Raw genomic sequence first — 57671 nt, 5'->3', positions numbered from 1 at the left:
TGATCAGCATAGCGTCCTACAGCCATTTCTATCCCGCGCTCATTCCACCTCAGGGCTCAAAGTGCCCAGCCATGCAACCAGGGCAATAATGACGATGGCCATTGAAAGCTCGAATACCAGGCTTCGACGCAAGGCACTCACCGCAACCGAATACTCGCCATTTCGAACCGAACGCTCCAGCAGCGGGCTCAAATGAAAACGATTGAGTGCAGCCAGCGCGATCATTGCGCCAAATAACAGGACCTTCAAAAACAGCAGAGCACCATAGGTACTGAACATGACGCCATCGATATGTGGGCCAACAATAAAGAGGTAATTGATTGCTCCAGTGAGCCCGATGACAACCACGATCACGGCGCCGACCGATTCAAAGCCAGTCAATACCCGGGCAAGAAGCCGCGCCTCATGTTCGCCTTTCAGTGATTTGCAGCGAAGCAACAACGCGAACGCCGCCAACGCCCCTAGCCAGGCGCCCGCAGCCAGCAGATGCAGAACATCGCCTATGAGCTGCCAATAGCCACGACTCCCCTCGCCCATCGCCCCATGGCCGGTCCACGCTAGGCTGGCCAGTGCAACGGCTCCGGCCACAGTGACGACCCACAGGCTGGCGGTCACAAAGCGTTTGTATTGCGAGATGCCGACAATAGCGACAAGCAGTGCGGTAATGCGGACCAGCCAGCTCAGGCCGACATCAGTGCCCGTCAGGATCATCTGGAAAAAATGGTGATGCAGCTCCATGAAGCCCGACACACCGCTCATGGATTTCGCAAGAACACCCAGCGCGACCAGGGATAGCGCTATACCCAAGAGCGACGTGCCATACAGCAGCGAATCAAAGCGCAAGACCGTGCCCGACGCCCTCTCCTTCCCCCTCAGGCCATACAAGCCAAAAAGCGCCAAGCCGAATAGCATCATCAAGTCGAGATAAAGCGTGAAACGAACCGCGATAGTCAGCGAGTCGCCCATGGATCATTTCACTTTGAAGGAAAAACTGCCGGTAATCGGGTGAGTGTCCGAAGAAACAGCACGCCATTCGACCTTGTAAGTGCCCGTGGTCAAGGGCGCTGCAGGCGTGATGATCATGGTCTTCGGATCACCGCCCGCGGCGACGGCTGCCTGTACCCCCATGGGCGAATTTGGCATTCCCGGCATGTCGGTCATGATCAGTTTTGCTCCCGAGAACTGGGTCGTAAGTTGCTCGGAAAAATGCAGCGCGATGGACGAAGGCGCCACGCCATCCGCACCTTCCGCCGGCGTGGATGAAAGGAGCCTGGGGTGTGCCTGGGCAACGGCGCTCAGGAACAACCCGGCGGTCAGCGCAAGTGTTGCAGCGGTGGCTTTATGGAAAGGCATGCAAGGCTCCTCACAGCAAGCGCTGTCAGTTCGAGTTTTTTAGGGAGTGGATATCGTGTCCGTGAAAGCGCTGAATCAGCGTCACGGTGCAGGTGCACGATGTCACAGGCGCAAGGAACGTGCGATTACATTTCAGTCAGCTTGAAAGGGGCCTGGCGCCGCTGTTTACGGGTATGAGCGCGCTTGCCGTCATTCATATCAATTACGTAATAAATTGATAGCCATCATCAGAAACCACCGCGAAGTGCTGTGGTGGTTTGGCTGATTATTCAAATTGGGTAATGGCCACCAGGAGCATGCCGATGGTTTTGCAGCGCCCTCAAGATCGAGCGCCGCCCGCGCGGCGCATCGCTGGCAAGCCAGCTCCCACATCTGTTTCGGGCCAGTCTCTTCTGTGCCATAACCTGGTCCGCCTTGTTGGTACGACGCGGTTTCAGTGTGGGCGTTGCCGCCGCCCCACATGACTCAAGACATGCACCAAGGCAGGCGCTGGTACTCTCACAGGAATAATTGGCCCGAAATAAACTGTGGGAGCGGGTTTACCCGCGAAGCGCCGCGCGGGCGGCGCTCGATCTCATAGGCGCTGAACATCCATCGCCATGCACCTAGCCGCCCACATGCGATACCAAGACAGGCGCTTGGCCGTCATGGCGCTTCCCATGCAATATGTACCTAAGCACGAAAAGATACGTAATAAATTAGCGTACTAGTACGCCACGAATCTCGGCAACCACCTGCGCCGTCGCCGCTTCGATCGTGCCCTCGTTACGACACAACACCCAGCCATGATCCGCGACCGCCCGCTCGAACGCCTGGGTACAGGCAACTTGCTCTTGCAGTTTATGAATCACCGTACTGCCCAGCCCACGGGTGCGTGCCGCCGCCCTCGCCCATGAAACTTCGGGGTCGGTGACAACCCCGACATGCAGGTCCGGCACGCGCACGTTGCGCTCCATGTTCAACCGCAGAATCTCGGCAAACGGGACTGTCCGGCGAAACGCGGCATCGGAGGGGTACCAGCGATCAATCAGGATGATGCTGCCCGGCGGCTGCTTGGGCAGCACGTGCTGTGAAATCCAGGCCCGGCTATCCGCCAGGCGTGCGCAAACCTGCAACTCCAGCTCCTGGCTGGGATGCCTGACGAGCCTGTTGACCAGGGCCATCGTTTCCCCCCTGAAGGGATCGCTTTTCTTCTCGCAAAGGCGGATCACCTTGTAGCCGTCGGCCCTGAGCGCTTGTGTAATGGCCTCCAGCAGTGTGGTTTTGCCGGTGCCCTTGGGCCCGTCCAGAGAAACGAATAGCGGTCGGTTCATGCTTCACATAACGATAGATAGAGGGTATTCGCGCCAGTGTACCTGGGCGCTCACAGCATATGCCCGGCCCAGATCCCCTGCTCCACCAGCTCCGATGCCAGCTCGACAAAGGTGTCGCCCACATAGCGCGTCGCCTGGCTTACCTTCCGGTCCGCCGGCGTCACCATCACCAGTTTGCGCATCGGCGTTGGCTCCACCAAGGGCGCGGCGCACAGCGTGCCGGCCTGCAGATGGCCATAGATGGACGCCAGTGGCAAGGCGGTCAGGCCGAAACCATTACGTACCAGGTCGATCATTGCGCCAAATGAATCGGCCTCGATGCTGGCGATAATCTTGAAGCCCACTTCGCCAGCACACTGGTCCATGATCTTGCGCAAGCCATGGCGCGGGCTGGGGAGCACCAGCTGCTCCTGGGCAAGGCTGGCAAAACCGACCGCCTGCTCCAGCTTAAGGCCTGCACTGGGCGGGCCGACCAGCACCAGGTTCTCCATCATCACCGGCACGATGCGCAGGGTGTGCAAAGGCTCCAGGTCGTAGGAAATCACCAGTTCCAGCTCGCCGCGTTGCACCCAGTCCAGCAGATAGCCGCTGAACGCGGAGGTGAAACGGATCGACAAGTCCGGGTTCTCCTCGCGGATCCGTTTGGCCAGGCGCACGGTCATGATTTCGGCGATGGTGGGGGTGGTGCCGATCGCCACCGCGCCACGGAACGCCCCTGGCCCTGCCGCGACCGAACTGCGGATCGCCTCCAGTTCGTCCATGATGCGGGTGGCATGTTGCAGCACCTCATTGCCCGCCTCGGTGATGATCATGCCACGGCCGTGGCGATCGAACAGGTAGACGCCCAGTTCCTTTTCCAGCTGCCGAATCTGCCGGCTCAGTGCCGGCTGCGCGATATGCAGCCGGTCGGAGGCCTTGCTCAGGCTGCCCAGCTCGGCGACATGAATAAGCGTTTTGAGCTGAACGACGTCCATGGGCTGACCAACCTGAGGGATGAAGGGGTGACGGGCAGTTTAAACAGCCCACCCGCCATCAGCTATAGCATCTCGGCATATCAGCTAGTCACCAGCACCCCTTGCTCATGCATGGCTCGAGTCGGCTTGCCGCTCGACAACGGTGCGCGCAGGCGTTGTCGCTTCTGCGTCGGACGCGTCTTGCAACTCCCCTTCCCACTTTGCCACCACTGCCGTGGCGATCGAGTTGCCGACCGCATTGGTCGCCGAGCGGCCCATGTCGAGGAAGGTATCGATGCCCAGGATCAGCAGCAAACCCGCTTCCGGAATATCGAACTGCACCAGGGTCGCCGCAATCACCACCAATGAGGCCCGCGGTACCCCCGCCAACCCCTTGGACGTCAGCATCAGCGTCAACAGCATGAGGACCTGCGTACCCAGGGTCATCTCGATGCCATACGCCTGGGCGATGAACAGCACGGCGAAGGTGCAGTACATCATCGAGCCGTCCAGATTGAACGAGTAGCCCATGGGCATCACGAAGCTCGAGATCTTGCGCGAAACGCCAAAACGATCGAGCGCGGCCAGCAGTTTCGGGTAAGCCGACTCCGAGCTCGCCGTGGCGAACGCCAGCAGGAAGGCCTCCTTGATCAATCGCAGCAGGCTGAACACGCGTCGCCCCAGAAACAGCGCGCCCGCCAGGATCAACAGGCCCCACAGCAGGGACAGGCCGAGGTAGAAATCACCCATGAACACGGCGAAGGTTGCCAGGATCGACAGCCCGTTGGTGGCAATGGTCGAGGCCATGGCCGCCATTACCGCCAAGGGGGCCAGCTTCATCACATAACCGGTGATGGTCAGCATGGCCTGCGCCAGTTCATCGGTCAGCCGAATCAAGCCTTTGGCCTTCTCCCCCAGCGCGGCCAGGGCCACGCCGAAGAACAGCGAAAACACCACGATCTGCAGGATTTCATTGGTGGCGAGCGCTTCGGCGAACGACCTTGGCACCAGGTGGGTGACGAAGCCTTTCAAGGTGAACGCCGACGTCTGCAGCGCCGTGCTGGCGTTGACGTCCGGCAGCGGCAGGGCCAGGTGCTGCCCCGGCTGGAGGATATTGGCCATCATCAGCCCCACCCCCAGCGACAGCAGCGAAGCGGTGATGAACCACAGCATGGCCTTGCCGAACACACGGCCCACTGCCCCGGCATCGCCCATGTGCGCGATGCCCACCACCAGGGTCGAGAACACCAAAGGCCCGATCAGCATCTTGATCAGGCGCAGGAACACGTCGGAGATGATCGAGAAGTACCCGGCAATCTCGATGGCGGTGGGTTTGTCGGGGGCATTGAGGAAGATGGTGTAGCCGATCAGCACACCAGTGAGCATGGCCAGCAGGATCCAGCCTGCCAGCGGAAGACGGTATTTCATGGTCCACCTGTTATCGAGTAATGGAAGTGTCACCGCGCAGGCGGCGCATTACGGAATGAGGTAGGCAGAAGCAAGATGCCCCGTGGGGCATGCCGAGGAATGCTGCAGTAAAGCGGCCGGGAGTGCAGGGAAAAGCCTGCGCAGGAAGCGTTCGAACATGGAAGTACCCTCGGATTTTATTGTTGTGGGTCAAGCACGGCGCCCGCCAAGGCACCGATTCGGCACCCTAACCAAGTTCACCGCGCTGAATAAGCGCATCCCGGGCCTAACAGTTATTCATTTACGCAATAGCACAGCGCCGCCTGACGGCCCCTGGAGCTATGCCAGCAAGGCATATCTCAAAGTGAAAAATGGTAATCGTCGGTGCCCTGCTTTCTCTTCATGATGAGCCGAAACAAGAGCAGCACTGGAGCCCACCATGTCATCGCAAGAAGCTGAACAAAGCTGGCAAGAAGACGTCTTTCGCGTTCTCAAGGCCCACGACGTCAAGCATGTCGTGTTCGTACCGGACGCCGGCCACTCAGCCGCCATCCGCATGTCCTACCAGGACCCTGATATCAAGGCCGTCGTGCTCACCACCGAAGAAGAAGGCATCGGCTACCTGGCCGGCGCCTGGCTCGGCGGCGAGCGCGGCGCGCTGCTGATGCAGTCCAGCGGCGTAGGCAACTGCATCAACACCTTGGCCCTGCAGAACTGCGCCGGTTTTCCGCTGCTGATGGTGATCACCATGCGCGGCGACTGGGCCGAGTTCAACGCCTGGCAGAACCCCATGGGCCAGGCGACCGAAGCGTCCCTGCAGCTGATGAAGGTCATGACCTGGCGCGCCGATGTACCCGCAGATGTCGCCCCGCTGCTGCATGGCGCCGCCACCATGGCCTTCAACGGCGATTCCGCCACCGCACTGCTGCTCGGTCAGCGCCTGATCGGAGAAAAGAAATGGGTCAAGTAAGCGCCAATCACACCCTGTGCCGCCGCGAAGTGGTACGCACCCTCCTCGCCGACCGCAAGGACGTGCTGGTAGTGACCGGGCTGGGCTCCGCCTCCTACGACGTGATGGCGGCCGGCGACCACGACGGCAACTACTACCTGTGGGCGGCCATGGGCAGCGCCATTACCGTCGGCCTTGGCCTGGCCAATGCCCAGCCGGACAAGTCGGTGGTGGTCATCACCGGTGACGGCGAACTGCTGATGGGCTTCGGCGCGCTGGCCACCGTGGCGCTGCAGAAGCCTGCCAACCTGACCATCGTGGTCCTCGACAACGGCCACTTCGGCGAAACTGGCATGCAGGTCAGCCATGCCGGTTTCGGCATAAAGCTCGACCAGGTCGCACATACCTGCGGCTTCGGCTGGACCGCTGAAATCCGCGAGATGGAAGGCGTGCATGCGTTGCGCGAGCGCTTCGCCACCCGTTCAGGGGTGAAGCTGGCGACCGTCAAGATCAAAGCGGAAAACCCACCGCGGGTGTTGCCACCGCGTGACGGCCACTACATCAAGAACCGCTTCCGCGCCGCCCTGGGCTACCAGCCCCTCTGACCGTGTCAGGGGCAGGTTTGCCGCCGAACCACGATGACGCGGCAAGCCAGCCTCGCCTGGAGAACAATAATGAGCGACTACGACAACGAAGCACTCAATGCCATCCGCGAAGGCGTGCGAGCCCTGTGTGGTGATTTCCCTGCCGAATACTGGCGCAAGATCGACGAGCGCAAAGGCTTCCCCGAGGCCTTCGTCAAGGCCATGACCGACGCCGGCTGGCTCTCGGCAATGATCCCGGAAGAATACGGCGGCTCAGGCCTTGGCCTGGCCGAGGCGTCGGTGATCCTCGAGGAAGTGAACCGCTGCGGGGGCAACTCCGGCACCATTCACGGGCAGATGTACAACATGTTCACCCTGCTGCGTAACGGCAGCGACGCGCAGAAGCGCTACTACCTGCCCAAGCTGGCCAGCGGCGAGCTGCGCCTGCAGTCGATGGGCGTCACCGAGCCCACCACCGGCACCGACACCACCAAGATCAAGACCACTGCCGTGCGCCAGGGCGACAAGTACATCATCAACGGCCAGAAGGTGTGGATCTCGCGTATCCAGCACTCCGACCTGATGATCCTGCTGGCCCGCACCACGCCGTTGGCCGAGGTGAAGAAAAAGTCCGAAGGCATGTCGATCTTCCTCGTCGACCTGCGCGAGGCCATCGGCAACGGCCTGACCGTGCAGCCGATCGCCAACATGGTCAACCATGAGACCAACGAGCTGTTCTTCGACAACCTGCAGATTCCGGCCAGCAGCCTGATCGGCGAGGAAGGCAAGGGCTTTCGCTACATCCTCGACGGCCTCAACGCCGAGCGCACCCTGATCGCCGCCGAGTGCATCGGTGACGGCCGCTGGTTCGTCGAAAAGGCCAGCCAGTACGCCCGCGACCGCGTGGTGTTCGGCCGCCCGATCGGGCAGAACCAGGGCGTTCAATTCCCGATCGCCGAAGCGCATATCGAGCTCGAAGCAGCCGACCTGATGCGCTGGCGTGCCTGTGCGGAGTACGACAGCGGCAAAAACGCTGGTGCGGCGGCCAACATGGCCAAGTACCTGGCCGCCAAGGCCAGCTGGGAGGCAGCCAATGCCTGCCTGCAAACCCACGGCGGATTCGGCTTTGCCAACGAATACGACGTCGAGCGCAAGTTCCGCGAGACGCGCCTGTACCAGGTGGCACCGATCTCGACCAACCTGATCCTGTCGTACGTCGCCGAGCACCTGCTGGAGCTGCCACGTTCGTTCTGACCGTACGCGCCCCTTGCCGCCCAGCGCGGCGAGGACCAGCCATGACCAGAGAGACAATCATCATGAGCCAGCCCACGGGCCCGCGCCCGCTCGACGGCATCACCGTCATCAGCCTTGAACATGCCATCGCCGCGCCCTTCTGCACCCGCCAACTGGCCGACCTCGGCGCCCGCGTGATCAAGGTCGAGCGCCCCGGCGTCGGCGACTTTGCCCGCGGTTACGACCAGCGCGTCAATGGCCAGGCCTCGCACTTCGTCTGGACCAACCGCTCCAAGGAAAGCCTGGCGCTGGACCTCAAGCAGCAAGTGGCCAGCGACATCCTCGACCAGCTCCTGGAGCAAGCCGATGTACTGGTGCAAAACCTTGCACCGGGCGCCGCAGCGCGCCTGGGGCTGTCGTTCGAAACCCTGAACCTGCGCTTCCCGAAGCTGATTGTCTGCGACATATCCGGGTACGGCACGGGTGGCCCTTACGAGCAGAAGAAAGCCTATGACCTGCTGATCCAGAGCGAAGGCGGCTTCCTGTCGGTCACCGGCGGGCCGGGCGACGAGCAGATGGCCAAGGCGGGCAATTCGATCGCCGACATCGCCGCCGGCATGTACGCCTACACCGGCGTATTGTCGGCCCTGCTGTTGCGCGGCCGAACCGGTGAAGGCAGCCATGTCGAAGTGTCGATGCTGGAAAGCCTGGTGGAATGGATGAACTACCCGCTGTACTACGCCTACGAGGGCGCACCACCGCCGCCCCGAGCAGGTGCGGCCCACGCCACCATCTACCCCTACGGGCCCTTCCCTGCCGGCGATGGCAACACCCTGATGCTGGGCCTGCAGAACGAGCGCGAATGGCAGCTGTTCTGCGAGCAGGTGCTGCTGCAACCGGCGCTTGCCCGGGATGAGCGGTTCTCGGCCAACTTCAGGCGCGTGGAAAACCGCGAAGCCTTGCGCGCGCTGATCGTCGAAACCTTCGCGGCCCTCGATTTCGACACCGTGATCGCCCGCCTCGACAGCGCGGGCATTGCCAACGCCCGCGTCAACGACATGCAGGGTGTCTGGCGACACCCACAACTGCAGGCACGCGGTCGTTGGCGGCAGGTGGCGACGCCCAACGGCAGCATTCCCAGCCTGCTGCCCCCGGCCAGCAGCAACGCCTTCAGCCCGCGCATGGACGCCGTGCCCGGCCTGGGCGAGCACAGCGCGAGCATTCTGGCCCAGCTCGGCCTGCCTGCCGAACGCATTGAGGAACTGCGCACTTGCGGGGTCATCTGACCCCTTTTTTGCAGCCCTGGAACAATAACCAGAGAGTCAAACTGCCCATGAAAGTGCTGGTCGCAATCAAACGAGTGGTCGACTACAACGTCAAGGTTCGCGTCAAGGCGGACAACGCCGGCGTCGACCTTGCAAACGTCAAGATGTCCATGAACCCCTTCTGCGAAATCGCCGTGGAAGAAGCCGTCCGCCTGAAGGAAAAGGGCGTGGCGAGCGAGATCGTCGTCGTTTCCGTCGGCCCGACCACGGCCCAGGAGCAACTGCGTACTGCCCTGGCCCTGGGTGCCGACCGCGCCATCCTGGTCGAAGTCGCCGATGAGCTGAACTCCCTGGCCGTGGCCAAGGCGCTCAAGGCCGTTGTCGATAAAGAGCAGCCACAGCTGGTCATCCTCGGCAAGCAGGCGATCGACAGCGACAACAACCAGACCGGCCAGATGCTGGCTGCGCTGACCGGCTACGCCCAAGGCACTTTCGCCTCCAAGGTGGAGCTGGCCGGTGACAAGGTCAACGTCACCCGTGAAATCGATGGCGGCCTGCAGACCGTTGCGCTGAACCTGCCAGCGATCGTCACCACCGACCTGCGCCTGAACGAGCCGCGCTACGCGTCGCTGCCGAACATCATGAAGGCCAAGAAGAAGCCGCTGGAGACCGTAACGAAAGACGCGCTGGGCGTGTCCATCGCCTCCACCACCAAAACCCTGAAAGTCGAAGCGCCTGCTGCCCGCAGCGCTGGCATCAAGGTCAAGTCGGTGGCCGAACTGGTCGAGAAGCTCAAGCACGAGGCGAAAGTAATCTGATGGCCATTCTGATAATTGCAGAACACAGCAACGTTCAACTCGCTGCCTGCACCTTGAACACGGTCACGGCGGCGCAGCAGATTGGCGGCGAGATCGATGTGCTGGTGATCGGTGCCAGTGTCCAGGGTGCCGTTAACGCGGCGCAAGGCATCGAGGGCGTCGCCAAGGTACTGGTTGCCGATGATGCAGCCTATGCGAATCAACTGGCGGAGACCGTCGCACCGCTGGTGGCGGAGCTGGCCAGGGCGTACAGCCACGTGCTGGCCCCAGCCACCACCAATGGCAAGAACATCCTGCCGCGGGTTGCCGCACTGCTGGACGTCGATCAGATCTCCGAGATCATCTCGGTCGAATCCGCCGACACCTTCAAGCGCCCGATCTACGCCGGTAACGCCATTGCCACCGTGCAATCGAGCGCTGCGGTCAAGGTCATCACCGTACGCACGACAGCCTTTGCCAGTGCGTCGCAAGCGATCGCGGGGCAAGTCGCATCGACGCACCGCCGCTCCCACAGGGTGACCGTGGGAGCGGGCTTGCCCCGCGATAGTATTTCCCACGTTGTCGCCGAATCCCTGGCCAGCTCCGATCGCCCAGAGCTGACCGCTGCCAAGATCGTCGTTTCCGGCGGCCGTGGCATGGGCAACGGTGACAACTTCAAGCACCTGTACAGCCTGGCCGACAAGCTCGGCGCCGCCGTCGGTGCCTCGCGCGCTGCGGTTGACGCAGGCTTCGTGCCCAACGACATGCAGGTCGGCCAGACCGGCAAGATCGTCGCGCCACAGCTGTACATCGCCGTCGGTATCTCCGGCGCGATCCAGCACCTGGCCGGCATGAAGGACTCGAAAGTGATCGTTGCGATCAACAAGGACATCGATGCGCCGATCTTCCAGGTTGCCGACTACGGCCTGGTCGCCGACCTGTTCGAGGCCGTCCCGGCCCTGGCCAGCCACTTCTGAACCCGCGAGGACACACAATGACAAGCCAAGACCTCAGCGCCTGGATCGGCCGCAGCGAAACCCGCCACGACCGCATTACCCACAACCTGGTCAAGCGCATCGCCGCCACCTTGAGCGAACCGGCGCCAGGACCGGGCGATGCCCTGCCCTTGCTCTGGCACTGGGCATTCTTCCAGGACACCGTCGACGCCGCAGGCCTGGGCAGTGATGGCCACCCGGCCCGGGGCGGCTTCCTGCCGCCGGCGGACAACCGCAACCGCATGTGGGCCGGCAGCCGCCTGGAATTCCTTGTGCCCTTGCGGGTGGAGGCCGAAGTCTCGCGGCGCTCGACCCTGCTCAACGTGCAGGAAAAGCATGGCCGGACCGGTTCGCTGCTGTTTGTCACGGTCAGGCACGAGTACGTCCAGGAGGGTCGTAACGTGCTGGTGGAAGAGCAGGACATCGTCTACCGCGAGCCCTCCCCGCCCAAGCTCGGCGGCACCGAGGCAGCGCCCGAAGGGGCCTGGCAGGCGACTGTCGAGCCAAGCGCGACATTGTTGTTCCGCTATTCGGCGGTCACGTTCAATGGCCACCGCATCCACTATGACTGGCCTTACGCCACCGAAGCCGAAGGCTACCCGGGGCTGGTCGTGCACGGCCCGCTGATCGCCACCCTCAGCCTGCGTGCCTTCCAGCAGGCCAACCCCACTGCCCGCGTGCGTCGCTTCGAGTTCCGCGGCTTGCGGCCGCTGATCGCACCCCATGCATTCGAGGTGGGTGGACGGCTGCTGGGCGACGGCAAGGCGCAGGTCTGGGCCACCGCCGATGCGGGCATGGCGCAATCCGGCGAAGTGCAGTTCACCGTGGAGGGCGCGCAATGACCCAGCCAACAGTACGCAGTGCCCTGTTCGTCCCGGCCAGCCGCCCGGAACGCATCGCCAAGGCGCTGGCCAGCGGCGCCGACCGGGTGATCGTCGACCTTGAGGATGCCGTCGAGGAGGCGGCCAAGGAGCAGGCCCGCGACAACCTCGAAGCATTCCTGGTGGCGCACCCGCAAGTCCAGCTGCTGGTGCGGGTCAACGCGCCCGGGCATTGGTCGCATGAGGCCGACCTTGCCCTGTGCCAACGGCATGACGCTGTGCGTGGCATCCTGCTGCCCAAGGCCGAGACCGTTGAACACGTCCAGCGTGCCCACGCCACCGGCAAAGCCATCTGGCCGATCATCGAAAGCGCCCGCGGGCTGGTCGCCCTGCCCCAGCTGGCGGCGAGTGCCGGCGTGGAGCGTTTGTCCTTCGGCAGCCTGGACCTGGGGCTTGACCTGAACCTGCGCACCGGCAGCGAGGCTGCCGAGCAGGTCCTGGCGCAGGCACGCTACGCCGTGTTACTGCACTCCCGGGCAGCCGGCCTGGCAGCCCCGCTGGACGGCGTATTCCCGGCCATCCAGGACGTCGAGGGCCTGCGCCGGCACACCGAGTTAGCCCGCGACATGGGCTTTGCCGGCGCCCTGTGCATTCACCCCAGCCAGGTCAAGGTCATTCACCGGGCCCTGCAGCCCTCGGCGGCCGAGCTGGATTGGGCGCGCCGGGTCGTGGCGGGCGCCGAAGGCGGTGCCGGGGTGTTCACCCTCGACGGGGAGATGGTCGATGCGCCCGTGATATTGCGCGCCCACGCAACGCTGGCGCGCATCGCCCACGACGACTGAGCAATCCTGTTGACGCCAGGCAGGCGACTTCCGCGGTTCTGACGGACTCGGCAGCCTGCCTGGCTTTTTTATGCCTGCAAGGTAATCCCGATGAACATGAACGCTTCGCGCAACCGCTGCCGCCGGCTCGTCTGCCGGCTACTGCGAGCCCTCTCCCGATTGCCAGCCTATGCCTGAAGCCGCAGCCACCCAGGGCTGCCCCGAGTTCCTGTTGCAGGCGGCCTGTGAGTTGATGGCCGAGCACGGCTACGGCGCCATGAGCATGCGCCAGCTGGCTTCACGGGTTGGCCTGCAACCCGGCAGCCTCTACCACCATGTCACCAGCAAGCAGGACCTGCTGTTCGATGTGCTGCTGCACATCCTGGCGCAGCGGCTGGAGGCCTGGCAGCGTGCCCCCTACCCCCGTGACCTGCACGGCTACCTTGGTTTTCGCCTGGCGCGCCAGCGCTCGCACCCGTGCGAGGAGCTGCTGCTGCGCCATGAGGCACGCCATGTCAGCGCCAGTCAGCAGGCCTGGCTCGGCCAGGCGCTCGACAGGCTGCAAGCCCCTTTGCGCCACGCTATCGAGCAAGGGCAGCGCCGTGGCGAATACCTTGTACAGGACATCGCCAGCACCCTCGCGGCGATCCAGGCCTTGATCGAAACCGCCGACAGCCTGCGCAACCGGCCAATCCCGGTCGATGAAGCCTGGATAGCGGCGTGGCTCAGCCGAATGTGCAGCGCCCTGCTGCGGTCAGCCGCCGTGCCCGTGACCAGGTTATAGGCTGACAACGCAAATGGGGCTGCTCTGCAGCCCATCGCGGGGCAAGCCCGCTCCCACAGGTTCAGCGCATTTATCAAGAAATGCACAATCCTGTGGGAGCGGGCTTGCCCCGCGATGGGCCGCAGAGCGGCCCCAATGCAGGCGAGGAAACACTTATTGGCTCAAAGGGTGCCTAGATTTGCGGCCATCAGCCGTTCGAGGAACCGCGGGAACACCTGTGGATTGACCATGCGCGGCCCTGGCCGACCGGCCATCACTTCGATGATCTGCTGCGCCGCCCATTGCCCCATGCGCTGCCTGGCCTCATGGGTGACGCCCGCCGTGTGGTAGAGCGCGACCACGGTCTCCAGCGCCAGCAAGGGATGATCGAGCGGCGGCGGCTCCTGGTCCCACACATCGATACCGGCGCCGCCCAGGTGCCCACTGGCCAGTGCCTGGTGCAAGGCCAGCTCGTCATGCAAACCACCCCGGGCGGTATTGATGAAGATCGCGCCCGGGCGCATCTGCGCGAAGCTGGCGGCGTCCATCAGGTTCACCGTCTCTGCCAGGCGCGGGCAATGCAGCGACACCACATCGCTGCCTGCCAGCAGCGTCGGCAGATCGACCGCCACCGCGCCTTTGTCTCGAATCTGCCCGGCACTCAGCCCCGGGTCGCAGGCCAGAACCTGCATGCCCAGCGCCTGGGCGATCCGCGCCACCCGGCCGCCGATCTCGCCGATGCCAACCAGGCCCAGGGTCTTGTCGTAAAGCTCCGCGCCCATAAGGTCTTCGCGCGAGTAACCACGGCAAACGCGCAGGCGGCGGTCGGACTCACCGATACGCCGCGAGCAGTTGAGCATCAACCCGATCGCCGCCTCCGCCACCGACTGCGCATTGGCGCCGGACTGGTTGAGCACCAGCACGCCCGCCTGGTTGCAGGCCGCAAGGTCGAGCGTGTCGTAGCCTGCGCCATTGGTGGAGATGCACAACAGCTGCGGCAACTGCGCCAACAACCTGGCATCGGCGCGCCAGGCCGCGGGCAACTCGTCCCGGGCTGACGGAATCTGGTACACATGGCTGGCCTGCAGGGCCTGCAGAATCTGCTGCTCAGGTGCGTCGCGCGCCATCGTGGTCAGCTCGAACCCCGGCGTATCGGCAAATACCTCAGCCATTACCGGGTGGTACCACACGTCGAAGCGAAACACCCTTTTGCGTTCCAGCGCCATCATCGGACTCCCCAGGTCAGATATTCGGTTTGATGGGCTGCGCCCGGCGATGGCGCCACTTGCGCATACCGGTGTTTTCCTCGACCTTGCCGTCGCCGTCCAGGTAGCCATGCTTGCCCAGATCAGGCATCAAGAGGGCAGCGATAAGGGTGATCGCACCGATCGCCGAAACGTACAGGTAGAAGTACTCTTCCACGCCCGAGGCGCGGAACGACAGCGCCACATATTCGGCAGACCCGCCAAACATCGCCGCGCCCACCGCATAAGGCAGCCCCACCCCCAGCGCCCGCACGGTCCCTGGGTACAGGTCGGCCTTGAGCACGCCGGTCACCGGCGTGTAGAAGGCGGCGATCAGCAACCCGGCGACCACCAGTGCAAAGGCAACGTAGGGGTCATGCGTCGACTTGATGGCCGTCAGCAAGGGGATGACCAGGCAGGTCGCGAGGGTGCCGAAGATGATCATGTTGGTGCGCACGCCGATCCGGTCGGCCATTAGCCCGAACAGTGGCTGCACGAGCATGAAGACCACCAGCGCCGCCGCCATCAGCAGGCTCACGGTCGGTGCGGGGATGCCGACACTGACCACCAGGAACTTCTGCATGTAGGCGGTGAAGGTATAGAAGTACAGCGAGCAGCCGATGGTCAGGGTGAATGTCAGCAGTACCGCGCGCTTGTGCTGCAGCAGTGCCTTGATCGAGCCGGACTCCTTGCGCTTCATGTCCTGCTCGGTAGCGGTTTCGCGCATGGTGCGGCGCAGGTACACCACCACCACCGATGCCAGCGCACCGATGAAGAACGGGATGCGCCAGCCCCAGGCTTTCAGGTCCTGCTCCGACAGCACCTGCTGCAGCAGGGCAACGGTGAGCAGCGCCAGCAACTGCCCGGCAATGATCGTCAGGTATTGGAACGAGCCGTAGAAAGACCGACGTCCCGCGCGCGAGACCTCACTGATGTAGGTGGCGCCCGTGCCGTACTCGGCCCCGACCGACAGGCCCTGCATCAGGCGTGCGATCACCAGCAGGATCGGTGCGGCGACGCCGACCGTCTCGAAGGTGGGCATGACCGCGATCATCAAGGAGCCGCCGCACATCATGAACACCGAGATGATCATGGAGATCTTGCGCCCGCGTGTGTCGGCGATGTAGCCGAAGATCCAGCCGCCCAACGGGCGCATGAAAAAGCCGACGGCGAAGATGCCGGCGGTGGCCAGCAGCTGGCTGGTTTGATCACCCGAGGGGAAGAACAGTGAGGCGAAGTAGATCGAGGTGTAGGCGTAGATGAAGAAGTCGAACCATTCCACCAGGTTGCCAGAACAGACACCGACGATGGCGGTGGTGCGCTCTTTGCGAGTCAACGGCTGGGCCGTAGGCGTTTGGGCGTGCATGGGAGTACCTTTTGTTGTTGTTTTTAACAGTTGCGGTACTAGCCTTGCACAGCGTCAGGGCGTGGAGCAGACGGGGTTGCGGCCTAACAGATATGCCTTGTTGGTATGGATGGGGGGTGGTTTGCGATGTGTCCGCCGAAACAGGTGCCGCGCCTATCAGATCGAGCGCCGCCCTCGCGGCACATGGCGTGAGATGCGTGAGACGCGTGAGGGGCCGGCAACGCCCGCCTCGATTCCGCGTCATGCCAACAAGGCTGACAATTATGGCCTATCAGACATGGCCACGTTGCAACAAATGTAGGAGCGGATTCATCCGCGATGCGCCGCGCGGGCGGCGCTCGATCTGGTAGGCGCTGCACCTCTCCCGCCCTACCACCAAGGCTTCAGCACCACTCAAAACCGCTCCCGCCGCAACGACCGCAACACCACCCCCACCAGCACCACATTGACCATCGCCAGGCAGCACAGCACCCCCAGCACCCCCATAGCGCCAAACTGCTGCATCAGATAACCCCCCACCAGTGGCGTCAGCGCTTGGCCGATCAGCGACGGGCGCGACATCCTGCCCATCAGCGCCACGTACTGCGAAGCTGGCATCAACACCAGCGGCAACAATCCCCGCACGATCGCCCGCAAGCCATTACCCAGGCCGTACAGCAGCAAGCCCGCTGCAGTGGCCCCCGGCGCAAAGGCAACCAACAACACCCCCAGGGCAACCAGCAACACCGACACCAGCGCAGTCCAGATCGGATGGCGCTTGCCCGCGATCATCTGCAGCACCCGCGACGCCACCTGGCTGGGCCCCAGCAGCGACGCCAGGCCGATAGCCGCGGCCAGCGAGTAGCCCAGCCCCTGCAACACGGCCACCAGCTGCACCGAGATGGCCGTCATGATGATGGCGCCCAGCGCGAAGATCCAAACCAGCAGCAAGTACTGGCGCCTGTCCACCGCAGGGCTGCCTTGCACCGAGGCGCCCTTGCCCAGGTGCTGCCTGCCACCGGCAGGCAATACCTTCAGGTACAGCGGGGTCGACAGCAGCAGCACCAGGGCGTAGCCCATACAGGTAGCACGCCAGCCCAGATGCTCGATGGCCAGCGCCACCAGCGGCCATGACAGCGTAGTGGCGAAACCCGAAATCAAGGTGATACCGGTAATAGCCCTGCCGGCGCGTTCGCCGTAAAGCGCACCGAGCGTGGCGAACAGGGCTTCATAAAGACCTGCCGCCATGCCGATGCCGATGATCGCCCAGGCCAGCAGGAATACCGGCAGGGTCTGGCTAGCGGCGACAATCAACAGCCCGAAAGCAACGATCACGCCACTGCAGGCCAATTGCACGCGCCCGCCAAACCGTGCCACCAGGCGACTGGACAGGGGCGCCAGCAGTGCCGAGACCATCAGGCTCAGCGACAAGGCGCCGTAGACCCACTGGCTGCCCCAACCGGTGTCACGCATGATCGGGTCGCCCATGACCGCCAGCAGAAAGAACGAACCGCCCCAGACCAGAATCTGCAGCATGCCCAGGCAAAAAATGCCCGAGGCCCCGGGAAGACGAGCATCAGCGTGCACGGTAAACCTTCAACCAATCGATCGATTCGCAGGCCTTGCCCGCAAAAGGGAACCTGCAGGCGGGCTGCAGGAAGCGTGAGGAACAGCTGCGCCGATACTAAAGCGCACGGCCAGTGGCTGCTAAACCATGTGGGCATAACAGCTATACCCGCGATGAGTGCCATTTTGCAGACGTTGTTTGCAGATATGCCCGCTGCACCAAAGTGTCTTGCGCGCTATGTTGGTGGCCCTATTCGAACCCAACCGCCATGGAGGGCTGTCATGGTGATGTTCTGCCGCCTCAGTTTGCTGATCCTGGTCGCCGGCACGCTGCTGGGCGATATCGTGGTCGCCAGCGTCGGGCTGCTGGCCCTCTGCGCGGCTGCCGTCTACCACAACATCCAGCAGGACACCCCACAAGAAGAGCCGCAGGAGCCTGGGTTCACGGCGTAACACCGCAACCGCCGAACACATTGCATCGGCGGATTGCACCAACGCCGTCTAGGCTGGATACGTCAGGGCGGGCGCAACCGCGTCAACCAGGTTGCTCAGGCAGTGCCCTCGACTCCGTCCCCAGCCCTGTCAGGACCATGACCATGAGACGACGTCGGTTACTGCCCCTGCTCACCTTGTGCTGCACCACCGCCACCACCGGCACTGCCCTGGCCGGTGGCATCCTCATCTACGAAGCCGGCCAGGAAGGCAACGGCCTGGCCAACGCCGGCGCCGCCGCACTGGCCAGCGACCCCAGTGTGCTGATGAGCAACCCCGCCGCCCTCACCCAGCTCAAGGGCACCCAGGTCAGCGCCAATGCCCAGGTTATCCTCGGCAATATCCGTTTTTCCCGTGACAGCGCCAACCAGTTCGACGGCAACGAAGGCGGCAACGCCCTGCAGTACCTGCCCGGCGCCAGCCTGTTCATCAGCCACCAGCTCGACGAGCGCGCGACCCTTGGCTTCGGCATGTACGGCAACTTCGGCCTGGCGCTGGACTATGACGATGACTGGGCCGGCCGCTATTTCACCCAGGAAGCGGCGGTGATCGGGGTGTCGTTCCAGCCCACCCTCGCCTACAAGCTCACCGACGACCTGTCGCTGGGCATCGGCCCGCGCATCCTGTACGGCTACTACCGCACCGAGATGGCCATCAACAACAACCTGCTGGGCCTGGCAGACCGGCCGGACGGCCAGCTGGAATACCAGGACACCGACGTCGGCGTTGGCGTGAACCTGGGCCTGCACTATCGGCTCTCCCCCGCTACCCAACTGGGCCTGGCCTACACCAGCAAGGTGAAGCTCGAATTCAAGGACAAGCCCCACGTGACCGACGTCAGCAACCCCTTGCTCAATATCGCCTTGCGCCGCCTCGACGTGAGCGAACTGGAACTGGACATGAACGTGCCGCAGACCGTGCTGCTGAGCATCGCCCATGACCTGGACCCGCAGTGGAAGCTGTTGGCCAGCCTCGGCTGGCAGGACTGGAGCGAATTCGGCGATATCGGCGTGGAGGTGGACAGCGATGCCCTCGGCAATGTCAGCCGCAGCGTCGATCGCAAATACAAGGACACCTGGCACGCCTCCCTTGGCACCCAGTACCAGGCCACCCCGCGCCTGCGCTGGAGCGCCGGGGTCGGCTACGACAGCTCGGCGGTGGACGACAGCGACCGCACCGTCGACAACCCCATGGGCGCCACCTGGCGCCTGGCCACGGGCGTCAACTACCAGCTGCGCGACGGCCTGGACCTGCACCTGGCCTACACCCTGATCTGGATGGGCGACATGGACGTCGAGCAGACCAAGGCCCGCTCGGGCGACAGCCTCTCCGGCAGCTACCGCAATGCCGCCCTGCACATCGTCGGCGGTGGCGCCACCTGGCGTTTCTGATCAAGGCTGTGGGCCGCCGAGGAACCAACGGAAATAGGGGTTGGCGCCATCGCTGCGGACCAGCGCCCCGGCCTCCCGCGCCCAGGCCTGGCGATTGCCGTTGTAGGCGTGCAGGCTCAGGCTGTAGAAGCGTTGCAAGGTCAGCCACTGGTCGTTCACCGCCCCGGCAAAGCCGGGCGCGGCCCCCTGCAGCGGCGGTGCCTGGCGTAGCGCCAGCAAGGCCGGCAACACCCGGGTGATCTCCCGTGGCCGCACCCACGGCGCATATTCGATGCGCGGCTGATCGTCGGTCACCGCCGCTGCGTTGCCGGCGTAACGGGCCAGCCCTGCCCGGTCGGTGATCCAGGTGGCCAACAGCGCCTGGGGCGAATCGATGCCGACTTCGGCCAGAGTCGAGGCCACGGAAGGCTGGGAAAAGCGCTGGATGATCCGTGGCACCTCCAGTTGCAGCGGCTGCAACGAGCCGATCAGCAACATTTCGTGGAATTCCGTGGTCCACAGCGAGGCGTGGGGGAACACGTCGATGAAACTGCGCACCAGCGCGCGGGTGTCTTCATCGTTCTGGGTCGGCAGCGGCAGCCATTGCGCCAACAGGCCCGCGGGTTGCAGGCGGCTGGCGGCCAACTGGTAGAAGTCGCGCGAATAAAGGTTGACCACACCGGCCGCCGAAGGCGGTGGCGGTTCCAGGGTGACCAGGTCGTAGCGTTCATCGCTGCGCAGCAACTCGCGGCGGCCATCGCGCAGGCGGATGTCCAGGCGCGGGTCCTGCACGGCATCGTAATTGCCCTTGAACAACGGGGCGGCGGCCAGTACTTCGGGCAACAGTTCGGCCACCACCGGGCGTTCCAGCCCCGAGTAGCGCAGCATCGCGCCGGCGGTGATGCCGGTGCCGAAGCCGATCACCAGCGCAGAACGCGGCTCGCCAGCGTGAATCAGCAACGGCAACAGCGCCTGCAGGCGCATGTAGCGCAACGATGGCATGGCATCGCCGGTATTGGACACGCCCTGGATGTACAGGCGGCTGAAGCCCTGCCCCTGGCGGGTCTGCTTGACCACCGCGACAGTGCCGCCCTTGCCTTCGCGGTAAAAAGTCAGCTGGCCGTTGCGTGCCCCAGGCAGCAGCTCGGCCAGGTGTTGCGCCGGCGTCAGCACGCCCACCGCCACGCAGGCAATGGCCACCATCAGCACCATGGCCTTGGCCGGCCGCCCCACGGCGTTGCCACGCCATGCCGCAATCAACCCTACCAGCGCCGCGAGGCCGGCCAGCAGGGCCAGGGTGCGCACCAGGCCCACCGCCGGTATCAGCACGAAGCCGGTCAAACCCACGCCCAGGATGCCGCCCAAAGTATTGAGCGCCACCACCGTGCCGACATCCCGGCCAACCCGCCGGCCATCCACCGCCAGGCGCACCGCCAGCGGGAACGCCGCGCCCAGCAGCACGGTGGGCAGCAACACCATGCTCATGGCCGCCACCGCAAAGCGTGCGCACATGCCGGCCAGCTCATTGCCGGTAGCCTGCAGCACCAGCAGCTCGGCCTGGGTCTGAGCCAGCACCAGCCAGCGCCCGAGCCCGGCGAGCTGCAGCAGCGCCAGCAGCCCGGCACTGGCGATCAGCACCGCGAACAGCCCCCAGGGGTCGCGCAAACGGTCGGCCCGCCTGGCATACAACGCGCTGCCGGCCGCCAGGCCGCACAGGTAGGTGGCCAGCACCAGTGCAAAGGCATGGGCGCGGGTGCTCATGAACTGCACGATCGACTGGCTCCACACCACCTCGTAACCCAGCGCCACCCCGCCGGCGATGCAGTACAACGCAATCGCCAGGCGCGCCTGGGCGCTTCGCGGCGCCGGTTCGTTGGCCTGAGCGCTGCGTGGCAACTGGTCATTGCGCCGAAGGACCCAGGCGCCCAGCCCAGCCAACAGGTTCATCGAAGCTGCGGCCAGGGCGCTGCCGGTCACCCCGAGGTTCGGTAGCAATACAAAGGCGCCAAGCAAGGTGCCGGCAATGGCCCCGGCGGTATTGGCGGCGTACAGCTGCCCGCTGGCCTGGGCCTGTTGGCCGGGCGCGGGCGCCATGGCGCGCACCAGCACCGGCAGCGTGCCGCCCATTAACAGCGCCGGCACCCCCACCAGGGCAAACGGCAGCCACCAGGCCAGCCAGCCGATACTGGCCTCCATCCGCGCGAACCACCCGGCCGAAGCCCCCAAGGCCAGCGTGCTGGCCACCCCGAGTACGGCGACCGCCACCTCCAGCAGCGCATACAACCGCACCGGCCGGGCCAGCTGGTCAGCCCAGCGCCCGAACAACCAGCCGCCCAGGGCCAAGCCTGCGAAAAAGGCGCTGATACCGGTGGTCACGGCGTGCACCTCCACGCCGACCACCAGTGACAGCTGCTTGATCCACAGCACCTGGTAAACCAGCGCCGCGCCGCCAGACAGCAGCAACAAGGCAGCAGGCAAGCGCAGGGCCAAACCCACCGCTGCCAAGCGATCGCAGCCAGCCGTGGGCAGGCTTGGCCTTGCAGGTGACACCATCATCGCTGCCTTAGCGAGGTCGCGCCTCGCGGTTCACCGGGTCATTTGCCTTTCATCTTCTCTTCGATCTTCTTGTTCACATCGTCCTGGATCTGGTCGATGCTGAAGCTCGCCGGGCGCTGGCTGGGCGGGTAGTCAACGAAGGTCTGCAAGAACCGCGCAGCTTTCTGCGTGCCCTGGAAGAACAGGTAGTCATTCTTCGTCAGCCAGTCGTAATACTGGTCAGACACGATATCGGCCCGCTCATAGGGGTCCATCCGCAGGTTGAACAGCTTGGGCGCTCGCAGACAGGTGAACGGCTCGCTCCACACCGGGAAACCACCCGGTGCGCGCTGCTCGCAGTAGACAACCTTCCAGTCGTTGAAGCGCATGGCCACCAGTTGCGCGTCGTCGTTGAAATAGTAGAACTCGGTGCGTGCGCTCTTGTCGGTCTTGCCGGTCAGGTAATCGAGCTGGTTGTAACCGTCCAGGTGCACCTTGAAGTTCTTGCCAGCCACGTCGGCGCCCTTGAGCAGGCGGTCCTTGATATCGACGTCACCGGCGACGGCCAGCAAGGTCGGGAACCAGTCTAGCCCGGAGAACATCTGGGTGCTCACCGAGTCGGCCTTGATCTTGCCCGGCCAGCGCACCATGGCCGGCACACGGTAGGCGCCCTCCCAGTTGGAGTTCTTCTCGTTGCGGAACGGCGTGGTCGCCGCATCCGGCCATGACCACTGGTTCGGGCCGTTGTCGGTGGTGTAGACGACGACGGTGTTGTCGGCGATCTTCAGGTCATCCAGTGCCTTGAGCAGCTTGCCGACATCGCCGTCGTGCTCAAGCATGCCGTCGGCGTATTCGTTGCCGATCATGCCGCTCTGGTTGCGCATCGACTCGCGCACATGGGTGAAGGCATGCATGCGCGTGGTGTTCATCCACACGAAGAACGGCTTGTCGGCCTTGGCCTGCTTCTCGATGAAATTGATCGCGGCCTGGGTGGTCTCGTCGTCGATGGTCTCCATGCGTTTGCTGGTCAGCGCGCCGGTGTCCTCGATCTTGCCGTCGGCACTGGACTTGATCACCCCGCGCGGGGTGGTGGCCTTGAGGAATTCCGGGTCGTCCTTGGGCCAGTAAGGCCGTTCCGGCTCCTCTTCGGCGTTGAGGTGGTACAGGTTGCCGAAGAACTCGTCGAAACCATGGTTGGTGGGCAGGTACTCATCGCGGTCGCCCAGGTGGTTCTTGCCGAACTGGCCGGTGGCGTAGCCCTGCGCCTTGAGCGCCTGGGCGATGGTCACATCGCGCGCCTGCAGGCCCACCGGCACCCCCGGCATGCCCACCTTGGACAGGCCGGTGCGCTTGGCCACCTGCCCGGTGATGAAGGTCGAGCGCCCGGCGGTGCAGCTGTTCTCGGCGTAATAGTCGGTGAACAGCATGCCCTCCTTGGCGATACGGTCGATGTTGGGCGTCTGGTAGCCGACCACGCCCTTGGAATAGGCACTGATGTTGGTCTGGCCGATGTCATCGCCGAAGATCACCAGGATGTTCGGCTTTTCCGCCGCCCCGGCCAATGTGGCCGTGGTCGCCAGGGCGATGGCGGACCACCAGGTTGTACTGGACTTCATGACGTTGCTCTCCGTTCACGTTGCTGTCGCAAGTCCGCGACTGCGTGCACGAAGGATTCCGACTGCTGGCTGGGACCCAGTGCCCTGCGGTTCCGGTGTGGCATTCACTCCTTGTCGAAGGGATAGACACGGCGCCAGTCGCGAGCCATGTCCACCACGGTCCAACCTTGCCGGTTGGCGATATCCAGCGCCTTGTCCAGGCGCCCTACACTGCTTTGCCGGTCATACGCCCATTCGCGCTTGGCGTCGGTATGGTGCACCAGCCCGGCAAAACGCCGGCCTGGCCCGGCCAGGGTCCATTGCAGCATCTGCAGGTCGCCGTCAGAGTTGCCGAAGGCCAGTACCGGCCGCCGGCCGATCACCGCCTCGATGCTCACCGGCTTGCCTGGGCCGTCGTCGTTGTGCAGCAGCGTGGGCAGCCGCTGGATACTGAGCTGGCCGTCCTTGTCCTGGTACTCGGCAACCAGGGTGGTGCCGATCACCTGTTCGGGGGGAATGCCATAGACCTCCTCGGCGAAGGCGCGCATGAACGCCACCTCGCCGCCCGAGACGATGTAGGTGCGAAAACCCTTGTCACGCAGGTAACCGAGCAGTTCCAGCATCGGCTGGAACACCATCTCGGTGTAGGGCTTGCCGGTCTTGGGGTGTTTGGCACTGGCCAGCCAGCTGCGGCTGCGGGCCAGGAATTGCTCGGTGCTGATGCCCGAGTGGGTGGCCGCGACGATCTTCAGCAGGCCGTCCATGCCCTGCTCCGCCAGCGCCTTGTGGTCGTTGTCCAGCACCGCCTTGAACGGCTGCTGGGTTTTCCATTGCGGATGCTCGGGCGCCAGGCGTCGCACTTCGTCCATGGAGAACAGCACTTCGAAGTACAGCGGTTGCTCACTCCAGAGGGTGCCGTCGTTGTCGAACACGGCAATCCGCTCGGCGGGCGCCACATAATCCTTGCTGCCTTGAACGGTGACAGCCTCGACGAACGCCACGATGGCCTGGCGCGAGGGGCCGTCGCGCCAGGACGGCAAAGGCGCTGCGGCCAGCACCAGGCATGGCAGCAACAACAACAGGCAAAGCACGCTGCGCAGGGCATGGGCGGCTGGGCGCGGCTGCATGTGGGGCTCCTTGCCATGGGCGGATGGCGCGGTGAGTCCGGTTCAGCGGTTGAGAGGCTTCAGACCGCTGCGCTGTGGTTCGCTCGGATGCTGCGCGGGTGGTGTGCGCGGCAAGGCAATCGGCGCTTGTTCAGGCGCCGCCGCCCCCCCGAAACGGGACCTGAAAGAGGCTAGCAAACGATTCTTTATCGCGTCGGGAATTTGCGCCCCGCCACACAGCAATCCTGGCTGGCCACTGCTGCGTCGCACCCACAGGTACAGCGCATCCAGCTTCAGCGGCTGCGCCGCGCATTGTGCACAGGCCTGCCGCCAGGCATAGCCCGGCGAGTCGAGCCAGGCCTGATGACGGCGAGCTTGCCAACGTCGCAAACGCTGCCACAGCGCCTGCCAGCGGGCGCGCAGGCCCCAGCCCAGAGCACCTGCGCCAAGCAACGCGGCCAGCATCAGCAGCCAGTGCCCACCGAACCGAAGCCGGGCTTGATGCCCCATGGCCCGCAGGTCGTCGTTGATGGAGAACGGCGCCTGATACGCACCTGCGGTAGCCTCCAGCGTTACAGCCGGTACCTTGGTCTGGTGTACCTCGCCGCTCGTCGCATCGCGCCACTGATAGGTGATCTCAGGCAACTGGTAGCGCCCGGCGGCGCCGATCACATAGGTCACCGTATCCTCGCGCTCGCCACCCAAGGTCCCGCCGCGGCCGTCGCTCAACGGCTTGACCCCCGGCGTCTGCACGTAGCGCTTGAGCCCGGCGACCTCGGCCAGCACCGGGGCGTGCAACAGCATCGCCTGCGCCCCTGGGGCAACGATACGCAAGCGCCGGGTCACACTGTCGCCCGCCCGCAGTGGCGTATGCGAGCGCTCCACCTGTTGGGTAAAGGTCAATTGCGCCGCCACCGGCTGCGCGCTGTCGGGGTTGCCACTGCCGCCCTCGGCCTCGAACGCCAGCGGCTGGCTGCTGACCGTGAGCGGCCCGCTGGCCGGCCCAGGCTGCACCTGGAACGCCAGGGCCGGGATGTCGAAGTGCCGGGCCGCCTGCGGGGTGATGCGATAGCTGTAGCGCAGGCCGAAGAAACGCTTGCCGTCGATGTCCTGGTTCAGGTGCTGGGCCTCGCCAGTGGGCGGGCTGACCACAGCACCAGGCAGGTCGAGCGCCGGCAGTACCGGTGCATCGGTGAACCAGGTATCGACCAGCAGGTCGATCTCCAGGCTGACCGTGCCGCCGACCATGATCGCGCCCTCCGGCACCAGGCGCTGCACAACGCGCACCTCGGGGTCGGCCGCCAGCGCTGGCAGACACAACAGCCACAGGATCAGCAGGCGTTTCATGGCGTGCCCTCCTCGCCCGGCCGGCGTGCGGCCTGCTGGATCTGGAACTTGCGCTTGAGGAACTGCCCCGGCGAGGTGGCCAGGTTGTCCAGCCACAGCTGGTCGGAGGCCGCCTTGGCGGTGGGCTGCTGTTGCGCCTTGCCGCCCTGCAACGGGGTCTGGTCTTCGATCACCTTGTCGGGCTTTGCGCCGGTGCTCTTCTGTTGTTGGTCCTGATAGTCCTTGAGCAGGGCCTGGGCCAGCGCCAGGTTGGCGGCCGCTTCGGGGAATGCCGGTTGCAACCGCAGCGCCTGCTGGTAGGCGGCAATCGCCTGGGCAAACTGGAACAGCCGCACATGGCTGTTGCCCTGGTAGAAGTAGGCCGGTGCGCTGTCCAGCTGCGCCAGGCTGGCCAGCGCAGCCTTGTAGTCCGACGCTTCATAGGCCGCCACACCTTTCCAGTAAGGGTCATGGAAATGCTCGGCGGCCTGGGCGTAGTGCCCCTGTTCAAAGGCCCAGCGGCCCTGCTGGTCAGCGCTGAAAAAGGCATCGGCCAGTTCGCCCGCCCACACCTGCCCGGGTGCGGCGCCCAACACACAGAGCACGGCAAGGCCGGCCAGCCAGTTCACCCGCCACCCTTTGCGCAGGCCGCCCAGGGCCAGTAACAGCAACGGCCAGCACAGCCAGTAGCCGGCATCCTTCCAGTGCAGCGTGGCACTGTCGCCCGTCACGGCCTGGTAGTGCTGGCGGGCGTGCAGTTCAATCCAGTCCAGGTCGTCGTCGTTCAAGGTCAGGCTGCCCAGCGGCGCATCGGCGGCCTTGGCCAGCCCTTGCAGGCCCTGCTTGTCGAAACGGCCCTGCACGGCATTGCCCCCGGCATCGAGGCGCGGCATGCCCTTGGCGTCGTGCAGCACCCCGCTGTCCTGGCTGCCCACCGCCAGCACCAGCAGCTGCAGGTCGCTGTCGCCCAGGCGCTGGCCGAGGGCCTCGAACTGTGCGGGATCGGCGCCATCGGTCAGCAGCACCAGGGTGCCGGGGCTGTGCTCGGCGTCGAGCAGCCTTAGGGCGATGTCCACCACACCCAGCACGTCCTTGCCGGGCTGGGCGATCAGGTCGCTGGCCAGGGCCTGGATAAAACTGTCGAGCAAGGCCGGGTCGTCGGTGGCCGGCAGCACCAGGTGGGCGCTGCCGGCATAGGCGATCAGCGCGGTCCGGGCCCCGGCCCGGCGTTGCACCAGATCATGCAAGGTGTGGCGCGCGGCGCCCAGGCGGCTGGGGGGCACATCGTCGGCGTCCATCGAGGGCGACAGGTCCACGGCCAGGATCAGCGGCGCGCGGTTGTCGAGAAACGCCGGGATGTCCTGCTGCCAGGTGGGCCCGGCCGCCGCCAGCGCGCCGAGCACCAGCAACGCCGCCAGCAGGTGCACCGGGCGCAGGCGCCGGTCGTCGCGCGGGTGGATCAGCAGGTGCTCGACCAGGTGCGGGGCGATGATCCCGCGCAGTTGCCGCTTGAGGTCGCGCCGGCGCCGCCACAGCAGCGGCAGGCCGAGGCCTGGCAGCATCAGCAACAGCCACCAGGGGCGCAAGAAGTGCAAGGCGCCGAGGTCGATGTCCATGCTCAGGGCTCCTTGGCCGCGGCGGCTCGGGCGCCCAGTAGCGCCAGGCCCTGGCCGAGCAGCAGCACGGCCAGGGCTGCGCCCAGGGGCCAGACGAACAGGTCGCGCCGCGGTTGGTGGCTGAGGGTGGTGACGTCATGCGGGGTGATCTGGTCGAGCGTGGCATATACCTGCTGCAGCGCCGCGCGGTCATCGGCGCGGAAGAACCGCCCGCCGGTGGTCTGCGCGATCACCTGCAAGCTGTGCAGGTCAACCTTATCCTCGCCGGTGGCCGCCGGGTCGCCGATGCCAATGGCGTGCACCACGATGCCGTGCTCTCGGGCCAGCCGCGCGGCATGCTCGGGGGTGATGGCGCTGCCGGTGTCGTTGCCGTCGGTAAGCAGGATCAGCACCTTCTCCCGCTCCTTGGCAGGAGCCAACAACTTGATGGTCAGGCCGATGGCGTCGCCCAGGGCCGTGTTGGGCCCGGCCATGCCGACCCCGGCCTCGTCCAGCAACAGCTGCAGGCTGGCATGGTCGAGGGTCAGCGGCGCCTGGGGGTAGGCGCCGCTGCCGAACAGGATCAGGCCTATGCGGTCGCCCTCACGCTGGGCGATGAAGTCGCGGACCACGGCCTTCACCGCGGTCAATCGGTCACTGCGCTGGCCGTCGGCGCTGCTGTAGTCCTTGGCCTGCATGGATTGGGAGATATCGATGGCCAGCATCAGGTCGCGGCTGGGTTGCACATGGCGGATCGGCTGCTCGACCAGCACCGGGCGCGCACAGGCGACCAGCAGCAACACCCAGGCCAGCCCATTGAGCAGCACCTGCCAGCCACCGGCGTTGACTGTGCTGCTGCCGGGGCCTTGGCCGAGGGCCTGGCGCAGGGCGCTGAAGAACGGCACGCGCAGCGCACTGCGGGCTTCGTGGTAGGGCCTGAGCCAGCGGTAGGCCAGCCATGCCAGCGGCAGCAGCAGGAATACCCAGGGGTAGTCAAAGCGCCACATGGTGCGCCTCGATCCACTGCCGGGTGACGTCAAACAAACGTTGCACGCTGGCGTCGTCCAGCGCGGCAAGCTGTGCATCCGGGGCATAGGCCAGCAGTTGCAGTTGCGCCGCGAAGGTCGCCGGCAGCGGTTGCCGGGCGTGAGTGGCCAGGAATTGCTGCCAGGCCTGGCCGCCGAGCGTGCCAACGGCAGGTGCCCCGGGCATCGACAGGGCCACCCGTTTGAGCAGCTCGGGCAGTTCGCGCAAGGCCATCAGCCGATGCTCTGCCGGAGCCGCCGCCAGTTGGTCCAGGCGCAGCAATGCCTCGCGCCGGTAGCGATCACGCCGCCAGCGCCACCCGCGCAGCACCGCCCAGGTCAGCAGGCCGGCCAGCAACAGCCCCAGCAATAGCCCCCAGCCCCAGGTCTGCGGCAGGTAGCTGAACGGCGGCGCGCCCGGCGCCAGCTCTTGTAGCTGGTCGACCGCAGGCGTGCTCATCGCGCCCGCTCCGCCAGCCGCCCGAGCTCCTTGCGCAGTTGCTCCAGGCTGTCATCGCCGGTGCTGATCATCAGCAACGGCACCTGGCTGCGGCGCAGCAGTTCGGCGACCTCGCGCAGGCGCCCGGCCAGGTAATCGCCCAGTGGCCGGCGAACCTGGTTGCGGCCTATGTCCATAGCCACCTGCATGGCGCCCTGGGTCACGGTGAGCCGGCCCTTGTCCGGCAATTGCAGGGCGATGGGGTCATACACCTGTAGCGCAATCACATCGTTGTGCTGACGCAACTGGCGCAGCAGCGCCAGGGTCTGTTCGCCGACCCCGGCGAAATCGCTGATCACGCACACCAGGTGATCGTGCCCGGCGGCGCCGATGCAGGTACGCAGCAACGCGTCCAGGCGCCCGTCATCCGCCAGCGCCTCGCCGTGCGCCGACAACCGGTGATTGGCCCGCACCACCGCCGCGCACAAGGCCTGCACCCGGGCGCGGCTGCGCAGCGGGCGCAGGTGTTCGACACCGGCCTCGCCCAGCACCATGGCACCGACGCGGTCGCCGGCCTGCAGCGCCATCCACGCACACACGGCCGCCAGCTGAGCGGCGGTCACCGACTTGAAGTAGCGCTGCGAGCCAAAGAACATGCTCATGCGCTGGTCCACCAGCAGCAAGGTCGGCCGATCGCGCTCCTCGCTGAAGGTCCGCACGAAAGGTTTGCCGTAGCGTAGCGAGGCGCGCCAGTCGAGATGGCGCAGGTCGTCGCCGGGCACGTAGTGGCGCAGTTCGTCGAAGCTCAGCCCGCGCCCGCGCAGGCGTGAGGCGTGGTTGCCGGACAAGATGCTCGACAGCGGCTGCCGGGCGACGAAGCTCAGGCCCCGGGCACGCGGCTCCAGGGCCATCAGCTCGGCCAGCGAGGCGTAGACGAAGCCATCGGGCGTGCGGCGGGCGGTTGGCATGGCGGCACCCTCAGGCCGGTATGGCGACCTTGTCCAACAGCCGGTCGATCACCTGGTCGGCCCCTACCCCATCGGTGATGGCGTCATAGGACAGTTGCAGGCGATGGCGCAACACCGGGTGCATGGCGGCGCGCACATCGTCCGGCGAGACAAAGTCCTGCCCGTTGAGCCAGGCATGTGCCCGCGCCACCCGGTCCAGGCTGATGCCGCCACGGGGGCTGGCACCGATGCTGATCCAGCGCCCCAGTTCGGCATCGTGTTCTGACGGGTGGCGCGTGGCGTTGACCAGGGCGACCAGGTAGTTGTCGATCGCCGGTGCCACGTGCACCTTGGCCACTTCGCGGCGCGCCGCGAAAATCACCTCCTGGGCCAGGCGCACCGGTTCGCCCGTACTGGCCTGGTCCTCGGCGCGCACCAGCCGCAACACCTGGGCCTCGTCGGCGGGCGCGGGGTAATCGAGTTGCAGCTTCATCAGGAAGCGGTCCATCTGCGCCTCGGGCAACGGGTAGGTGCCCTCCTGCTCGATGGGGTTCTGGGTCGCCAGCACCATGAACAGGCCGGGCATCGGGTAGCACTGGCCGGCCACGGTGATCTGCCGCTCTTCCATGGCTTCGAGCAACGCCGCCTGCACCTTGGCCGGCGCACGGTTGATCTCGTCGGCGAGGATCACGTTGCCGAACAGCGGCCCGGGCTGGAAGCTGATGCGGTTGCCTTCGGCGGTCTGCTGCAGGATCTCGCCACCGGTGATGTCCGAGGGCAGCAGGTCGGGGGTGAACTGGATGCGCCGCATCTGCGCGTCCAGGTGGCTGGCCAGGGCCTTGACCGTGCGGGTCTTGGCCAACCCCGGCAGGCTTTCCAGCAGCACATGGCCGTTGGCGAGCAGCGCCAGGATCACCTGGTGAATGGTGTCGGCCTGGCCGAGTACCTGCTCGGCGACCGACGCTTGCAGTGCTTTGACCTGCTCATGAGTGTCCACATGCCCGCTCCCTGTCCTCGTTTGCGGTCAGGCAACTGTAGTTGCCGTGCCGGTTGACGCAAGATCCCGAAACATTTACTGCGTTTGCCGCCAGTAAGGCTCGATGGCCTGCAGGCGCGGATCGTCCGGCGCCGCCGCGCGCATGCGCTGCACGTAACCGAAGGCGGCTTCGCGTTCGCCGGCCAGGGCATGCAGGTAGATCAACGAATACAGCAGGTCGGCGTCGTCCGGCGACTGCGCAAGGCCGCTGCGCAATGCCTGCAAGGCTTCGTCACGGCGGTTCAGGCGCGATAGCAGCAGGCCCTGGTTGTAGCGGATCCGCGCATTGCCCGGCAGCGCCGTGGCGGCTTGGTCCATCCATTCCAGGCCCTCCTCGTTGCGGCCGTGCTCGACCAGCAGCAGGGCCAACATGTACGCCAGGTTGCCGCGGTCGGTCGGCGGCATCTTGTCCAATCCCGCCCCCTCGCGCAGCAGCGCCTCGGCTTCTGTGGGGCGATTGGCGGCGCTGGCCAGGGTCACCAGGTTGATCCGCGCCGGGACGAAATACGGGTCCATGCGCAGGGCCTGCCGGTAATGCGCCATCGCCTCCTCGTCACGCCCCTGGCGCGATAGCAGCACCGCCAGGTTCAAGCGCCCGCCCGGCAGGTCGGCATTACCGCGCAGGCGCTGCTCATAGTCGCCGAGCAGGGCCTTGAAACTGGCCTGCTGGGCCTCGGGCAGCTGCGCCGGCGTGATATCGGCCATGGCCCGCACGGCTTCATCGCGCACCGCCAGGCGCGGATCGGCCAGTAACGGCAACAAAGGCTTGAGCCGCTCCTCGGCAGGCAGGCTGCTGAACCCGGCCACGGCATAGGCACGGATCAGCGGGTCGGCATCCTGCAAGGCCCAGCGCAGGTTGCTGACGGCGCCTGGCCCGAGGTCCGCCAACTGGTCGGCGGCGGTGGCGCGGACGATGGCCGGGTTGGCCTTGTCGGCCAGCAGATAGCCCAGGCGGCTCATGGCTGTGCCCGGGTCCTCGCGCACGCCTTGCAGCGCCTGCCCGTAATGGGCCGGTCGTTGCGGCGTGCCGTACCACTGGTCGATGGCGCTGGCGGCCCAGGCCGGCGCGCGGTCCGTGTGGCAGGCCGTGCAGGCGTCCGGGCTGCCGGTCTGGGCGGCAAGGTCCGGGCGCGGGATGCGCAGGCTGTGGTCGCGGCGCGGGTCGACCACCATGTAGGTCTTGCTCGGCATATGGCAGCTCACGCACTGCGCGCCAGGCGAGCCTGCGGCGTGATGGTGGTGCGCCGGGCTGTCGTAGTCCTTCGCCTGCAAGCCGGCGAAGCGCGCGGTGTTGGGCTGGGTGTTGTGGCACTGCAGGCACAGGCCGTTGCCTTCGATGCGCACCTTGGTGGTGTGCGGGTTGTGGCAATCGGTACAGCCGACCCCGGCGGCGTACATCCGGCTTTGGCTGAACGAGCCGAACTCGTAGACCTCGCCGTCGATTTGCCCGTCTGCATGATAAAGGCCGCTGCGCAAGGTGGCGGGCAGGCTCTGGTCAAGCTGCGGATGGCCGGGCGTCTGGCCGTTGCCCAGGGTTTGCCGACGGCTGTGGCAAAACGCGCACTGCTCGACCTGGCCCTTGCTGCCGAGCGCCTTGAAGTCGACGAGCAGCCCTTTACCCGGCTGATTGCCGGCGGGCGTTGCACTGGCCCAGTCGACATGCGCCTGGCCGGGGCCATGGCAGCCCTGGCAGCCCACGGTCGGCTCCTGCCAGGTGCTGGCGAAGCTGTCCTGCTGGTCGTTGTAGTGCTTGAGCAGCCGCGTGGAATGGCAGTCGGCGCACATGGCGTTCCAGTTCTGGTAGCGGCCGGTCCAGTGCAGCGGGTCGTCGAGGGTGAAGCGCTGGCCGGGGTACAGGGAGAACCAGCGTTGCCCGCCCTGGGCCTGGGGCCTGCTGTCCCAGGCGATGGTCAGCGCCTGCAGGCGCCCCCGGGGCAGCGCCACCAGGTATTGCTGCAATGGCTGATGGCCGAAGGTATAGAGGATGCGCAGGTCCGCAGGCTTGCCGTCCTCGCCCTCGATGTTGACGTAATAGGCCTCAGCCTTGCGGTAGAACCGCGCCTTGACGCCATCCTGGTCGAAGCGCACGTCGTCGAAGTTGCCCAATACATTGCCCGCCGCGGCCTCGCGCAGCGCCCAGGCATGGTCCGAATGCTGCCACTGCCCGGCCTGTTCGGCATGGCAGCCCTGGCAGCTCTCGGGCTTGGCGTAGCCTTCACGGTCCTTGGCCGCTGCCGGCAACTGGCCGACCTCGCTCCCCGTCGCTGAGGTGCCCATGACCAACAACGCCAGCAGCACCCCGTACCGTGCCAGCAAACGCATCCCTGTTGCCCCCATCGTCCGGCTCCACAGTCAGGTCCAGTCGCCCTTTGCGGGCTGTCGTATCGGGTGTTAAAGGTTCAGCTGGCGAACGCCACGATAATCGGCCCGCATACCGCCAGCAGCACGTTGGAGATCGCGTAGCAGACCGTGAAACCGATCACCGGCGTATGGCTGCCGGACATCTCGATGACCTTGTTCATAGAGGCCGCCTCGGTCTGTGCGCCGGCCAGCGCGCCGAGCAGGATCAGCGGGTGCAGGCGCAGCACGTAGCGCCCGAAATACAGGGCCACCAGCGGTGGCAGCAAGGTAACCAGCATGCCCGACAACAACAGTGCCAAGCCCTGCTCGCGCATGGCCTCGAAGGCCGCCGGCCCCGCCAGCAAGCCCACCACCGCGCCAAACGCAGTCAGGCCGAACTCGGAGAATGCCCATTGCGCCGCCGGTGGCAGGCCGCCAATGTCCGGGTGGCGTGAGTTGTACCAGCCGATCAGCAGGCCCGTCAGCAGCACCCCGCCACCGATGCCCAGCTCCACCGGGATCATGCCGATATGGGTCGAAAGCATGCCCAGCAGCGCGCCGCCGACCATGCCCAGGCTGTGCACGGCGATGTCCGATTTGTGCGTGCGCTCGCGTATGCGCCCCAATGCGCCCGCCAGCGCCTCGACACTGGCCGTGCGCCCGGTCAGGGCAATCACGTCGCCGCGCCGCAGCACGGTATTGGCCAGCAGCGGCAGCTCCAGGCCCTGGCGGCTGACGCTGTCGATGAAGCAGCCCATGCGCCCTGCCCCGGCCAGTTGCTGGCGGATCTGGCGCACGGTCTTGCCATGAAAGGCCCGCGCGGTGAGGACGATATCGGCCGACCGGGTCGGGAATGACAGTGGCCGCGGGTCGTCGACCTCCGGCCCGACCATCGACGCCAGGCCCCCGACCGCCTCGCGCAAGGCATAGATGCCGAGGATGTCACCGGCCTGCAGCACCAGGGCGGGGTCGCGTTCGAGCACCTGATCGCCGCGCACCACCCGCTCCACGCTCAACGAAGGGTGCAGGCGTTCGATCGCGGCAATGCTCGAGCCGGCCAGCCCGGCGGCCTGCAGGCGATGGGCGCGGACAACGATGCGCGTGTAGGGAATGCTCAACGCGTCGTCCTGATTGTCGATCCCCAGCTCCGCCTCCAGCGCACGGGCCGCTTCGCGCAGGTCGACCCGCAACAGCCAGGGGGCGATGGTGCCGACGAACACGATCAAGCCGACGGTGCCGAACAGGTAGGTGATGGCGTAGGCGATGGCCATGTGGCTGTTGAGCTGCGCCTTGTCCGCCTCGGCCAGTGGCAGGTGGGCGATGGCGCTGCTGGCCGTGCCCATGATCGCCGTGTCGGTGAGCGCGCCGGCGCCAAGGCCCGCCGTGAAGCCGGCGTCGAAGTGGAAGACCAGGTTCATCAGCAGGATGCTACCCAGTGCCACCAGGCAGAGCACCGCCGAAAACAGCACCAGCTTGAGCGTGCCGGCGTTGAGGCTGCCGAAGAACTCCGGCCCGCTCTTGAAGCCGACCGCGTAGATGAACAGCACGAAGAACACCGATTTCAGTGCCTGCGGCACCTCCAGGCCGATCTGGCCGATCAGCAGGCCCATCAGCAGCGCCCCGGCCACCGAGCCCAGGTGGAAGCTGCCCAGCCGCACCCGGCCCAGCAACATGCCCAGGGCAATGGCGAGGAACACCGCGATTTCCGGGCTCGAACGCAGTGCCGCAAGCAGGAAGTCGATCATCGCTGCGTGTCCCTGGGCTCAGCCGCCGGCGCGCTGTACCACTGCTCCTTGGGCACCACCTTCTCTTGCGCAGGGTCCCCCAGGTAGTGCGGCGACATGATCTGCACGCCGAACTCGTTGAACACATCCTGGATATTGGCGTGCAACAGCGTCAGCAGCTCGGCCCGCGGCCGGGGCTCGCTGGGCACGGCCTGGGCCACCAGGCGGTACTCGGGGTAGAAGTCCGACAAGGCGGTCTGGAACACTTGCGGGCGGGGTGAGTCGAGCACCCCATCGGTGCGCCGCGCCGCTTCCAGCAGCATCGCCTCGACCTGGCGCCAGGGCGTGTCGTAGCCAATCGTCACCGTGGTGTCGACCACATAGCCCTGGCCCTGCACCACTCGCGAGTAGTTCTTGGTCACCGCGCCGGTAATCATCGAGTTGGGCAGCGTCAGCACCTCGCCCAGCCCGGTGCGGATGGTGGTGGTGAACATGCCCAGTTCGGTCACCGTGCCCTCGTGCTCGCCAATGCGCACGTACTCCCCGGGCCGCAGGGTGCGGGTATAGGTGAGGATGAGCCCGGCGGCGGCCTGGCCGACCACACTGGTGGCGCCCAGCGAGATCATCAGGCCAATCAGCACCGACAAGCCCTTGAACGCTTCGGTGTCGGCGCCCGGCAGGTACGGGTAGGCCATGGCCAGGGCGAACAGCCAGATCGCCAGCGAAGTCAGCCGGGTGGTGGGCTGCAGGGTTTCCTGGGTCAGCCAGCTGATCGAGCCCGGCCGCGCCAGGCGCTCGAGCAGGCGCTTGCTGAAGGCGCTGATGCCACGGGCGATGAAGAAGATCAGCAAGGCGATCAGCAACCCCGGGATTGCGTCGACGATGCCCGTCAGCACATGACGCAGCAGCCCCAGCAGGTACAGGTTCAGGCTTTCGCCCCAGGGCCGGGTGTAGGGGAAGCGCTGCAGGACGAAGCTCAGCCATTCGTAGGTCAGCAACAGCACCAGGGTCCAGCGCACCAGGGCCAGCAGGCGCCGCAACAGCGGGTACAGGTTGCTGGAATCGACCAGCTGCGTGTGGCCGATGCGCAAGGCACTGGCGTGTTTGCGCACGCGCTTGGGCAGCCAGGACAAGGCCTTGTGGTGCAGCCATGCGCAGAGCTTGACCAGCAGGATATACACCAGCGTGGCGGCGGCGCTCAGCCCGGCAGCGGTCAGCAGAAAACGCGGGCTGCGGGCCTGCTGCGCCTCGTCGACCACCTGGCGCAGGCGTTGCGCGGCGGCCTCGGCGCCCTGCCGGGTATCGAGGTCGGTGCCGATCAGGTCCTTGGGCGAGACGATGAAGGCCCGGCGGTCGCCCAGCAGCACCAGGAAACTGTCCTGGACGGTGTCCAGGCTGACCGTGCTGTCCACGCCTTCATCCAACCGCTCATTGATCACCGCCTCGGCACGCCGGGCTCTGGCGGCAGGCGCTTCGCCCAGCACGGTGGCATGGAACACCATGATGCTGCGGTTGGCGACCTTGAGTTCGGCAGGCTCGGCCGCCGCCACGCTGGCCTGCTCGTTGGCCTGGCTGGTCAGGCTGATCAACAGCAGCGCGAGCAGACAGCACCCTGCGACGATTCGCTTAGCCATGGGCTCCCTCGCTCGATCACGCGTTGCCAACGGCCGGCCCCTGCTCAACCCACTGCCAGAACAGCATGTAGCCGATGGCCAGGATGACCGGGCCGATGAACAAGCCAATGATGCCTTCGGCGACCATGCCCCCCAGCGCTCCGATCAGCACCACCGGCATCGGCACATTCACCCCGCGCCCCAGCAACAGGGGCTTGAGCACGTTGTCGACCATACCGGCCAGCACGCTGTACACGGCAAACACCACGGCACCGACACTGGCGCCTTCGGTAAAGAACACAAAGGCCACCACCGGCAGCGTGATCAGCAACACCGGTAACTGCATGATGCCCAGCAGCAGCACCAGAATGGCCAGCAGGCCGGCGCCGGGGATGCCCATGAACACGAAACCGAGCCCCACCAGCAGCATCTGGATGAAGGCGATGCCGACCACGCCCTGGGCCACCGCGCGAATGGTCGCGGTGCACAGCTCGGCAATCAGAGGGCCGCGTTCGGCGCCGGAGATGCGCGTGGCGATTTGCACCGCGCTGCGCTCACCGTTGTCGCCAAAGGCCATGACCACGCCCGACAGGATCAACGCGCCGATGAACAACAAGAAACCGGTGCCAACCCCGGCCAGCTTGCTCAGCACTACCATGCCGATGCCTTTGAGGTGCGGGGTGACGGTCTGGATCAGGCTGGTGGCATCGGTGGCCGCCTGTTGCCAGAAGCCATACAGCGGCGGCCCCACCAGCGGCCAGGTGGCCACCGCCGGGTTGGCCTGCGGCACATGCCAGGCCCCGCTCTTGAACAGCTCCATCGCCGCGGACACTGACGCGGCGATGGAATCGCCCAGCAGGTAGATCGGCACCATCAGGATCAGCAGCGTGACCAGGATGATCAGGCTGGCCGCATGCCCGCTTTTCAAGCCAAGCCTGGCGCGCAAACGCCCATGTAGCGGGTAGAAGGTGATGGCCAGGATCACCGCCCAGAGCATCAGGCTCAGAAACGGGCGGAACACCGCAAAGCAGGTGACCACCAGCGCGGCCACCAGGCCTGCGCGTATCAGCACGTCCAGCAACGCCCGGGACAGCTTGAGCTCGTTAGGCAAAGGCAACATGGGCCACACCTCCTGGTCAGTGGCGGGGCAACGCCCGCCACGGGTATCCAGCAGCCTAGTACGGCACCGGCAAGTCGCAAACGGCGACAGGGCGCAGGATAAATTGCGTCTTCTGGCATCAGATCAATGCACTGCAATATCAATCCGGTATCATCCGCGCCATTCAACCGTTCGTTTAATAGTGGAGTCGTGCGTGATGAAAGTTCTGACGTTGTTCGGCACCCGCCCAGAAGCCATCAAGATGGCGCCATTGGTCAAGGTCCTGGCCCGGACCGAGGGTATCGAAAGCATCGTCTGCAGCACCGGCCAGCACCGGCAGATGCTCGACCAGGTGTTGCAGCTGTTTGCCGTGCCGGTCGACCACGACCTCGATGTGATGGTCCCGGGGCAAACCCTCAATGGCCTGTTCGCCCGCCTGATGACCCGCATCGACGCCCTGCTCGACGAACTCAAGCCTGATTGCGTGCTGGTGCACGGCGACACCACTACCGCCGCCGCCTGCAGCATGGCCGCGTTCCACCGCGGTATCGCCATCGGCCATGTCGAGGCCGGCCTGCGCACCGGCGACCTGGCCCAGCCGTTCCCCGAGGAAATGAACCGCCGCGTGGTGGACGTGATGGCCCGCTGGCTGTTCGCCCCCACCGTCACCTCGCGCAACAACCTGTTGCAGGAGAACCTGCAGGGGCAGATCCACATTACCGGCAACACCGTGATCGACGCGCTGGACCTGATCCTGCAGAAGCTCGACCGCGAACCCGAGATCGGCGAAGGCTTCGCCAGCCGCTACCCGTGGCTCGACGCCAGCCGCCGGCTGATCCTGGTCACCGGCCACCGCCGGGAGAACTTCGGCGACGGTTTCCGGCAGATCTGCCAGGCCCTGGGCGAACTGGCCAAGCGCGACGATGTGCAGATCGTCTACCCGGTGCACCTCAACCCGCAGGTGCGCGATGTGGTCATGACGGTGCTCGGCGACAACCCCAACGTGCAGCTGATCGACCCGCTGGACTACCTGGAGTTCGTCTGGTTCATGCAGCGCGCCCACCTGGTGCTGACCGACTCCGGCGGCGTGCAGGAAGAAGCCCCGCACCTGGGCAAGCCGGTACTGGTCATGCGCAACACCACCGAGCGCCCGGAAGCCGTGGCCGCCGGCACGGTCAAGCTGGTGGGCACCGACAGTACCCGGATCGTCCAGGCGGTGCAGGCCATGCTGGATGATCACGCGCTCTATGCCCAGGTGGCGCGCAGCGTCAACCCTTATGGCGACGGCAACGCCAGCGAGCGCATCGTCAATGCCCTGCTCGGGCGCCCGTTCACGCCCTTCCAGGTGCGCTGAATGGCGCATAAGCGTCAATAAAACGGCGACGTCATTTGCTCTGACGTCGCCGGTCGAATTTTCTTACAAAAAAGCATCAAAATATTGACATGGGCACTTTGATATTAGAGAGTACGCATCCGATGTCTTGACGAAGTGGCATCGCGCTCGAACGACCGTTTGACAGCGTTCGCTTCCCCCATCGTCACTGATTACCCGAATAGCCACGCGAAGACCTGCGCCTTAAAAAGCCTGTCGGCGCACACGTTTGCACGCCTGCGATGCGCTGCCAACGCCACTGAACCTTCAAGGACTAGATCGTTGAGCCACACGACTCGCCGCTTGCAGTTCGCCGTTCTGGGCACTGCCCTTACCTCCCCGATCCTCGCCCATGCCACCCCTGCCAGCGATGCCTTGCAAGCGCTGATGGCCCAGGATTGGGTGTCCCGCAGCGTTTCGCTCAAGGACCTGGGCATCACCAACCCAGTGGTGCTCGACCAGGCCGACAACCGCCAGGCGTTCTTCCTGCCGGTGCCCAAGGGCGTGGCGATCAGCGATGCGCAGATCGAACTCAAGGGCCAGTTCATCAAGGGTGAAGAGCAGCCCGCCACCCTGCGCCTGGCCGTCGATGGCCAGCCGCGCGTGGCCGAACGCGTCAACCGCGCCGAGGGCGACCTCAGCCGCACCCTGGCAGTGGACAGCGGCAAACACACCAGTGGCTTCGTCAATTTCAGCCTGGACTGGAGCTCACCGGTTTCGGAGGACTTCTGCGCCCCGCCACGGGCCACCGCCAACGTGCTGACCCTGTCGCCACAGACGCGCCTGAGCTACCGCTATTCGATGTCGGCCCTGGGCAGCCTGGCTGAAGCCTGGAGCAGCCTGCCGGGTGAGCCGGTGATTCTGGTCGCGGCCGGCGCGCTCGAGCGCAACAGCTTCGACAGCGCCTGGCGCCTGGGCGTGGCCCTGGAGCGCAGCGCCCGCCGCGCCCAGGTACGTGCCTTGCCGCAAGTCGGCGACAGCGTGTCGCTGGCCGGCATCGAAGTGCCAGCGGCCCTGGCGAAAGTCCCGGCCTTCGCCGCCCTGACCGGCCAGGCCAACCACACCCTGGCCAGCCCGGCCGAGCTGGGTGCCCTGCTGCTGCTCGATGCCCCGGCGATCCGCGCCGACCTGGCCATCGCCGACAGCGCGCTGGTGGCACAGCTCAACACTGCCCTGGACGCCCTGGCACAACAGCTGCAGGACGACCAGGCCGCCCTCGCCGCCCTGGCGCAATGGCGCAAACAAAAGGCCAGCCTGGCCACAGGCGCCCTGCCCAGCCAGCAACTGCAACTGCTTAGCCTGGGCCGCCAAGCCCTGGTGGCCGTGGCTGCCGACGCCGGCGCCAAGGCCGCCGGCGTGTTCGACGCGAGCTGGCGCAATGTGCTGGTGTCGCGCGAGGCGCAGGTCAAGCAAGTGGGTGACGCGCTGCGCAACGATCACGGCCATCTGCGCCTGAGCGCCCTGGGCGGCAACTTCGGCACCTTCGATGTGGTCAGCCGTGGCGAGTGGACTGCCACCTTCCCGCTCAGCGCCGTGTCGAACAACGGCCGCATGCCGGGGGAACTGAACCTCGACCTCGCCGCCGCGCCGGGCGCCTCGCCTACCCCGCCGGTCGCCTCGGTGATCTGGAACAACGTGCTGCTCAACGCCGCGCAACTGGATGCCGATGGCAGCCCCGAGCGATTGAAGGCGCGCATCCCGGGCTACGCCCTGGGCGTCACCAATACCGTGCAGGTGCGCTTCCAGCGCCAGCCAAGCTCGCCAAACTGCGCCGAGATCCCTCAGGCCTACCCGGTCAACGTGCTGCCCAGCAGCTACCTGAGCTCGGCTGACGCCGAACCCGACGGGACCTTCATCGGCCTGCTGCCGCTGCTGGCCGGCAAACCCCAGGTGATCGTCGACCAGGCCGTCCTGCAAACGCCGGTGGCCAACCTGGGCAAACTGATCCGCCTGGCCAGCGCCGCCTCGCTGTCGCCGGTCAACGCCGAGCTGGTGCTGGCCGACGGCAAGGCAGACGTCGCGCCGTCGCGGCCGTTCCTGGCCGTGGATGTACAGCTGCCCGGCGCCAAGCCGCTGCTGGGCGTCGCCGAGCTGCAGCGCCTGCAGGCCCAGGGCAACCAGCAACTGGCCCTCGACCTGCAGGGGCCGCAAGGCCTGGGCACCTTGTCGGTGGTCGATTCCAGCGGCCAGCACGGCGTGCTCTGGAACAGCCTGGGCAACCCGGCCATGGTGCCGCAGGTGCCGTTCCTGCTGACCCAGGGCAATGCCGTGGTGATTGGCGAGCAAGGCCCGTTGACCTGGGTCGACACCACCGACCCGGAACTCAACCTGGCCGGCACGCCGTTCCACCAGTGGCGCAAGCAACTGGTGTGGGCGTTGCCCACCCTGTCCGGCGTCGTCCTGCTGCTGGTGCTGCTGGGTGTAGTCGCCCGTCGGCTGCGTTTGAAGCACAAAGGCAAGTAAGCCGGGGTTAGCGCGCATGTTCTCACTCTATTGGCCGTACCTGCTGGCGGAGTATTACCGGGGGCTGGAGATCGTCACCGCCGTCGTCGGTGTGCTGATCCTGCTGTCCAGCCTCGATGACTTGTTCATCGATGCCTGGTACTGGGTGCGCCAGACGTACCGCAAGCTGCTGATCCGCCGCAAGCGCTACCAGGCGCTGACGGTGGAGCAACTGCGCGCCAAGCCCGAGCAGCCGCTGGCGATCATGATCCCGGCGTGGCTGGAGTACGACGTGATCGCGCCGATGCTGGAGAACATGGTCGGCTCGCTGGACTACAAGAACTACTACATCTTCGTCGGCACCTACTGCAACGACCAGCGCACCATCGACGAGGTGGAGCGCATGCGCCGGCGTTACAAGCAGTTGATCCGGGTCGAAGTGCCCCATGACGGCCCGACCTGCAAGGCCGACTGCCTGAACTGGATCATCCAGGCGATCTTCGCCCAGGACGCGCGCATGCCCGAGCCCTTCGCCGGGATGATCCTGCACGACAGCGAAGACGTGCTGCACCGCCTGGAGCTGCACTACTTCAACTACCTGCTGCCACGCATCGACTTCGTCCAGCTGCCGGTCACCTCCCTGGAGCGTGACTGGTACGAGCTGGTGGCCGGCACCTACATGGACGAGTTCGCCGAATGGCACACCAAGGACCTGGTGGTGCGCGAGAGCATGTCGCGCATGGTGCCCTCGGCCGGCGTCGGCACCTGCTTCTCGCGCAAGGCGCTGCTGGAGCTGTCGGCCGAGACCAACAACCAGCCGTTCAACACCGACACCCTCACCGAGGACTACGACATCGGCGCACGCCTGGCGCGGCGCGGCATGAAGCAGATCTTCGGCAAGTTCCCGGTGGACTACGTGGCCAAGCGCACCACCTGGTTCGGCAACGGCAGGGAAAAGATGGTCGCCGTACACATGCCCCTGGGCGTGCGTGAGTATTTCCCCGACACCTTCCGCACTGCCTACCGGCAAAAGGCCCGCTGGACCCTGGGCATCGGCCTGCAAGGCTGGAGCCAGGTGGGCTGGGAAGGCTCGCTGGCGACCAAGTACCTGCTGTTCCGCGACCGCAAGGGCCTGATCACCTCGTTCGTCGCCATCCTCGCCTACGTGTTGCTGTTCCAGCACCTGATCTTCCTGGGGATCAGCGCCACCGGCCACTGGAAGGTGTTCTTCCCGTCGGTGTTCTCGCCCAACAGCCTGCTGCTCGACCTGATGTGGGCCAACACCCTGGCCCTGAGCCTGCGTATCCTGCAGCGCGCGTACTTCGTCGGCCGCCTGTATGGCTGGGAGCACGCCCTGTTGTCGGGGCCGCGAATGATCATCGGCAACTTCATCAATGCCATGGCCGCGGCACGCGCCTGGCGCCTGTACCTGGGCTACCTGTTCCTGGGCAAGAAGCTGGTCTGGGACAAGACCATGCACGACTTCCCCTCGGCCGACCAGTTGCACCAGCAGCGCATGCGCCTTGGCGAACTGCTGCTGTCGTGGCGCGCCATCGACGACGATATCCTGGCCCAGGCCCTCAAAGCCCAGGCCGAAGAACACAAGCCGCTGGGGCAGATCCTGCTCGAGCACGGCTACCTGGATGCGGACACGCTCAACGAGGCCATCCTGTTCCAGCAGGAAAACGGCGAGCCCGCAGCGTCCATCCCCGAAACCACACCCGCTACGGCGGCGAAGAAGACCCAGGCTGCCGCACTGACATGACCCCTGCTCGCCCCGCCATCCTGTTGTTCGGTGCCTGGCTTGCCTGCGCCAACCTGCCCACCGCCCTGGCCGCCGAGGTGCCGCTTGAAGGCGTGGCCTGGGAACAGGCCGACCAGGCCTATCGCAGCTACCAGTCGGGGCGCTACCGCGATGCCCTGCAACAGGTGGATGCTGCCCTCAAGCTGCGCCCGGACGTGGCCCGGCTGAACCTGCTCAAGGTCTACACCCTGCAGAAGCTCGGCCGCCGTAACGAAGCCCGCCAGGCTGCGCAAAGCGCGCTCAAGCGCGGCGTGCGCGACCCCGGCCTGCAGGCGGCGGTGACCAACCTGCAGCAAAATGCCCCGGCCGCCAGCGGCCCGGCCCCTTCGGCGGCTTACCAGCGTGGTTTCCCGCTGGCGACCAAGGCCTACGCGGCCTACAACGCCGGTGACATGGCCGCCGCCGAGCGCGATGGCGAGCGGGCGTTCCGCACCGACCCAAGCCAAGGTGCCTGGGCCCTGCTCTGGCTCGACAGCCTGGAGGCGCAGCAACGCTGGGCCGAGGCCGCCACCGCCGCCGGCACCGCGATCAGCCTGGGCGCCCCCAACACCAGCGACCTGGAAGCCCGCCGCCAGACCCTGAACCGACGCATGGCCGTGCGCCCGGCCGAGCAGGCCTATCAGGCGCTGATCGCCAACCGCCCCGGCGATGCCGTGCCGCTGGCCCGCGAAGCCGTGCGCCTGGCGCCGGACATCGCCAGCCACCGCCTGCTGCTGGTGACCGTGCTGCTGCTGGACAACCAGCCCGCCGCCGCCGAGCAGGCCGCCAACCAAGCGCTCGAAGCCGATGACGAAAGCACCGTGATGCTGGTGATGCGCGGCTACCTGCGCCAGTACCAGGGCAACGCCCAGGCGGCCGACAGCGACTTCGACAGCGCCCTGGCCCAGGACTGGCTAGACGAGGAGCAACTGCGCAACGTGCGCCTGATCGCCATCGACGCGGCCCTGGCCGGCGGTGACAAGGCCCGCGCCACGACCCTGCTGGCACCCATGGACGCCACTGACGAGGCCGTAGCCAAACGCCAGCAGGCCCTGGCCGACGCTCGCACCCCGGCCACCGCGCTGAACCTGAGCACCTACCCGGCGCCGCGCCAGTCGTGCCAGGACACCCCCTACGGCACCCAGTGCGAACTGCTGCCCGCCGATGCCGGCGGCGCGGCCGGCCCGGCCTCCGAGGCCTATGCCGCCTACGCCCGCCAGGATTACCAGGAAGCGATCGCCCAGGCGCGCAAGGCCGTCGAACAGGACCCGGACAACCTCGAGTTCCAGCGCCTGCTCACCACCGCCCTGGCCGCTGGCAACCCGCAGCAGGCCGCCGAAGCCGAGCAGCGCCTGAGCGACGCCATCGCCCGTACCCCAAGCGACGCCGAGCTGCTGATGCAGCGCGGCTACCTGCGCATGCGCACCGCCCAGCCCGCCCGCGCCCGTGAGGACTTCCGCGCCGCCCGCGACACCGGCAAGGCACCGAAGACCGTGGTGCTCGACGAGGCCTATGCGCTGTCGGCCATGGGTGAAAAACCGGCCGCCGTTCGCCAGCTCAAGCACGCCATCGACATGGACGATGCCGGTACCCTGCAGCTGGATGAACAGCAGCGCCACAACACCCGCAGCGCCATCACCGCCTATGACCGCGAATGGGGTGCCACCGTGACCGCCAGCTACCGCGGCGCGCGCCCGAGCACCACCATCGCCAACGCCGGGCAAAGCTCGGCCGGCGACTCGATCTTCAGCACCGCCGAGCTGTACTGGCGGCCCAGCCAGTTCAATGACCAGAACGGCGTGCTGGAGGTTTACGGGCGGATGAGCAATACCCTGTGGGATGAAGGTGGCCGCTTCAAATCGGCCGGTGCAATCGACCCTTGCAGCCACCAGGCACTGGACGACAACGGTTCGACCGATTCGAAATCAGTCAGTGGCTTCCCCAGCACCATTGCTTCCCTGGGCATGCGTTATTCGCTTTCCGATACCGGTTTCACGTTCGGCCTCGAACGGCGCTTCCTGGTCGGTTCGGCGACCCGCGAAGGCACCGCGAACCCCGGCAAGAACAGCGTGCGCTGTGAGTTTCAACAAACCGTTCAGGATGCCAACACACTGAACCAAGACCCGGCAGCACGTATCAACGGCGCCTTGATGACTTACAAACTCAAGGACGACAGCGCCGGCGGCTGGCTAGCCTATGCAACCTACGGTTTCTACCGTGGCACCGAACTGCGCATGGAGCGCAGTTGGTGGACCGTGGATGCTTATTCGCAATTGGGTTATTCGCTGGAAGACAACGCCGCGAAGTACACGCTGTACGACGTTGACAACGAAGGCTCGCGTACCCGAGCGCTGGGCACGGCCGATGGCCAACTACTGCGCAAACAGCTGTTCCTCAGCAACGAGGTTCGCCTGGGGCGCAGCTTCCGGCTGACCGAGATTTCGCCAAACCTGGTGCTCTTCCCGCATGTGGTTGGCGCTGCCGACTGGATCTGGCAGAAAGACGAAGTGACCGACCTCAAGGGCAAAAGCGGCCTGCTGGCCGATATCGACAGCGGCAAATACTCCATGACCCGCGATCAGAGCTCCTGGTCCATGGCCGCCGGCCCTGGCGTCGCCCTGCGCTACTACTTCCGTGAAGACCATTACCATACGCCCCGCTCCTACCTGGACTGGACGGCCCAATACCGCTTCGCCATTGGCGGCGGTGCCTCCGACCGGGCCGAGGGCCTGTTCATGAACCTGACTCTGTCGTATTGAGGACCCCCGCCATGCTGCCGTCTTCTGTGCTCACCCGCTCTTTCAAAGGCCTCGCCGCCAGCCTGCTGGCCGCAAGCATCGGTTTTGCCGTGCCCGCCGCCCAGGCCGATGACTCGTCGATCGTGCTGCGTGGCAACGACGGCTGGCTGTTCCCTGGCTGGGGCAGCCTCACCGAGGTCGACAGCCGCGGCATCGAAGCTTCCACCGCGCTGATCAAGGACGCCCAGCAGGCCCTGGCCGCGCGCGGCGTGCAGTTGCAAGTGCTGGTGCTGCCCGACAAGACCCGCTTCTACCAGGACAAGCTGCCCGCCGGCAAAGCCCTGAGCCCTGCCGTGCAGCAGCGCTACCAGACCATCCTGGCCAGCCTGCGCAAGGCCGGCATCAGCGCCATCGACGACGAGGCCGTGCTGCGCCAGCTCAAGGACGGCGGCAAGGACGTGTTCTACCGCACCGACCAGCACTGGACCCAGGCCGCCGCCGACGCCACGGCGCAAGCCACCGCCGAGCAGGCCCGCCGCGATGTGCCGGCGCTCAAGGGCACCGCCGGCAGTGGCATGCAGCTGGGCAGCGAGTTCAAAGAACGCCGCTACGGCGACCTGGCCGAGCGCTTCCTCACCCCCGAGCAGCGCAAGCAGACCGGCCGCGAAACCTTCACCGTGCGCCGTCAGGCTGCGGCCAACGGCCTGCTCGACGACGCCCCGGCGCCGCTGCACGTGACCGGCCACAGCATGGTGCAGCCGTACTTCGGCTTCCCGCAAAAACTGTCCAACAGCATCGACCGCCCAGTGTCGGTGAACTGGAAGCCCGGCAACGTCGGCCAGTGGATCATGCTGCTGGAGTACCTGGAGTCGGCGGACTTCAAGCGCAATCCGCCGCAAGTGCTGGTGTGGCAGATGTTCGAGCCCACCTACGCCCAGGGCCCCCAGGCCAGCGGCCTGTGGGACAACGCCTCGATCATGAGCGCCGACAGCTGGCGCCAGCGCCTGCGCGCCGCTGCCGGAAAGTGAGCCATGGCTGAACAGGCGAGCCCCGTCACCCCTTCGCACCGTGGCTACACCGCCGCGGTGATCGGCCTGTTGCTGCTGGCCCAGGCCTGCGGCCTGTGGCTGCTGTTCAACAGCAAGCTCGATGCCGCGCAGCTGCAGCCGGCGGCCTGGTTCGACGGCGAGGCCGGCAAGGCCCTGGGTGATGCGTTGCAACCCGAGCTGCAAAAAAACGCCGACACCCTGAGCGCGGCTGTGCGCTATCGCCTGCTCGGCGACCTCGGCGATCAGGTGGTACAGGGTTGCCCGGGCTGGCTGTTCTACCGCGACGGGCTGCGCGCCCAGGCCGGCGTCAAAGGTGCCTATGAAGCGCGCCTGCGGTTGATGCAGCACTGGGTTGGGCAACTGCGCAGCCAGGGCTTGCAGGTGCTGCTGGTGGCCGTGCCGGACAAATCCCGTATCGAAAGCCAGGCCCTCTGTGGCCTGCAGCAGTCGCCGCAACTGCAGGCGCGCCTGGGCCAGTGGCAAGCCAGCCTGGCCAGCCAGGGCGTGCCCTATGCCGACCTCGGTGCGGCCTTGGCCCACGGCGCGCAAACCCCGCCGCAGTTCTTCCGCACCGATGTGCACCTCAATGCCGACGGCGCCCAGCGCGCCGCCGATGCCGTGGCCGCCAGCGCCCTGGCGCTGCTCGATGGCAAGCGCGACCAGCTGTTCACCAGCTCCCAGGTTGGCGCGGCGCAACCGCGCATGGGCGACCTGATCGTGCTGGCCGGCCTCGAACACGCCGCCAGCGCCTGGCGCCCGGCCGTGGAAGACGAACACCCGCAGCAGATCCAGGTGCAGCGCGGTGGCGGCCTGCTCGACGACACCCCGCCGGTGCAGGTGCTGCTGGCGGGCAGTTCCAACGGCCGGCGCAGCGCCTTTGCCGAACGCCTGGGCCGCAACCTTGGCCAGCAGGTGTGGAACCAGAGCCTGGACGGCGGCCAGTTCAGCGGTGCGCTGCTGGCCGCGCTGGGCAAGCGTGAGCGCTGGCCAGCCAGCCTCAAGCTGGTGATCTGGGAATTCTCCGAAAGCGCCCTGTCGCTGCCATTGACCGCCGACGAGCGCGCCGTGCTGGCAACGCTACCTGAACCGCAGGCTGACCATGCTCTTTAACTCTTACCTGTTCCTGCTGCTGTTCCTGCCGCTGACCCTGGCCGCCCATTACCTGATCGCCGCCCGCAGCCTGCGCGGCGCCGCGCTGTGGCTGTGCGTGACCTCGATCGTGTTCTACGGCTGGTGGAACCCGCAGTTCGTGCTGCTGTTGATCGGCTCGATCGCCTTCAACTACCTGGTCAGCCTGGCCATCCTCGGCACGGCCGGGCGCCCACGCCTGCAACTGCTGATCACCACGGCCGGGGTCGGCGCCGACATTGCGCTGCTGTTCCACTACAAGTACTTCGTCACCCTGGTGAACTTCGCCCAGGACTGGGGCCTGGCCGGCACCCGCCTGGACGACATCATCCTGCCCCTGGGCATTTCGTTCTTCACCTTCACCCAGATCGGCTACCTGCTCGACTGCCGCGCCGGCATCGTCAAGGAACGCAGCCTGCTCAGCTATGTGCTGTTCGTGACCTTCTTCCCGCACCTGATCGCCGGGCCGATCCTGCACCACAAGGAAATGATGCCGCAGTTCGCCCAGCCGGATAACTACCGGTTCCGCGCCGAGAATCTGAGCGTTGGCGGCATGCTGTTCGTCATCGGCCTGGCCAAGAAGGTGCTGCTGGCCGACCCGATCGCCCCCTATGCCGACGCCGGCTTCGCCGACCCTGGCAGCCTTGGGTTCTGGGCGGCGTGGGGCACCGGCATCGCCTACGCACTGCAGCTGTACTTCGACTTCTCCGGCTATTCGGACATGGCTCTGGGCCTGGCCAAGATGTTCGGCATTCGCTTCCCGCTGAACTTCAACTCGCCGTACAAGGCCAGCAACATCATCGATTTCTGGGCCCGCTGGCACATGACCCTGACCCGCTACCTGACCGCCTACCTGTATTACCCGGTGGCCATGGCGGTGTCGGAGTGGCGCGGCAAGCGCGGGCTGCCGGTCGGCACCCAGGGCGCGGCAACGCCGGGCGGCTTCGCTGCGGCGATCATCCTGCCGACCACCTTCACCATGGGCCTGGCCGGCATCTGGCACGGCGCCGGCGTGCAATTTCTGATCTTCGGCCTGCTGCATGCCGCCTACCTGTCGATCAACCATGCCTGGCGCATCTTCGTGGTCGGGCGCAACAAAAAAGCCACGCAGCACCCGCTGAAAGTGGCGGGCTACGTGCTGCTGACCTTCGCTGCGGTGATCGTTGCCCAGGCCTTCTTCCGCGCCGAGTCCACCCATGATGCGGTGCTGCTGATCGAGGGCATGTTCGGCCTGCGTGGCCTGGGCAGCCTGCCCGAGGTACTGTACCCGGCCGGTATCGCCTGGGGTGACGCCTGGCGCCTGCTGGCGGGCCGCCACCTGGAGGCGCTGCACGTACTGGCAGTGCTGGCAGTGGCCTGGTTCCTGCCCAATTCGCAACAGATCATGGGCGGCTTCTCGCCGTCCCTGGCCCGCGCGCAGCTCGACGGCCCGGCCGCGCTGCGCTGGGCGCCGACCCTCAAATGGCTGCTGATCATGGCGCTGCTGCTGGCGCTGTGCCTGATGAACCTGCACAAGGAAGCACGCTTCCTGTACTTCCAATTCTGACTCCGTGGAGTGATTGACATGAGCGAACAAGCCCTCAAGCAACAACTGGCCGAAATCATCGAAAACGTGGTCGGCACCCCGGTGGCCCACGACGACCTGCTGATCGAGTCCGGCCTGGTCGATTCGATGACCGCGGTGGACATCGTCATGGCGGTGAAGAATGCGTTCGGCGTCAAAGTGCCGGCCACCGAAATCGACGAGCACCTGGAGTCGCTCGACGCCCTCGCCGCCTTCGTTCAGAACAACCGCTGAGCCTGCACAGGCCACCGCCCAGGAGAGTGCCGGATGCACTTCGATTTCGACCGCTGTGAGTTCGCCGACTGCCACCAGGGCGCCGACGCCCCTGCCCTGCGCGACGCCCATCGGGTACTGGACTGGGCCGGCCTGCAGCTGGCCGTCGAGGCCTGGGCCCTGCGTGCCCGCGCGCAGGGCGTCCTGCCCGGCACTGCGCTGGTACTCAGCGGCCACAAGCAGATCGAATTCGTCGTGGCCATGCTCGGCTGCGTGCGCCTGGGCGTGACCTATGTGCCGCTGGACAGCATCAACCCGCCGCAACGCCTGCAGCGCATCATCGAGCTGGTGGGCGCCGGGTATTGCTACGACGCAGAACAGGACCAGTTCCGCGCAGGCGTGGCCTGCGCCGCACCGCTGGCCGAGGCGGGCCTGGCCTACGTCATGTTCACCTCCGGCAGCACCGGCGACCCGAAAGGCGTGCAGATCGGCCGCGACAGCCTGGCGCTGTTCGCCGGTTGGATCCGCGACTGCCTGGCCTTGGGCGAACGCCCGCGTTTCATGAACCAGATGCTGTTCAGCTTCGACTTCTCGCTGTTCGACCTGTGCGGAGCGCTGGCCTTGGGTGGCCAGTGCGTGCTGTGCCCGCGCGAGGTGATCGGCGACCCCGAGGGTTTTGTCGACTACCTGGCCGACAGCCAGGTACAGGTGTGGGCCTCGACGCCGTCTTTCGTCCGTCAGCAGTTGCTCAACGACGCCTTCGACGCCCGCCACCTGCCCGCCTTGCAGGTGTTCGTGTTCGGTGCCGAGTCGCTGACCCCGACCCTGGCCAATCAGCTGTGGGAGCGCTTCCCCGAGGCGCGGATCATCAACTCCTACGGGCCGACCGAAGCCACCTGCTCAACCACCTGGATCGAAATCCTGCCGCCGCTTGAGAACGCTGGCCAGCCGCTGTCCATCGGCCGGGCCAAGCCCTATGCCGAGCTGTTCCTCGACGACGGCGAGCTGTGCATTGCCGGTGACCACGTGATGCGTGGCTACCTCAATCGCCCAGACCTCAGCGAGGCCGTGCTGTTCCAGCACAACGGCAAGCGCGCCTACCGCAGCGGCGACCTGGCCGAGATCGACGCGCAAGGCCGGGTGTTCTTCCATGGTCGGCGCGACGACCAGATCAAGCTCAATGGCTACCGCATCGAGCTGGGCGAAGTGGACGCCGGGCTGGCCAGCCTGCCAGGGGTCGACAGCGCCGCCACCATTGCCCTGCGCCGCCCCGACGGTGCACTGGTGCGCATGGTCGGTTTCATCGAAACCCCCGGGCACCTGCCGGCGGCCACCCTGGGCCCGTTGCCCGAGGCCCTGGCCGACTGGAAACAACGGCTGGCTGGCAGCCTGCCGTCCTATATGATCCCGTCCGAACTGCTGGCCTGCGGCCGCTTCCCCGGCACCCTGTCCGACAAGGTCGACCGCAAGCGCCTGGCCGAGCTGTACCAGCAAGCCCGGGTAAAACGCCCCAAGGAGACTGTATGAAAGCCCTCGCCGTGCTCACAGGCGCCCTGCTGCTGTGCAGCGCACTGCCCACCGTCGCCCAGGCCGAGGGCAAGCTGGCGCAGCTGTATGCGCCGCGCCCACCGGCTGGCTCGGCGTTCGTTCGCGTGCTGCAGCCAGCGGCTGGCGGCGTGCAGGTGCAAGTCGGGCATAACCCGGCGCAGCAGCTGGCGGCCGGCCAGCTGGCCAGCAGCTACAACGTGGTCAAGGGCGGCGAGCCGTTCACCGTGCTGATTGCCGGCAAAAGCGCCGGCACCCTCAGCGTGGCCGCCGACAGCTACCAGAGCCTGGTGCTGCACGATGGCAAGCTGCTGGTGCTGGACGACAGCGCCGCCAGCGACGATGCCCTGAAGGCCGAGTTGCGTTTCTACAACCTGGCCAGCGCCTGCCCTGCCGGCCAGTTGCAAGTGCAGGCCGGCCCGACCCTGTTCGCCGACGTGCCCCCGCAGACCAGCCAGGCGCGGGCGATCAACCCGGTGAGCGCCACCCTGACCGCCGGCTGCGGCGCGGCCCAGGCCAAGCCACTGCCCTTGCCGCAGCTGCAACCGGGCGACCACTACGCGCTGTTCCTCACCGGCAGTGCCGAACAACCGGTGCTGCGCGGCGAGCTCAGCAGCACCGCCCCCTATACCCGGTAAATTGCCATGCGCCCACTCTTTCGTGACGATCACCTGCTGTTTCGCGACCAGGTCCGGCGGTTTGTCGAGGAACGCATCCTGCCCCACTACGCCGACTGGGAGCGTGAGGGCATAACGCCTACCGCGCTCTGGCGCGACGCCGGTGCCCAAGGCCTGCTGTGCCCGGCGCTGCCCGACCCCTATGGCGCCGGTGGCGACTTCGGCCATGCCGTGGTGGTGATCGAGGAGCTGGCCCGGGCCAACTGCCTGGGCATCGGCTTTTCGATCCATTCCGACATGGTCGCGCCCTACCTGTACAACCTCGGCACCCCGGCACAGCAAGACCGCTGGTTGCCGGCCATGGCCGCCGGCGAACTGATCGGCGCCATCGCCATGACCGAACCCGGCGCCGGCAGCGACCTCAAGGCCATACGCTGTCGCGCCCGGCGTGACGGCGAGCACTATGTACTCAATGGCCAGAAGACCTTCATCACCAACGGCGTCAACGCCGGCCTGATCATCGTGGTTGCCAGCACCGAGCCCGACCTGGGCGCCCGCGGCCTGTCGCTGTTCTGTGTCGAAGCGGGCCTGGCGGGCCTGAGCAAGGGCCCGGCCATGGCCAAGATCGGCCAGCATGCCCAGGACACTTGCGAGCTGTTCTTCGACGAGCTGCGAGTGCCCGCCGACTGCCTGTTGGGCGAGGAAAACGCAGGCTTCGAATACCTGGGCCGCGAGCTTGCCCGCGAGCGCCTGGCCATTGCCCTGCGCGCCGCCGCCCATGCCGAGGGCATGCTCGAGCAGACCCTGGCCTATACCCGCGAACGCAAGGTATTCGGCAAGCGGGTCAGCGACCATCAGCACAACCGCTTCATCCTCGCCGATGCCCGTTCGCGGCTGACCATGCTGCGGGTGTTCCTCGACGACTGCGCACGGCAACTGATCGAGGGCAGCCTCGACCCGGTGGTGGCGGCCATGGCCAAGCTCAATGCCAGCGAAATCCAGGGGCAGATCCTCGACCAGCTGCTGCAGCTGCACGGTGGTTATGGCTACAGCAGCGAGTACGGTATCGGCCGTGCCTGGGCCGATGCCCGGGCGCTGCGGATCTTCGGTGGCACCAGCGAGATCATGCGCGAGATCATCGGGCGCAGCCTCTGATTCAGCCGCGCAGCCAATCCTCACGCAGCCTGCGGGCGCGCGGGTCATCCCCCAGCGCCCACGGGTCGAGGGCAAACGCCACGACCTGATCGGCGCCCGTGGTGCGGGCCCACTCCAACTGCCGCTGGACCCGGGCGTAATCCGCCGAGCGTGCCTTGAAGTCGGTGCCGTCGTTTTTTTCCGACGGCAACTGCTCGAACAACTCCACGACCACATCGAATGGCACCTTGCGCCGGCGCAGCTCCAGCAGCAGTGGCTCGATGGCCTGCAGGTTGGCCCAGCCGGCCACACCGACGCCATCCTGCACCACCGGCCGCAGCGCGGTGGTGTCGAGCAGCGTGCGCCATAGCTGCAGCAGCGAACCCTCGGTGGGCAGCACGCTGTGGTAGGTGGAAATCGACGGGATACGGTCGCTGTGCTGCCGGGTGCTGTCAGACATCGCCGCCAGCCAGCCGGCCAGGCGCTGCTGGCTGTCGGCGCTGGCCCAGTGGTACTGCTCCAGTTCGTAGGGGATGTACCAGCCGGCAAAGGCGCGGTGCTGCGGCCAGGGCGCAGCCGCCATGTAGCCCTGCGCCTCGCCCAGGGCCTTGGCGAAGAACTGCGCCTGCCCCTGCGCGTCTGCCGACAGGGCCTGCCACCAGGCGTTGTCGAACGGCAGCCCGACTTGTACCTGCATGCCCTGCTCATGGGCGATGTCGAAGACGTTGCGCAGCATGTCCTCGGGGATCATCCACGGCGATTGCCCGCCGATCAGCCCGACCCACTGCAGCGTCACCGTGCGGCAGCCCATGTCGGCCATGGCCTCCAGGCGCTGGCGCCATTGCTGCGGGTTGAGGTCGGCATGGCTCTTCCACAGTTGCAGGAAGCTGCCCTGCAGGCCGGTGGAGCGTGTGCAGCCCGGCAGGCTGGCGAGGATGGGTGCGGTGGCCAGCAGGCACAGCAGGCTGCGGCGGCTGATGGTGGGAGCGGAAATGGTGAGGTCCTTTTCGTGACATGGTGCTGGAACGCAGCAGCCTACCTTAGGTTTTGTACGAAAAGTATGGTTATCCATCGTTGTGGGAGCGGGCTTGCCCCGCGATTTGCCGCGACGAGGCAGCAAAGCCCGAATTCACGGCGTATTTGATATCGGGCACAGAAGCACTTAGCACTCCATCGCGGGGCAAGCCCGCTCCCACAAAACTATTCCTTCAGAGCCTAAATCGTTACCGATGGCTGGCGCTGTGATCATCTGTGCGCGTGTACTTTTTCCGTGATTGAACAGCCACGGAGTGGCGTCATCCCGCATAGAGCACATTTGTACTCCCTGCGTGTGCGCGGTCGTCGAGTTCGCCCAACTGCCAATACCCACGGTCGCTGCATTAGCACATATATATATTAACTACCTGAACAAAACCTGAAGCATTTCAAACTTAAACAAAATTACATGTTCATTCATGAAACCTTACGATCTTTCACACTTATTAAAATTGTTTCACACAAACACGCACACCTCTCCCATTTGCGTGATTGAAAAGTCAAACCTCGGCATGGACAATAGCCGCTAGCGCGCTGCACGCCATGCCCTGCAAGCCTTTCGGCGGCGCACGCCCTTATTCGACGATTATTCTGACTCGCTTTTAAAGTTGGCGATACACCCTGCCATGCTGACGCACCAACTTATTACCTACACCGTATTCACATTACGTTGACATTGCATCAATTCAAATGCGCATCACTCTATCCCCCGAGGTAAACCATGAACGCACTTAACCACGGTGAAGTCTTCACCGCCGCCGATTCGGGCGAGCACATTCTGTTGACCGGCGCCACGGGTTTCCTCGGTGGGTCGGTCGCCGCCCAACTGATTGCCGACGGCCAGGGCCCCACCCTCGCCTTCCTGGTACGCGGTGACACGCCCGCGCAAGGCCTCGAACGCCTGCGCGCCAACCTGCGCCAACATGGCGTCAGCCAGACCGACTGCCTGGCACTGGATGAATCACAGATCCTCTGTGGCGACTTGCTCGACACCTCCTGGCTGGCCGGGCAAACCCCGCGCCTGATGCAGTTCGACCGGGTGATCAACTGCGCCGCCGTGGCTTCGTTCTCGAAGAACCCGACCATCTGGCCGGTCAATGTCGAGGGCACCTACGCCTTCGCCGACGTACTCAGCCGCTCTGCGCGCCTGAAGCGCTTCCTGCATGTCGGCACGGCAATGAGCTGCGGCCCGCAGCGCGAGTCGCCGATCAGCGAGTCGTGGGAGTTCCCCGAGGCCGAGCAGCAACTGGTGGACTACACCGCCTCGAAGGCCGAGATCGAGCGGCGCATGCGCGAAGAACTGCCAGGCCTGCCGCTGGTGGTGGCGCGCCCGTCCATCGTGGTCGGCCACAGCAGCCTGGGCTGCCAGGCGTCGGGCAGCATCTTCTGGGTATTCCGCATGGGCTTTGCGCTGGAGAGTTTCACCTGTGGGCTCGACGAGCAGATCGACGTGGTCCCGGTCGACTACTGCGCCGAGGCGCTGATCGGCCTGGCACGCAAGCCCCAGCTCAACCACGACCTGTACCACATCTCCGCCGGCCACAGCTCGGCCTGCACCTTTGCCGAGATCGACCAGGCGTTTGCCCAGGCCAACGGTGCCGAGCCGGTTGGCGAGCGCTATCGCAAGGTCGATGTGGATGACCTCAAGTCCCTGGCTGGCAGCTTCGCCACGCGCATCGGCCCGGCCAACCCGCGCCTGGTACTGCGCGCGCTGCGCTTGTACAGCGGTTTTGCTGATCTGAACTACCTGTTCGACAACAGCCGGTTGCTGGAAGAAGGCATCGCTGTGCCGCCGCGTTTCACTGACTACCTGGACGTGTGCGTCAGGTCGTCCAATGGGGTGAGCATCGCCACCCAGATGCAGGCGGATTTCAAGTAACCCGTCATTCTGCTCCGTCACACGCGCTTGCCCGGGCCAGGGTTGAACCTGCTCCGGGCTTTTTTATGGGCTTGGGGTTGGGGGAGGCTACCGGGTGTCTGGCGGGAGATTGGGTGAAGGCCACCAGGTGCCTGGCGGTGTTTTTGCAGCGCCCTCGGGACTGTCAGTTTTTTTGTGTTCGGGCCGGTAATGGCCTGCCGCTAGGCAGGCCATGATTTTCACCAGGTCGGCCTGATGAACCGATCTCCGTACAGAATCGCAAACTGATTCATTGCACTTTTCCAATCATGCGCCGCCGAGCCCCAATTCGCCGTGATGTTTCGCAGCCCCAGCCAGATCAGTTTGGTGGCTGCGTCATCGTTCGGAAAATGGCCCCGGGTCTTGATGATCTTGCGTAGCTGAGCATTGATGCTCTCAATGGCGTTGGTGGTGTAAATCACCTTCCTGATGGCCGGTGGGAAGACGAAAAATGGAATCACTCGATCCCAGGCGCGCCTCCAGGCAGCCACCACCGTCGGATATTTCTCGCCCCACGGCCCGCTCTCAAACTCATCGAGTGCTTGCTCAGCCGCTTCGGCATTGATGGCTTGGTAAATCGGTTTCAGCGCTTTGGCCAGCTCTCGACGCTTGTCCCACGCCGCATAGTCCAGGCTGTTGCGGATCAGGTGCACGATGCATGTCTGCAACGTCGTCTCTGGAAATACTGCGCTGAGGGCTTCTGGCATGCCTTTGAGGCCGTCGGTCACGGCAATCAGCACGTCCTCGACGCCACGCTTCTTGAGATCGTTAAAGACCTTCATCCAGAACTTTGCACCCTCGGTGTTCTCGATCCAGATGCCCAGGATATCGCGCGTCCCGTCGGGAAGAACGCCCAGCGCCAGGTAAATGGCCTTATTGCGCACCAGGCCTTCTTCGCGGATCTTCACCCGCAGCGCATCGAAGAAAATGACCGGGTACATCGGCTCCAGTGGCCGCTGCTGCCACGCGCCAATCTCTTCCATGACCTCGTCTGTCACAGAGCTGATGAAATCGGGTGAAACGTCGGTTCCATACTGCTCGGACAGGAAGGCCCGTATCTCTCTGACCGTCATTCCACGGGCGTACATGGCGATGATTTTGTCATCGAATCCGGTGTAACGGCGCTCATGCTTGGGGATCAGAATGGGCGAGAAGCTGCCGTCACGGTCCCGAGGGATATCCAGCCGTAGCGGGCCATCGCCTGTCAGCACAGTCTTGCCACTCGTGCCATTGCGCTGGTTGGTCTCATCCTCTGGGCGCTGCGCGCCCGGAGGATAGCCCAGGTGATGACCAAGTTCGGCGTTCAGGGCTCGCTCGATCAGTGCTTTCTTGAAGGCGGCAGAGGCCTCCTCAATGGCCTCGGCGGTCATCAGCGGGGTCGCGGAAAACTGTTCAAGCAGCTCTTTCGGGACCTTCGGTAACTCTCGAAGCGGTTTCTTTTTGGTTGGCATACATGCACCTCTTACTCATGGTATGCCCGAACACAAAATTTCTGACACCCTC

45 protein-coding genes and 1 pseudogene are annotated in these 57671 nt (G+C 65.6%); 23 read left to right on the top strand and 23 right to left on the bottom strand.

Features of this window, described 5'->3' with window-relative positions:
* Positions 1-39: 39 nt before the first annotated feature.
* From copD to ACO6VM_RS11440, 5 genes are all read right to left on the bottom strand, one after another.
* Entirely contained in the window at positions 40-966 is a 927-nt protein-coding gene (gene copD / locus ACO6VM_RS11460) for a copper homeostasis membrane protein CopD (protein WP_401057190.1), read from the bottom strand.
* A 3-nt stretch (positions 967-969) separates the two neighbouring features.
* Positions 970-1353 carry a copper homeostasis periplasmic binding protein CopC gene (gene copC, locus ACO6VM_RS11455; protein WP_401057189.1) on the bottom strand — a complete coding sequence of 128 codons (384 nt, stop codon included), beginning with the start codon at positions 1351-1353 and terminating at the stop codon, positions 970-972.
* A 698-nt stretch (positions 1354-2051) separates the two neighbouring features.
* The gene (locus ACO6VM_RS11450) at positions 2052-2666 is read right to left on the bottom strand and encodes a dTMP kinase (RefSeq protein WP_401057188.1); all 615 of its coding nucleotides are present in this window, start codon (positions 2664-2666) and stop codon (positions 2052-2054) included.
* 50 nt (positions 2667-2716) lie between these two features.
* Positions 2717-3640, bottom strand: a complete 924-nt coding sequence (locus ACO6VM_RS11445) for a LysR family transcriptional regulator (RefSeq protein WP_401057187.1) — start codon at positions 3638-3640, stop codon at positions 2717-2719.
* 105 nt (positions 3641-3745) lie between these two features.
* Complete coding sequence (locus ACO6VM_RS11440; protein WP_401057186.1) at positions 3746-5047, bottom strand: dicarboxylate/amino acid:cation symporter; 1302 nt, start codon at positions 5045-5047, stop codon at positions 3746-3748.
* A gap of 418 nt (positions 5048-5465) precedes the next feature.
* Here ACO6VM_RS11440 and ACO6VM_RS11435 point away from each other — a divergent pair, with 418 nt between their 5' ends.
* The 9 genes from ACO6VM_RS11435 (at position 5466) to ACO6VM_RS11395 (ending at position 13275) form a co-directional block, all read left to right on the top strand.
* Entirely contained in the window at positions 5466-5996 is a 531-nt protein-coding gene (locus ACO6VM_RS11435; protein ID WP_401057185.1) for a thiamine pyrophosphate-binding protein, read from the top strand.
* Positions 5984-6580 (top strand): thiamine pyrophosphate-dependent enzyme, encoded by a 597-nt coding sequence (locus ACO6VM_RS11430; RefSeq protein ID WP_401057184.1) that lies wholly within the window; start codon positions 5984-5986, stop codon positions 6578-6580. The genes ACO6VM_RS11435 and ACO6VM_RS11430 overlap by 13 nt, the downstream gene beginning before the upstream one ends.
* Before the next feature lie 69 nt (positions 6581-6649).
* Positions 6650-7813 carry an acyl-CoA dehydrogenase family protein gene (locus ACO6VM_RS11425; protein WP_401057183.1) on the top strand — a complete coding sequence of 388 codons (1164 nt, stop codon included), beginning with the start codon at positions 6650-6652 and terminating at the stop codon, positions 7811-7813.
* A 62-nt stretch (positions 7814-7875) separates the two neighbouring features.
* Complete coding sequence (locus ACO6VM_RS11420; RefSeq protein ID WP_422403262.1) at positions 7876-9078, top strand: CaiB/BaiF CoA transferase family protein; 1203 nt, start codon at positions 7876-7878, stop codon at positions 9076-9078.
* A gap of 47 nt (positions 9079-9125) precedes the next feature.
* A complete protein-coding gene (locus ACO6VM_RS11415) occupies positions 9126-9875 on the top strand; it encodes an electron transfer flavoprotein subunit beta/FixA family protein (protein WP_401057181.1) in 750 nt (249 codons plus the stop codon).
* A complete protein-coding gene (locus tag ACO6VM_RS11410) occupies positions 9875-10831 on the top strand; it encodes an electron transfer flavoprotein subunit alpha/FixB family protein (RefSeq protein ID WP_401057180.1) in 957 nt (318 codons plus the stop codon). The genes ACO6VM_RS11415 and ACO6VM_RS11410 overlap by 1 nt, the downstream gene beginning before the upstream one ends.
* Positions 10832-10848: 17 nt before the next feature.
* Positions 10849-11691 (top strand): FAS1-like dehydratase domain-containing protein, encoded by an 843-nt coding sequence (locus tag ACO6VM_RS11405; protein ID WP_401057179.1) that lies wholly within the window; start codon positions 10849-10851, stop codon positions 11689-11691.
* Complete coding sequence (locus ACO6VM_RS11400; RefSeq protein ID WP_422403261.1) at positions 11688-12512, top strand: HpcH/HpaI aldolase/citrate lyase family protein; 825 nt, start codon at positions 11688-11690, stop codon at positions 12510-12512. The genes ACO6VM_RS11405 and ACO6VM_RS11400 overlap by 4 nt, the downstream gene beginning before the upstream one ends.
* A 169-nt stretch (positions 12513-12681) precedes the next feature.
* Positions 12682-13275 (top strand): TetR/AcrR family transcriptional regulator, encoded by a 594-nt coding sequence (locus ACO6VM_RS11395; RefSeq protein ID WP_422403260.1) that lies wholly within the window; start codon positions 12682-12684, stop codon positions 13273-13275.
* A gap of 161 nt (positions 13276-13436) precedes the next feature.
* Here ACO6VM_RS11395 and ACO6VM_RS11390 read toward each other — a convergent pair whose 3' ends face one another.
* From ACO6VM_RS11390 to ACO6VM_RS11380, 3 genes are all read right to left on the bottom strand, one after another.
* Complete coding sequence (locus tag ACO6VM_RS11390; protein WP_401057176.1) at positions 13437-14480, bottom strand: hydroxyacid dehydrogenase; 1044 nt, start codon at positions 14478-14480, stop codon at positions 13437-13439.
* Between the two features lie 16 nt (positions 14481-14496).
* The gene (locus ACO6VM_RS11385) at positions 14497-15864 is read right to left on the bottom strand and encodes an MFS family transporter (RefSeq protein WP_401057175.1); all 1368 of its coding nucleotides are present in this window, start codon (positions 15862-15864) and stop codon (positions 14497-14499) included.
* A 393-nt stretch (positions 15865-16257) separates the two neighbouring features.
* Positions 16258-17379: an MFS transporter gene (locus tag ACO6VM_RS11380; RefSeq protein ID WP_422403259.1), complete on the bottom strand. Its 1122-nt coding sequence runs from the start codon at positions 17377-17379 to the stop codon at positions 16258-16260.
* 312 nt (positions 17380-17691) lie between these two features.
* On the opposite strand from ACO6VM_RS11380, the gene ACO6VM_RS11375 reads away from it, so the two are divergent.
* Positions 17692-17862, top strand: coding sequence for a hypothetical protein (locus tag ACO6VM_RS11375; RefSeq protein WP_190306064.1), 171 nt, complete (start codon positions 17692-17694; stop codon positions 17860-17862).
* 143 nt (positions 17863-18005) lie between these two features.
* The gene (locus ACO6VM_RS11370; protein WP_401057173.1) at positions 18006-19292 is read left to right on the top strand and encodes an OmpP1/FadL family transporter; all 1287 of its coding nucleotides are present in this window, start codon (positions 18006-18008) and stop codon (positions 19290-19292) included.
* Here ACO6VM_RS11370 and ACO6VM_RS11365 read toward each other — a convergent pair whose 3' ends face one another.
* The 13 genes from ACO6VM_RS11365 to ACO6VM_RS11305 form a co-directional block, all read right to left on the bottom strand.
* Positions 19293-21824, bottom strand: coding sequence for a fused MFS/spermidine synthase (locus tag ACO6VM_RS11365; RefSeq protein WP_401057172.1), 2532 nt, complete (start codon positions 21822-21824; stop codon positions 19293-19295).
* A 41-nt stretch (positions 21825-21865) separates the two neighbouring features.
* Entirely contained in the window at positions 21866-23422 is a 1557-nt protein-coding gene (locus tag ACO6VM_RS11360; protein WP_401057171.1) for an arylsulfatase, read from the bottom strand.
* Between the two features lie 104 nt (positions 23423-23526).
* Entirely contained in the window at positions 23527-24528 is a 1002-nt protein-coding gene (locus ACO6VM_RS11355) for an HAD family hydrolase (protein WP_401057170.1), read from the bottom strand.
* 42 nt (positions 24529-24570) lie between these two features.
* Positions 24571-25854: a hypothetical protein gene (locus tag ACO6VM_RS11350; RefSeq protein WP_422403258.1), complete on the bottom strand. Its 1284-nt coding sequence runs from the start codon at positions 25852-25854 to the stop codon at positions 24571-24573.
* Entirely contained in the window at positions 25851-27449 is a 1599-nt protein-coding gene (locus ACO6VM_RS11345; protein WP_422403257.1) for a VWA domain-containing protein, read from the bottom strand. The genes ACO6VM_RS11350 and ACO6VM_RS11345 overlap by 4 nt, the downstream gene beginning before the upstream one ends.
* Positions 27450-27451: 2 nt before the next feature.
* Entirely contained in the window at positions 27452-28435 is a 984-nt protein-coding gene (locus tag ACO6VM_RS11340) for a vWA domain-containing protein (RefSeq protein ID WP_422403256.1), read from the bottom strand.
* On the bottom strand, positions 28422-28913 hold the full coding sequence (locus tag ACO6VM_RS11335) for a DUF4381 domain-containing protein (RefSeq protein ID WP_401057166.1): 492 nt from the start codon (positions 28911-28913) through the stop codon (positions 28422-28424). The genes ACO6VM_RS11340 and ACO6VM_RS11335 overlap by 14 nt, the downstream gene beginning before the upstream one ends.
* On the bottom strand, positions 28910-29860 hold the full coding sequence (locus ACO6VM_RS11330) for a DUF58 domain-containing protein (protein ID WP_125858623.1): 951 nt from the start codon (positions 29858-29860) through the stop codon (positions 28910-28912). The genes ACO6VM_RS11335 and ACO6VM_RS11330 overlap by 4 nt, the downstream gene beginning before the upstream one ends.
* 10 nt (positions 29861-29870) lie before the next feature.
* Positions 29871-30836: an AAA family ATPase gene (locus ACO6VM_RS11325; protein ID WP_401057165.1), complete on the bottom strand. Its 966-nt coding sequence runs from the start codon at positions 30834-30836 to the stop codon at positions 29871-29873.
* 75 nt (positions 30837-30911) lie between these two features.
* Complete coding sequence (locus ACO6VM_RS11320; RefSeq protein ID WP_422403255.1) at positions 30912-33197, bottom strand: tetratricopeptide repeat protein; 2286 nt, start codon at positions 33195-33197, stop codon at positions 30912-30914.
* A 77-nt stretch (positions 33198-33274) separates the two neighbouring features.
* The gene (gene aspT / locus ACO6VM_RS11315; protein WP_422403254.1) at positions 33275-34960 is read right to left on the bottom strand and encodes an aspartate-alanine antiporter; all 1686 of its coding nucleotides are present in this window, start codon (positions 34958-34960) and stop codon (positions 33275-33277) included.
* A complete protein-coding gene (locus tag ACO6VM_RS11310; RefSeq protein ID WP_401057162.1) occupies positions 34957-36573 on the bottom strand; it encodes a mechanosensitive ion channel family protein in 1617 nt (538 codons plus the stop codon). The genes aspT and ACO6VM_RS11310 overlap by 4 nt, the downstream gene beginning before the upstream one ends.
* Before the next feature lie 16 nt (positions 36574-36589).
* Complete coding sequence (locus ACO6VM_RS11305) at positions 36590-37672, bottom strand: AI-2E family transporter (protein WP_401057161.1); 1083 nt, start codon at positions 37670-37672, stop codon at positions 36590-36592.
* A gap of 196 nt (positions 37673-37868) precedes the next feature.
* On the opposite strand from ACO6VM_RS11305, the gene wecB reads away from it, so the two are divergent.
* From wecB to ACO6VM_RS11250, 11 genes and pseudogenes are all read left to right on the top strand, one after another.
* Positions 37869-39005, top strand: coding sequence for a non-hydrolyzing UDP-N-acetylglucosamine 2-epimerase (wecB, locus tag ACO6VM_RS11300; RefSeq protein ID WP_401057160.1), 1137 nt, complete (start codon positions 37869-37871; stop codon positions 39003-39005).
* A gap of 300 nt (positions 39006-39305) precedes the next feature.
* On the top strand, positions 39306-41486 hold the full coding sequence (locus ACO6VM_RS11295; RefSeq protein WP_401057159.1) for a hypothetical protein: 2181 nt from the start codon (positions 39306-39308) through the stop codon (positions 41484-41486).
* Between the two features lie 16 nt (positions 41487-41502).
* Positions 41503-43149: pseudogene (locus ACO6VM_RS11290) on the top strand (glycosyl transferase family protein); the annotation flags it as partial.
* A 77-nt stretch (positions 43150-43226) separates the two neighbouring features.
* Positions 43227-46007 (top strand): NfrA family protein, encoded by a 2781-nt coding sequence (locus ACO6VM_RS11285; protein WP_401057158.1) that lies wholly within the window; start codon positions 43227-43229, stop codon positions 46005-46007.
* Between the two features lie 11 nt (positions 46008-46018).
* Positions 46019-47014: an alginate O-acetyltransferase AlgX-related protein gene (locus ACO6VM_RS11280; RefSeq protein ID WP_125858631.1), complete on the top strand. Its 996-nt coding sequence runs from the start codon at positions 46019-46021 to the stop codon at positions 47012-47014.
* A 3-nt stretch (positions 47015-47017) separates the two neighbouring features.
* Complete coding sequence (locus ACO6VM_RS11275) at positions 47018-48145, top strand: alginate O-acetyltransferase AlgX-related protein (RefSeq protein WP_401057157.1); 1128 nt, start codon at positions 47018-47020, stop codon at positions 48143-48145.
* On the top strand, positions 48135-49709 hold the full coding sequence (locus tag ACO6VM_RS11270; RefSeq protein WP_401057156.1) for an MBOAT family O-acyltransferase: 1575 nt from the start codon (positions 48135-48137) through the stop codon (positions 49707-49709). The genes ACO6VM_RS11275 and ACO6VM_RS11270 overlap by 11 nt, the downstream gene beginning before the upstream one ends.
* Before the next feature lie 18 nt (positions 49710-49727).
* On the top strand, positions 49728-49961 hold the full coding sequence (locus ACO6VM_RS11265; RefSeq protein ID WP_125464092.1) for an acyl carrier protein: 234 nt from the start codon (positions 49728-49730) through the stop codon (positions 49959-49961).
* Between the two features lie 33 nt (positions 49962-49994).
* Complete coding sequence (locus ACO6VM_RS11260) at positions 49995-51467, top strand: AMP-binding protein (RefSeq protein ID WP_401057155.1); 1473 nt, start codon at positions 49995-49997, stop codon at positions 51465-51467.
* Positions 51464-52123 carry an alginate O-acetyltransferase AlgF gene (locus tag ACO6VM_RS11255; RefSeq protein WP_401057154.1) on the top strand — a complete coding sequence of 220 codons (660 nt, stop codon included), beginning with the start codon at positions 51464-51466 and terminating at the stop codon, positions 52121-52123. The genes ACO6VM_RS11260 and ACO6VM_RS11255 overlap by 4 nt, the downstream gene beginning before the upstream one ends.
* Entirely contained in the window at positions 52124-53257 is a 1134-nt protein-coding gene (locus ACO6VM_RS11250) for an acyl-CoA dehydrogenase family protein (RefSeq protein ID WP_258646640.1), read from the top strand.
* A gap of 1 nt (position 53258) precedes the next feature.
* On the opposite strand, the gene ACO6VM_RS11245 is transcribed toward ACO6VM_RS11250, so the two are convergent.
* Positions 53259-54308: a DUF4434 domain-containing protein gene (locus tag ACO6VM_RS11245; protein ID WP_401057153.1), complete on the bottom strand. Its 1050-nt coding sequence runs from the start codon at positions 54306-54308 to the stop codon at positions 53259-53261.
* 684 nt (positions 54309-54992) lie between these two features.
* Here ACO6VM_RS11245 and cprA point away from each other — a divergent pair.
* On the top strand, positions 54993-56150 hold the full coding sequence (cprA, locus tag ACO6VM_RS11240; protein ID WP_401057152.1) for a cationic peptide resistance protein CprA: 1158 nt from the start codon (positions 54993-54995) through the stop codon (positions 56148-56150).
* A 218-nt stretch (positions 56151-56368) separates the two neighbouring features.
* On the opposite strand, the gene ACO6VM_RS11235 is transcribed toward cprA, so the two are convergent.
* Positions 56369-57619 (bottom strand): IS256 family transposase, encoded by a 1251-nt coding sequence (locus tag ACO6VM_RS11235; RefSeq protein ID WP_401061024.1) that lies wholly within the window; start codon positions 57617-57619, stop codon positions 56369-56371.
* Positions 57620-57671: the final 52 nt, after the last annotated feature.

It is taken from the genome of Pseudomonas sp. GZD-209 (genome assembly GCF_049310485.1).
Lineage (GTDB): Bacteria > Pseudomonadota > Gammaproteobacteria > Pseudomonadales > Pseudomonadaceae > Aquipseudomonas > Aquipseudomonas sichuanensis.
This window is presented reverse-complemented; position numbering and strand designations above follow the sequence as displayed.

What these genes read in the sequence shown, in the direction of transcription:
- copD (WP_401057190.1), bottom strand. Translation starts at nt 966, where the DNA reads ATGGGCGACTCGCTGACTATCGCGGTTCGTTTCACGCTTTATCTCGAC.
- copC (WP_401057189.1), bottom strand. Translation starts at nt 1,353, where the DNA reads ATGCCTTTCCATAAAGCCACCGCTGCAACACTTGCGCTGACCGCCGGG.
- ACO6VM_RS11450 (WP_401057188.1), bottom strand. Translation starts at nt 2,666, where the DNA reads ATGAACCGACCGCTATTCGTTTCTCTGGACGGGCCCAAGGGCACCGGC.
- ACO6VM_RS11445 (WP_401057187.1), bottom strand. Translation starts at nt 3,640, where the DNA reads ATGGACGTCGTTCAGCTCAAAACGCTTATTCATGTCGCCGAGCTGGGC.
- ACO6VM_RS11440 (WP_401057186.1), bottom strand. Translation starts at nt 5,047, where the DNA reads ATGAAATACCGTCTTCCGCTGGCAGGCTGGATCCTGCTGGCCATGCTC.
- ACO6VM_RS11435 (WP_401057185.1), top strand. Translation starts at nt 5,466, where the DNA reads ATGTCATCGCAAGAAGCTGAACAAAGCTGGCAAGAAGACGTCTTTCGC.
- ACO6VM_RS11430 (WP_401057184.1), top strand. Translation starts at nt 5,984, where the DNA reads ATGGGTCAAGTAAGCGCCAATCACACCCTGTGCCGCCGCGAAGTGGTA.
- ACO6VM_RS11425 (WP_401057183.1), top strand. Translation starts at nt 6,650, where the DNA reads ATGAGCGACTACGACAACGAAGCACTCAATGCCATCCGCGAAGGCGTG.
- ACO6VM_RS11420 (WP_422403262.1), top strand. Translation starts at nt 7,876, where the DNA reads ATGAGCCAGCCCACGGGCCCGCGCCCGCTCGACGGCATCACCGTCATC.
- ACO6VM_RS11415 (WP_401057181.1), top strand. Translation starts at nt 9,126, where the DNA reads ATGAAAGTGCTGGTCGCAATCAAACGAGTGGTCGACTACAACGTCAAG.
- ACO6VM_RS11410 (WP_401057180.1), top strand. Translation starts at nt 9,875, where the DNA reads ATGGCCATTCTGATAATTGCAGAACACAGCAACGTTCAACTCGCTGCC.
- ACO6VM_RS11405 (WP_401057179.1), top strand. Translation starts at nt 10,849, where the DNA reads ATGACAAGCCAAGACCTCAGCGCCTGGATCGGCCGCAGCGAAACCCGC.
- ACO6VM_RS11400 (WP_422403261.1), top strand. Translation starts at nt 11,688, where the DNA reads ATGACCCAGCCAACAGTACGCAGTGCCCTGTTCGTCCCGGCCAGCCGC.
- ACO6VM_RS11395 (WP_422403260.1), top strand. Translation starts at nt 12,682, where the DNA reads ATGCCTGAAGCCGCAGCCACCCAGGGCTGCCCCGAGTTCCTGTTGCAG.
- ACO6VM_RS11390 (WP_401057176.1), bottom strand. Translation starts at nt 14,480, where the DNA reads ATGGCGCTGGAACGCAAAAGGGTGTTTCGCTTCGACGTGTGGTACCAC.
- ACO6VM_RS11385 (WP_401057175.1), bottom strand. Translation starts at nt 15,864, where the DNA reads ATGCACGCCCAAACGCCTACGGCCCAGCCGTTGACTCGCAAAGAGCGC.
- ACO6VM_RS11380 (WP_422403259.1), bottom strand. Translation starts at nt 17,379, where the DNA reads ATGCTGCAGATTCTGGTCTGGGGCGGTTCGTTCTTTCTGCTGGCGGTC.
- ACO6VM_RS11375 (WP_190306064.1), top strand. Translation starts at nt 17,692, where the DNA reads ATGGTGATGTTCTGCCGCCTCAGTTTGCTGATCCTGGTCGCCGGCACG.
- ACO6VM_RS11370 (WP_401057173.1), top strand. Translation starts at nt 18,006, where the DNA reads ATGAGACGACGTCGGTTACTGCCCCTGCTCACCTTGTGCTGCACCACC.
- ACO6VM_RS11365 (WP_401057172.1), bottom strand. Translation starts at nt 21,824, where the DNA reads ATGGTGTCACCTGCAAGGCCAAGCCTGCCCACGGCTGGCTGCGATCGC.
- ACO6VM_RS11360 (WP_401057171.1), bottom strand. Translation starts at nt 23,422, where the DNA reads ATGAAGTCCAGTACAACCTGGTGGTCCGCCATCGCCCTGGCGACCACG.
- ACO6VM_RS11355 (WP_401057170.1), bottom strand. Translation starts at nt 24,528, where the DNA reads ATGCAGCCGCGCCCAGCCGCCCATGCCCTGCGCAGCGTGCTTTGCCTG.
- ACO6VM_RS11350 (WP_422403258.1), bottom strand. Translation starts at nt 25,854, where the DNA reads ATGAAACGCCTGCTGATCCTGTGGCTGTTGTGTCTGCCAGCGCTGGCG.
- ACO6VM_RS11345 (WP_422403257.1), bottom strand. Translation starts at nt 27,449, where the DNA reads ATGGACATCGACCTCGGCGCCTTGCACTTCTTGCGCCCCTGGTGGCTG.
- ACO6VM_RS11340 (WP_422403256.1), bottom strand. Translation starts at nt 28,435, where the DNA reads ATGTGGCGCTTTGACTACCCCTGGGTATTCCTGCTGCTGCCGCTGGCA.
- ACO6VM_RS11335 (WP_401057166.1), bottom strand. Translation starts at nt 28,913, where the DNA reads ATGAGCACGCCTGCGGTCGACCAGCTACAAGAGCTGGCGCCGGGCGCG.
- ACO6VM_RS11330 (WP_125858623.1), bottom strand. Translation starts at nt 29,860, where the DNA reads ATGCCAACCGCCCGCCGCACGCCCGATGGCTTCGTCTACGCCTCGCTG.
- ACO6VM_RS11320 (WP_422403255.1), bottom strand. Translation starts at nt 33,197, where the DNA reads ATGCGTTTGCTGGCACGGTACGGGGTGCTGCTGGCGTTGTTGGTCATG.
- aspT (WP_422403254.1), bottom strand. Translation starts at nt 34,960, where the DNA reads ATGATCGACTTCCTGCTTGCGGCACTGCGTTCGAGCCCGGAAATCGCG.
- ACO6VM_RS11310 (WP_401057162.1), bottom strand. Translation starts at nt 36,573, where the DNA reads ATGGCTAAGCGAATCGTCGCAGGGTGCTGTCTGCTCGCGCTGCTGTTG.
- ACO6VM_RS11305 (WP_401057161.1), bottom strand. Translation starts at nt 37,672, where the DNA reads ATGTTGCCTTTGCCTAACGAGCTCAAGCTGTCCCGGGCGTTGCTGGAC.
- wecB (WP_401057160.1), top strand. Translation starts at nt 37,869, where the DNA reads ATGAAAGTTCTGACGTTGTTCGGCACCCGCCCAGAAGCCATCAAGATG.
- ACO6VM_RS11285 (WP_401057158.1), top strand. Translation starts at nt 43,227, where the DNA reads ATGACCCCTGCTCGCCCCGCCATCCTGTTGTTCGGTGCCTGGCTTGCC.
- ACO6VM_RS11280 (WP_125858631.1), top strand. Translation starts at nt 46,019, where the DNA reads ATGCTGCCGTCTTCTGTGCTCACCCGCTCTTTCAAAGGCCTCGCCGCC.
- ACO6VM_RS11275 (WP_401057157.1), top strand. Translation starts at nt 47,018, where the DNA reads ATGGCTGAACAGGCGAGCCCCGTCACCCCTTCGCACCGTGGCTACACC.
- ACO6VM_RS11270 (WP_401057156.1), top strand. Translation starts at nt 48,135, where the DNA reads ATGCTCTTTAACTCTTACCTGTTCCTGCTGCTGTTCCTGCCGCTGACC.
- ACO6VM_RS11265 (WP_125464092.1), top strand. Translation starts at nt 49,728, where the DNA reads ATGAGCGAACAAGCCCTCAAGCAACAACTGGCCGAAATCATCGAAAAC.
- ACO6VM_RS11260 (WP_401057155.1), top strand. Translation starts at nt 49,995, where the DNA reads ATGCACTTCGATTTCGACCGCTGTGAGTTCGCCGACTGCCACCAGGGC.
- ACO6VM_RS11255 (WP_401057154.1), top strand. Translation starts at nt 51,464, where the DNA reads ATGAAAGCCCTCGCCGTGCTCACAGGCGCCCTGCTGCTGTGCAGCGCA.
- ACO6VM_RS11245 (WP_401057153.1), bottom strand. Translation starts at nt 54,308, where the DNA reads ATGGATAACCATACTTTTCGTACAAAACCTAAGGTAGGCTGCTGCGTT.
- cprA (WP_401057152.1), top strand. Translation starts at nt 54,993, where the DNA reads ATGAACGCACTTAACCACGGTGAAGTCTTCACCGCCGCCGATTCGGGC.
- ACO6VM_RS11235 (WP_401061024.1), bottom strand. Translation starts at nt 57,619, where the DNA reads ATGCCAACCAAAAAGAAACCGCTTCGAGAGTTACCGAAGGTCCCGAAA.